49 protein-coding genes, 2 tRNA genes and 1 pseudogene (1 of these 52 running past the window's edge) are annotated in these 57,671 nt (G+C 47.1%); 27 read left to right on the top strand and 25 right to left on the bottom strand.

The genetic code is table 11. The features are described from left to right. Positions 1-397: 397 nt before the first annotated feature. A complete protein-coding gene (gene fabD / locus ACMA1I_RS18345) occupies positions 398-1,276 on the top strand; it encodes an ACP S-malonyltransferase (protein ID WP_337069891.1) in 879 nt (292 codons plus the stop codon). A gap of 158 nt (positions 1,277-1,434) precedes the next feature. Here fabD and ACMA1I_RS18350 read toward each other — a convergent pair whose 3' ends face one another. The 6 genes from ACMA1I_RS18350 to ACMA1I_RS18375 form a co-directional block, all read right to left on the bottom strand. Next, positions 1,435-2,106, bottom strand: coding sequence for a hypothetical protein (locus tag ACMA1I_RS18350; protein ID WP_337069892.1), 672 nt, complete (start codon positions 2,104-2,106; stop codon positions 1,435-1,437). 80 nt (positions 2,107-2,186) lie between these two features. Then, positions 2,187-2,762, bottom strand: coding sequence for a Crp/Fnr family transcriptional regulator (locus ACMA1I_RS18355; RefSeq protein WP_337069893.1), 576 nt, complete (start codon positions 2,760-2,762; stop codon positions 2,187-2,189). A gap of 270 nt (positions 2,763-3,032) precedes the next feature. Continuing rightward, positions 3,033-3,260, bottom strand: coding sequence for a hypothetical protein (locus ACMA1I_RS18360; RefSeq protein ID WP_337069894.1), 228 nt, complete (start codon positions 3,258-3,260; stop codon positions 3,033-3,035). Positions 3,261-3,336: 76 nt separating this feature from the next. Then, on the bottom strand, positions 3,337-3,816 hold the full coding sequence (locus tag ACMA1I_RS18365) for a 3'-5' exonuclease (protein WP_337069895.1): 480 nt from the start codon (positions 3,814-3,816) through the stop codon (positions 3,337-3,339). 336 nt (positions 3,817-4,152) lie between these two features. Next, a complete protein-coding gene (gene folK, locus ACMA1I_RS18370) occupies positions 4,153-4,638 on the bottom strand; it encodes a 2-amino-4-hydroxy-6-hydroxymethyldihydropteridine diphosphokinase (RefSeq protein WP_337069896.1) in 486 nt (161 codons plus the stop codon). Further along, positions 4,631-5,488: an alpha/beta hydrolase family protein gene (locus ACMA1I_RS18375; protein ID WP_337069897.1), complete on the bottom strand. Its 858-nt coding sequence runs from the start codon at positions 5,486-5,488 to the stop codon at positions 4,631-4,633. Before ACMA1I_RS18375 ends, folK begins: the two co-directional genes overlap by 8 nt. 102 nt (positions 5,489-5,590) lie before the next feature. Between ACMA1I_RS18375 and ACMA1I_RS18380 the strand changes: the two genes are divergently transcribed. Both ACMA1I_RS18380 and ACMA1I_RS18385 read left to right on the top strand, forming a co-directional pair. Continuing rightward, complete coding sequence (locus ACMA1I_RS18380; RefSeq protein ID WP_337069898.1) at positions 5,591-6,568, top strand: polyprenyl synthetase family protein; 978 nt, start codon at positions 5,591-5,593, stop codon at positions 6,566-6,568. 460 nt (positions 6,569-7,028) lie between these two features. Next, entirely contained in the window at positions 7,029-7,748 is a 720-nt protein-coding gene (locus tag ACMA1I_RS18385; protein ID WP_337069899.1) for a class I SAM-dependent methyltransferase, read from the top strand. A 79-nt stretch (positions 7,749-7,827) separates the two neighbouring features. Here the strand turns inward: ACMA1I_RS18385 and ACMA1I_RS18390 are convergent, their stop codons facing one another. After that, positions 7,828-8,922 (bottom strand): TlpA disulfide reductase family protein, encoded by a 1,095-nt coding sequence (locus ACMA1I_RS18390; protein WP_337069900.1) that lies wholly within the window; start codon positions 8,920-8,922, stop codon positions 7,828-7,830. Positions 8,923-9,260: 338 nt separating this feature from the next. Here ACMA1I_RS18390 and ACMA1I_RS18395 point away from each other — a divergent pair, with 338 nt between their 5' ends. Further along, the gene (locus ACMA1I_RS18395; RefSeq protein WP_337069902.1) at positions 9,261-11,540 is read left to right on the top strand and encodes an aconitate hydratase; all 2,280 of its coding nucleotides are present in this window, start codon (positions 9,261-9,263) and stop codon (positions 11,538-11,540) included. A gap of 68 nt (positions 11,541-11,608) precedes the next feature. Here the strand turns inward: ACMA1I_RS18395 and ACMA1I_RS18400 are convergent, their stop codons facing one another. Continuing rightward, positions 11,609-12,028 carry an acyl-CoA thioesterase gene (locus ACMA1I_RS18400; protein ID WP_337069903.1) on the bottom strand — a complete coding sequence of 140 codons (420 nt, stop codon included), beginning with the start codon at positions 12,026-12,028 and terminating at the stop codon, positions 11,609-11,611. A gap of 357 nt (positions 12,029-12,385) precedes the next feature. Here ACMA1I_RS18400 and paaN point away from each other — a divergent pair, with 357 nt between their 5' ends. Continuing rightward, positions 12,386-14,056 (top strand): phenylacetic acid degradation protein PaaN, encoded by a 1,671-nt coding sequence (gene paaN / locus ACMA1I_RS18405; RefSeq protein ID WP_337069904.1) that lies wholly within the window; start codon positions 12,386-12,388, stop codon positions 14,054-14,056. Positions 14,057-14,116: 60 nt separating this feature from the next. On the opposite strand, the gene ACMA1I_RS18410 is transcribed toward paaN, so the two are convergent. Further along, a complete protein-coding gene (locus ACMA1I_RS18410) occupies positions 14,117-14,419 on the bottom strand; it encodes a hypothetical protein (protein ID WP_337069905.1) in 303 nt (100 codons plus the stop codon). A gap of 457 nt (positions 14,420-14,876) precedes the next feature. On the opposite strand from ACMA1I_RS18410, the gene ACMA1I_RS18415 reads away from it, so the two are divergent. Beyond that, entirely contained in the window at positions 14,877-15,314 is a 438-nt protein-coding gene (locus ACMA1I_RS18415) for a response regulator (protein WP_337069906.1), read from the top strand. A gap of 51 nt (positions 15,315-15,365) precedes the next feature. Here the strand turns inward: ACMA1I_RS18415 and ACMA1I_RS18420 are convergent, their stop codons facing one another. From ACMA1I_RS18420 to ACMA1I_RS18440, 5 genes are read right to left on the bottom strand one after another with little or no spacing between them, the layout of a single operon-like run. Next, entirely contained in the window at positions 15,366-16,730 is a 1,365-nt protein-coding gene (locus ACMA1I_RS18420; RefSeq protein WP_337069907.1) for an ATP-binding protein, read from the bottom strand. 5 nt (positions 16,731-16,735) lie between these two features. After that, positions 16,736-17,770 (bottom strand): ATP-binding protein, encoded by a 1,035-nt coding sequence (locus tag ACMA1I_RS18425; protein WP_337069908.1) that lies wholly within the window; start codon positions 17,768-17,770, stop codon positions 16,736-16,738. Continuing rightward, entirely contained in the window at positions 17,760-18,164 is a 405-nt protein-coding gene (locus ACMA1I_RS18430) for an anti-sigma regulatory factor (protein WP_337069947.1), read from the bottom strand. The genes ACMA1I_RS18425 and ACMA1I_RS18430 overlap by 11 nt, the downstream gene beginning before the upstream one ends. A 5-nt stretch (positions 18,165-18,169) precedes the next feature. Next, on the bottom strand, positions 18,170-18,586 hold the full coding sequence (locus ACMA1I_RS18435) for an STAS domain-containing protein (RefSeq protein WP_337069909.1): 417 nt from the start codon (positions 18,584-18,586) through the stop codon (positions 18,170-18,172). A gap of 4 nt (positions 18,587-18,590) precedes the next feature. After that, positions 18,591-19,469, bottom strand: coding sequence for an STAS domain-containing protein (locus tag ACMA1I_RS18440; RefSeq protein ID WP_337069910.1), 879 nt, complete (start codon positions 19,467-19,469; stop codon positions 18,591-18,593). 289 nt (positions 19,470-19,758) lie between these two features. On the opposite strand from ACMA1I_RS18440, the gene ACMA1I_RS18445 reads away from it, so the two are divergent. After that, complete coding sequence (locus ACMA1I_RS18445; RefSeq protein ID WP_337069911.1) at positions 19,759-20,304, top strand: DUF4136 domain-containing protein; 546 nt, start codon at positions 19,759-19,761, stop codon at positions 20,302-20,304. A gap of 85 nt (positions 20,305-20,389) precedes the next feature. Here the strand turns inward: ACMA1I_RS18445 and cobA are convergent, their stop codons facing one another. Further along, a complete protein-coding gene (cobA, locus tag ACMA1I_RS18450) occupies positions 20,390-21,124 on the bottom strand; it encodes a uroporphyrinogen-III C-methyltransferase (protein ID WP_337069912.1) in 735 nt (244 codons plus the stop codon). Between the two features lie 979 nt (positions 21,125-22,103). Between cobA and nirB the strand changes: the two genes are divergently transcribed. The 13 genes from nirB (at position 22,104) to ACMA1I_RS18515 (ending at position 38,221) form a co-directional block, all read left to right on the top strand. Further along, the gene (gene nirB / locus ACMA1I_RS18455) at positions 22,104-24,608 is read left to right on the top strand and encodes a nitrite reductase large subunit NirB (protein WP_337069913.1); all 2,505 of its coding nucleotides are present in this window, start codon (positions 22,104-22,106) and stop codon (positions 24,606-24,608) included. 388 nt (positions 24,609-24,996) lie between these two features. Then, complete coding sequence (gene nirD / locus ACMA1I_RS18460) at positions 24,997-25,353, top strand: nitrite reductase small subunit NirD (protein WP_337069914.1); 357 nt, start codon at positions 24,997-24,999, stop codon at positions 25,351-25,353. A gap of 64 nt (positions 25,354-25,417) precedes the next feature. Next, entirely contained in the window at positions 25,418-26,368 is a 951-nt protein-coding gene (gene moaCB / locus ACMA1I_RS18465; protein WP_337069915.1) for a bifunctional molybdenum cofactor biosynthesis protein MoaC/MoaB, read from the top strand. After that, entirely contained in the window at positions 26,368-27,597 is a 1,230-nt protein-coding gene (locus tag ACMA1I_RS18470; protein ID WP_337069916.1) for a molybdopterin molybdotransferase MoeA, read from the top strand. Before moaCB ends, ACMA1I_RS18470 begins: the two co-directional genes overlap by 1 nt. Before the next feature lie 199 nt (positions 27,598-27,796). Then, the gene (locus tag ACMA1I_RS18475; RefSeq protein WP_337069917.1) at positions 27,797-29,161 is read left to right on the top strand and encodes an MFS transporter; all 1,365 of its coding nucleotides are present in this window, start codon (positions 27,797-27,799) and stop codon (positions 29,159-29,161) included. 231 nt (positions 29,162-29,392) lie between these two features. Beyond that, complete coding sequence (locus tag ACMA1I_RS18480; RefSeq protein WP_337069918.1) at positions 29,393-32,917, top strand: molybdopterin-dependent oxidoreductase; 3,525 nt, start codon at positions 29,393-29,395, stop codon at positions 32,915-32,917. Positions 32,918-33,062: 145 nt separating this feature from the next. Then, positions 33,063-34,556 carry a rubredoxin gene (locus ACMA1I_RS18485; protein ID WP_337069919.1) on the top strand — a complete coding sequence of 498 codons (1,494 nt, stop codon included), beginning with the start codon at positions 33,063-33,065 and terminating at the stop codon, positions 34,554-34,556. After that, positions 34,553-35,290 (top strand): sulfite exporter TauE/SafE family protein, encoded by a 738-nt coding sequence (locus ACMA1I_RS18490; protein ID WP_337069920.1) that lies wholly within the window; start codon positions 34,553-34,555, stop codon positions 35,288-35,290. The genes ACMA1I_RS18485 and ACMA1I_RS18490 overlap by 4 nt, the downstream gene beginning before the upstream one ends. Further along, entirely contained in the window at positions 35,287-36,237 is a 951-nt protein-coding gene (locus tag ACMA1I_RS18495) for a GTP 3',8-cyclase MoaA (protein WP_337069921.1), read from the top strand. The genes ACMA1I_RS18490 and ACMA1I_RS18495 overlap by 4 nt, the downstream gene beginning before the upstream one ends. A gap of 152 nt (positions 36,238-36,389) precedes the next feature. Beyond that, the gene (locus ACMA1I_RS18500; RefSeq protein WP_337069922.1) at positions 36,390-36,623 is read left to right on the top strand and encodes a MoaD/ThiS family protein; all 234 of its coding nucleotides are present in this window, start codon (positions 36,390-36,392) and stop codon (positions 36,621-36,623) included. Positions 36,624-36,735: 112 nt separating this feature from the next. Next, entirely contained in the window at positions 36,736-37,209 is a 474-nt protein-coding gene (locus ACMA1I_RS18505; protein WP_337069923.1) for a molybdenum cofactor biosynthesis protein MoaE, read from the top strand. Between the two features lie 148 nt (positions 37,210-37,357). Further along, positions 37,358-37,636 carry a SelT/SelW/SelH family protein gene (locus ACMA1I_RS18510; protein WP_337069924.1) on the top strand — a complete coding sequence of 93 codons (279 nt, stop codon included), beginning with the start codon at positions 37,358-37,360 and terminating at the stop codon, positions 37,634-37,636. Between the two features lie 15 nt (positions 37,637-37,651). After that, positions 37,652-38,221: a molybdenum cofactor guanylyltransferase gene (locus ACMA1I_RS18515; RefSeq protein ID WP_337069925.1), complete on the top strand. Its 570-nt coding sequence runs from the start codon at positions 37,652-37,654 to the stop codon at positions 38,219-38,221. A 63-nt stretch (positions 38,222-38,284) separates the two neighbouring features. Here ACMA1I_RS18515 and ACMA1I_RS18520 read toward each other — a convergent pair whose 3' ends face one another. The 3 genes from ACMA1I_RS18520 to ACMA1I_RS18530 all read right to left on the bottom strand — a co-directional run bounded on the left by ACMA1I_RS18520 (position 38,285) and on the right by ACMA1I_RS18530 (position 39,832). Then, a complete protein-coding gene (locus ACMA1I_RS18520; protein WP_337069926.1) occupies positions 38,285-38,737 on the bottom strand; it encodes a c-type cytochrome in 453 nt (150 codons plus the stop codon). 410 nt (positions 38,738-39,147) lie between these two features. Next, a complete protein-coding gene (locus ACMA1I_RS18525; RefSeq protein WP_337069927.1) occupies positions 39,148-39,381 on the bottom strand; it encodes a hypothetical protein in 234 nt (77 codons plus the stop codon). Then, positions 39,365-39,832 carry an SRPBCC domain-containing protein gene (locus ACMA1I_RS18530; RefSeq protein ID WP_337069928.1) on the bottom strand — a complete coding sequence of 156 codons (468 nt, stop codon included), beginning with the start codon at positions 39,830-39,832 and terminating at the stop codon, positions 39,365-39,367. The genes ACMA1I_RS18525 and ACMA1I_RS18530 overlap by 17 nt, the downstream gene beginning before the upstream one ends. A gap of 332 nt (positions 39,833-40,164) precedes the next feature. On the opposite strand from ACMA1I_RS18530, the gene ACMA1I_RS18535 reads away from it, so the two are divergent. Continuing rightward, entirely contained in the window at positions 40,165-41,142 is a 978-nt protein-coding gene (locus ACMA1I_RS18535; RefSeq protein ID WP_337069929.1) for a GlxA family transcriptional regulator, read from the top strand. Between the two features lie 228 nt (positions 41,143-41,370). Here the strand turns inward: ACMA1I_RS18535 and ACMA1I_RS18540 are convergent. The 4 genes and pseudogenes from ACMA1I_RS18540 to ACMA1I_RS18555 all read right to left on the bottom strand — a co-directional run. Beyond that, positions 41,371-41,444: transfer RNA gene (locus ACMA1I_RS18540), tRNA-Pro, on the bottom strand. A gap of 45 nt (positions 41,445-41,489) precedes the next feature. Further along, positions 41,490-41,563, bottom strand: a tRNA-Arg gene (locus tag ACMA1I_RS18545). Between the two features lie 231 nt (positions 41,564-41,794). After that, positions 41,795-42,100 (bottom strand): metalloregulator ArsR/SmtB family transcription factor, encoded by a 306-nt coding sequence (locus ACMA1I_RS18550; RefSeq protein WP_337069930.1) that lies wholly within the window; start codon positions 42,098-42,100, stop codon positions 41,795-41,797. Between the two features lie 193 nt (positions 42,101-42,293). Beyond that, positions 42,294-42,752 (bottom strand): annotated as a pseudogene (locus ACMA1I_RS18555) (catalase); the annotation flags it as partial. A gap of 260 nt (positions 42,753-43,012) precedes the next feature. Here ACMA1I_RS18555 and ACMA1I_RS18560 point away from each other — a divergent pair. The 6 genes from ACMA1I_RS18560 (at position 43,013) to ACMA1I_RS18585 (ending at position 52,804) form a co-directional block, all read left to right on the top strand. Continuing rightward, positions 43,013-43,834 carry an SDR family oxidoreductase gene (locus ACMA1I_RS18560; RefSeq protein ID WP_337069931.1) on the top strand — a complete coding sequence of 274 codons (822 nt, stop codon included), beginning with the start codon at positions 43,013-43,015 and terminating at the stop codon, positions 43,832-43,834. Between the two features lie 261 nt (positions 43,835-44,095). Beyond that, on the top strand, positions 44,096-45,268 hold the full coding sequence (gene uxuA, locus ACMA1I_RS18565; RefSeq protein ID WP_337069932.1) for a mannonate dehydratase: 1,173 nt from the start codon (positions 44,096-44,098) through the stop codon (positions 45,266-45,268). Positions 45,269-46,529: 1,261 nt separating this feature from the next. Next, positions 46,530-47,663 (top strand): Re/Si-specific NAD(P)(+) transhydrogenase subunit alpha, encoded by a 1,134-nt coding sequence (locus ACMA1I_RS18570; protein ID WP_337069933.1) that lies wholly within the window; start codon positions 46,530-46,532, stop codon positions 47,661-47,663. After that, positions 47,660-47,950 (top strand): NAD(P) transhydrogenase subunit alpha, encoded by a 291-nt coding sequence (locus tag ACMA1I_RS18575; RefSeq protein ID WP_337069934.1) that lies wholly within the window; start codon positions 47,660-47,662, stop codon positions 47,948-47,950. The genes ACMA1I_RS18570 and ACMA1I_RS18575 overlap by 4 nt, the downstream gene beginning before the upstream one ends. Before the next feature lie 3 nt (positions 47,951-47,953). Beyond that, on the top strand, positions 47,954-49,360 hold the full coding sequence (locus tag ACMA1I_RS18580; protein ID WP_337069935.1) for an NAD(P)(+) transhydrogenase (Re/Si-specific) subunit beta: 1,407 nt from the start codon (positions 47,954-47,956) through the stop codon (positions 49,358-49,360). Positions 49,361-49,969: 609 nt separating this feature from the next. Beyond that, the gene (locus ACMA1I_RS18585) at positions 49,970-52,804 is read left to right on the top strand and encodes a TonB-dependent receptor (protein WP_337069936.1); all 2,835 of its coding nucleotides are present in this window, start codon (positions 49,970-49,972) and stop codon (positions 52,802-52,804) included. A 635-nt stretch (positions 52,805-53,439) separates the two neighbouring features. Here ACMA1I_RS18585 and ACMA1I_RS18590 read toward each other — a convergent pair. From ACMA1I_RS18590 to ACMA1I_RS18600, 3 genes are all read right to left on the bottom strand, one after another. Then, positions 53,440-54,486: an aldo/keto reductase gene (locus tag ACMA1I_RS18590; protein WP_337069937.1), complete on the bottom strand. Its 1,047-nt coding sequence runs from the start codon at positions 54,484-54,486 to the stop codon at positions 53,440-53,442. A gap of 519 nt (positions 54,487-55,005) precedes the next feature. Beyond that, positions 55,006-56,856 (bottom strand): alkaline phosphatase, encoded by a 1,851-nt coding sequence (locus tag ACMA1I_RS18595; protein ID WP_337069938.1) that lies wholly within the window; start codon positions 56,854-56,856, stop codon positions 55,006-55,008. Positions 56,857-56,909: 53 nt separating this feature from the next. Beyond that, on the bottom strand, positions 56,910-57,671 hold the 3' portion of the coding sequence (locus ACMA1I_RS18600; protein WP_337069939.1) for an alkaline phosphatase PhoX. Its footprint extends 660 nt past the window's final position; only the last 762 of its 1,422 coding nucleotides appear in the window; its start codon lies beyond the right edge, outside the window; its stop codon occupies positions 56,910-56,912.

Genomic DNA, 57,671 nt, shown 5'->3' on the forward strand with positions numbered 1-57,671 from the left:
TGGGAGGGGACCAGCAGCGACGGGGGCCGGGTGAGCGACGGGGTGTACTTCTACGAGGCCGAGGTGGAGTTCTTCACCCTGGACCCCGAGCGCGAGCGCGTCCGCTACAAAGGATGGGTCGAAATTGTAAGATAGCAACAGCCTTCCGGATAGCCAGATATTAGCAGTTTTAAGCTAGTCCGGCCTCCGGAAGACTGTTTTCATTAGAATAATTGAGGAGGCGAAGAACTCCTTGGTTCTGCCATAAGCTAAGTAGTGTTTAAGGTTAATGAGCCTTTGCTATTGGTTATTCAGATCTCTTGGTTTAAGTTTGCTGCGGCTTGCAAGAGGCCCTGTAGTTAGGGAACAGGAGCAAGTCTTCAACGCAATCATTAAACAATACTTTAATTTTTATTTCATGAAGGCATACGTATTCCCGGGTCAGGGTTCTCAGTTTGTAGGTATGGGCAAGGAGCTATATGAGCAACACCCGGTAGCAAAGGAGCTGTTCGATAAGGCTAACGAGATTCTGGGCTTTAATATAACAGACATCATGTTCAGTGGAACAGATGAAGAGCTAAAACAAACAAATGTAACACAACCGGCTATTTTCCTTCACTCGGTGGCTCAGGCAGCTGTAGCCAAAGATTTTGCACCCGATATGGTGGCTGGGCATTCGCTAGGTGAGTTTTCAGCGTTGGTTGCCAGCAAAGTGCTCAGTTTTGAAGATGCCTTACGCCTGGTGTCTAAAAGAGCTCAGGCAATGCAAGCGGCCTGCGAAGCAAATCCTTCTACTATGGCTGCCATACTTGGTTTAGACGATGCCAAGGTAGAGGAAGTTTGTGCTTCTGTTGAAGGAGAAGTGGTAGTGGCTGCCAATTATAACTGTCCGGGGCAGCTGGTTATTTCAGGATCGAACAAGGGCATTGAAATAGCCTGTGAGAAAATGAAAGAAGCTGGTGCTAAACGTGCGCTGCCTTTGCCGGTAGGAGGCGCTTTCCATTCGCCGCTCATGAAACCTGCTGAAGAAGAACTTGCCAAAGCCATTAAAGAAACTACCTTCAGCGAGGGTATTTGCCCTATTTACCAGAACGTAGATGCCAAACCACATACCGACCCTGCTGAAATAAAACAAAACCTGATTAAGCAATTAACCGCACCTGTTCGCTGGACTCAGTCGGTGCAGCAGATGCTGGCCGATGGCGCAACTCACTTTATAGAGTGCGGCCCAGGCAAAGTGTTGCAGGGGCTGGTAAAGAAAATCGACCGATCAGCAGAAGTTAGTTCAGTAGAATAGATTTATAGATCACATAAAAAGGTCTGCTTCATTTAAGTGAGGCAGACCTTTTATCTTGAGTTAATTAATGGTAGGCAAGTTAGCTCCCTGTCACACTACTCAAACTGACCAGAACTACCATTCGCGACAAGAGCTTTCCTCTTTGTTGTACTCTAGTATCAACTCTTTTTAAGATTAAAAGTATAGCCGATACTTACGTTTAGTACCAACGGCGAAAATCCTATACCCGAACCCAAGGTTTTCAATTCTTCCATTTTCCCCGTTCTTTTGTTATCGTATCTGAATGAATTACCCTCGAAACCAGACGCAATTGTGGGCCAGAACCTAATGCTTGGTGCTATAGTTATGCCGGTTAAAAAAGAATCTTTTCTTTTAAAGGGTTGATAATTTCCGTACAAGCCCAAACCTATGCTGTAATTATTTGCATCTACTGCTATTATATTATTGGCATTTTGAACATCGTTCGCATAGTAAAACTCAAAGCGATGCCATTTAGGTTCTACTCTTAAATTGAGCCATTGTGTAAAACGGTAGCCTACTCCAAATCCGGTTGAGAAAGGTAAATACACAACAACTCCCTGACCTTCCAGATAGTCTGGTAATAAATTCCCTCCAAACTCAAGTGATGCACCGTGAGAATAATCAAAGATAAGCCGGTTATGAATGTAGTTTGCTTCGACATTGAAGCCTTTCAATAGCAATGGTTGTGTAAGACCAAAAAGCAATGTAGTTTTCCTGTCTTTATGCCATTCGTTATTTTGTGCGCTTAAACTATGGATGATCGAGACATAAACTGTTAAAATTAAAACAATTCTCCAGAGAGACTTCATGTTAGTAGAATTTTTATGGTTGATTCTACAAAGCTCGAAGTGTTTTAAGTCAAGTTCATTCACATTTGTGAAGAAACAATTTAACCTCTATAATTACTTTTAATTCTGCTTAAGGATTGGGGGGCAATGCCTAAATAGCTGGCAATATCGTATTGAGGAACACGATTGATAATATCAGGATTTTCTTTCGCGAACTTAACGTATCTCTCTTCTGCACGCAGTACCTGCAATTCATTATTTCTTTCTAAAGCTGAAAAGAAAACATTTTCAATTACTTTACGGCTATGTTTTTCTATTGAAGGTACTTGTGCGTAAAGCAATTGGAGATTATCGAAAGAGATTATCTGTAGTGTGGAAGGCTCAATTGCTATAATTGATAAAGGCGAAGCTGTTTGAAAAATAAAACTTTGATATTGTGTAATCCAATCAGATTCTTTGGCAAAATCACAAACTACTTCTTGTCCTTTATCATCTGTTTTATAGTACTTCACAAATCCCTTTTCTAAAAATCCCAGATGCTTACAAACTTGTCCTGTTTTAATAAAGTACTCACCTTTACCTAATTCTCGTGTAGAAAAAAATTGAGAAATGATTTCTTGGTTGATATCAATTAATAATTCTGTTTGCAGATAGGTATGTAAAGAGAGTCTATTCATTTTACAGGTGTTAATTCAGAACTTGCCTAATCCTTTTGTAAACAGTATGTGCCTAAGTAAACGCTTGGGTAAGGCAAGTTAATGACAGCTCCTTTCACGTACACCACCGCCCTAATTGCTTTAACAGTCTTTCGCCTTACCTCTTTTGTCTCTAAATCACTAGTAAGAGGAACTCAGGTTAATAAATGAAGTAAGTATCCCAATCTTTTACCTTTAAGGTTGTTGCCAAACGGTTATTACAGATGGCGAGCAAAGCGTACATGTGGATATTTAGGGTAAGTTATTTTTCCTTTTATCTCCTACTTCTTCTTTCTTGAAGTTTTCCTCAGCCCCCTTATTTTTGATAAAATAAATTATATAAATCAGGACTGAAATAGAGAAGAAAAATGACACCATTGCAGCGGTCTTATCAAACTCTATTGTCTTACAATTATTTGCTCCCGTAACTGTAGATAAGCATTCTTCTGTAGAGCTAATTTCATATTTCTGACTTACCAAAGTATTACTGCTCCAAATGCAAACACAAGTGTGGTCATAAGTGGCACAACGAAAGGAATGCTAATCCACTTCTTCATTACCCCTTACTCCTTAAGTGCAGCATATATAGCCGGGCGCAGGCCATGGCGTCGCTGAGGGCATCGTGGTGGCTGAGCTGGATGTTGTGTTGGCGGCATAAGTCTGCTAAACCTTTTCGGTAGATTTTGTAAGTGCACTGCTGCTCATAAACCGGCTGCTCCATTTTGTAATACTCAAGAGTGTGGCGGAGGCAGCTGAAATCGAATGCGCCATTATGGGCCACCACCGTCTGGTCTTGTATGTAGGGCTTCATCTGTTGCCAAACCGAAGCAAAAGTAGGAGAGTGGCAGGTATGGGAAGCGGAGATGCCATGAATTTCGGTGTTCCTGTAAAAATAAAAATTATCGGGAGGGCAAACTAACTGGTTTACCTGTGCAGTTACTTTTCCGTTCTCTACACGCACCAGGCCTACCTGGCAGATACTGTAGCGCTTGCCTTGCGCTGTTTCAAAATCGATGGCTGTAAAAGTGTGACTCATATCTTTAATTTCAGGAGCAAAACTACAGGCGTGCTCCTAATAGTGAGTGGGTAAATTATTCAGATGAAAATGGCCTTTCAGAGGCTTTTGGTAGATTTTAGGTGTTAGGTGCCAGATCTTAAACTTTGGTTAAAAGGCCTTTCTCAAAGGTTTTCAGGACAAAAATATAGATTGGGTTACAGGTGGTTTCATGCTAATCTCTTCAGCAGCATTTTCAACTCTTAAAAGTTAGAAAGCAACAGTAAAACCTTTTAACCATTCAACAAGCTATTAGCAGTCAAATTATTCTAATGAAATAAGCCTTCCAAAGCAAACTTAGCTGATTTTAGTTAAGGGTTACTCCTGGTACACGGATACTTTCAGCGGATCGTCGCAAATTACCAGAAGCTTGGCTATTGTTTGTTGCAGTACAGGGTGCACCAGATTTGGGGCAATTTCGGCTAGGGGCATCAGTGTAAACCGGCGGTTTTGTAGCTGTGGGTGCGGTATAGTAAGGCGTTGTGTCTGCAGCACCAGGTCGTTGTAAAACAGAATATCAATGTCGATGACGCGGGCTCCCCAATGCTCGATGCGCTCACGGCCTAGGTCCAGTTCAATGCCCTGGATGCGGTGGAGCACCTGCTCCGGCAGTAGGTTTGTCTGGAGGGCCAGCACCTGGTTCAGAAATGCAGGTTGATCTGTTTTGCCCCAGGCGGCGGTTTCGTAGAGTTTGGAGCAGGCGGTAATTGATCCAACTGCAGCAGCAAGCCGCTCCCGGGCCTGCTGCAAGAATGTTTCCCGGTTACCCAGGTTTCCACCCAGGAGCAGGTACAGGCTAGACATATTGCTTAAAAAAGTTAATAGTTAGGTCAGCGGCATGGCGGGCTGGAGCAGGTAAGGCTGTTTCCGGGTAAGGGTGTTTGCCACCATACGAATGATCTGTGTTGGGGAGCAGGTGCAGGGTAGCATCCGGTTTCCAGGCTTTCAGGTCGTGGGCCATTTGCAGGGGCAAGGTTTCGTCTTCTTCGCCGTGCAAGATCAGGAGCGGCTGTGGCAGTTGCTGTACCAGTTTGGGCAGGTCGAGGCGGTGCAGGTTAGCCTGGTAATTCTCTACCAACTGGTAATAGAGCGGCATCTGTACGCCGGTGCGGGCGTTGGCTATCCACTGCACACCTTGCTGCTTCCACTGCGCCATCACCTCCGGCGACCAGCGCATGTTAAAATCGCTCACCGCCGACCAGGTGGCCAGGCCTTTTACCCGCTTGTCTTCGGCAGCTTTTGCCAACACGGCACCGCCACCACGACTGTGCCCGATCAGGAAAATATTGTCTGGGTCTAGTTCCTGCACAGGTAGTGCGCTATCTGGTGCGTGCAGTTCATTTAGCAAAGTACCAATATCATCTAATTCTATGCAGAAGTTGTTGTTGCCAAAAGCCTCCATGTCGTGCACATCCGAGCAATCTTCTACAGAGGTTCCGTTATGCGAAAGATTTATTTTGATGAAGAAAAAGCCTTCGTTTGCAAAGTAATCGGCGAGCAGGTTAAAGTGCCCCCAGTCTTTAAAGCCTTTAAAGCCGTGCACAAAAACAACCACAGGCTTAGCCTGTTGGCTTGCCAGGTAGCGGGCATCGGCGGTAAAGGGCCGCTGGTGTGGCGGCTGTAGTACGAAATCCAGTTTTTTTAATTCAGGCATCTGCTGTTCCTAATATCGGGTTAATATTATTCAATTATTAGCCCATTTGCAAAGGCATCGTTTGGAAACCATGCTTAAGCATAGTAATATTGTGCAGCCAAAATGAGCATCAGCCTAAACGAAATACAAGCGCCCATCGCGCAGGAAATGCAGCTTTTCGAAAAGAAGTTCCGGACTTCCATGAAGTCTAATGTCCTTCTTTTGGATAAGATCATGAGCTATATCGTGAAGCGCAAAGGAAAGCAGATGCGGCCGATGTTCGTTTTTTTCTCGGCTAACCTCTTTAACCAGGGCATAACAGAAGCTACCTACCGTGGAGCCGCCCTGATAGAGTTGCTGCACACGGCCACGCTCGTGCACGACGATGTGGTGGACGATGCCAATTACCGCCGCGGCTTTTTCTCCGTAAACGCCCTCTGGAAAAACAAAATTGCCGTGCTCGTAGGCGATTACCTGCTCTCAAAAGGCCTGTTGCTCTCGCTGCACAACAACGATTTTGAGCTTCTCAAAATCGTGTCGAATGCGGTGCGCGAAATGAGCGAAGGAGAGTTACTGCAGATTGAGAAAGCCCGCCGCCTGGACATTACCGAAGATATTTATTTTGACATTATCCGTCAGAAAACGGCTTCGCTTATTGCTTCCTGCTGCGCTGTTGGTGCTGCCTCGGCTGGTGCCTCGGTAGAGGAGATAGAAAAGGCGCGCTTATTTGGCGAAAAAGTGGGCATTGCATTCCAGATCAAAGACGATCTCTTCGACTACGGAACCGCCGAGATTGGTAAGCCTGTGGGCATCGACATCAAAGAAAAAAAAATGACCTTGCCGCTAATCCATGCCCTGCGCGAGGCTGATTGGCTGACCAAACGCCGGGTTATTTATAATGTAAAGAACAACAACGGCGACAGCAAACGAGTGCAGCACGTGATTAACTTTGTTAAGGAATCGGGCGGCATCAACTATACCATCGAGCAGATGAACAAATACTACGCAGAGGCGCTTGAGATCCTGCGCACCTTCCCTTTATCTCCATCACGCACCTCACTGGAGCAACTCATGGCCTTTACGATTGCCAGAGAAAAGTAATTTTTGGGGTTAGAAAGTTATGGTTCACTGCAGCTTTGGTTACGGGCTATTGTTATACCCTAAGTCTTTTTCCTTATGAAAAGCTCTGGAAGGCCTTTTTGATTAGAATAATTAAGTTGTGCGGTAGCAAAATTGTTCCTCAACCACCACTGCCACAACTTTTGTCATCCAGAAGGGATCTTGTGGGCGAGATCCTTTAGCAAGGGCTGCTTTCGGTTTATTCTAAGCTTGCATAGCCGCTTGATAAGCTGTGACAGCTTCACGCTCTTTAAAGAGGGCCCCTTCCCCCAACAAAAAATTGTCAAATGGTGCACCTGGCATTTGCTCTCCCTTGGTTGCCTCCTGCCGCAATACATACCAAGGAACAGTACCGGACAACTTTAGTTAGAACAATTCAATAATGGTTACGACTTTATCCTTTGAATTATAAGACCAGAATTGTTTTCTCCTGAACCTTTACTTGGCTGTAATATCTGTAAAAGACTTCGTGAAATATGTAATATTGATGGGCGAAACGATGGGTAATTTTGCTCATACCTTCTCATGCACTAAACCAATGAGCATCAATACCAACTCTTGGAACCGGCTGCGGTACACGCTGTACTTGCCGGTGTATGATCTAGTAGCAGATCGATTTTTTCGGAAATACCGTGCGCGTTCGCTTTCGTTGCTACAGTCAAAGCCTTCGGACGCCATTTTGCTGCTGGGTGCCGGCTCCGGTCTGGATCTGGTTTGCCTGCAGGAGCAAACCAACTTAACCGCCATAGATATTACGCCTGGCATGATTGCGAAGCTAAAGGAAAGAGCGGCTGTGTTGCAAGTACCGGTGCAGGCGCAGGTCATGGACGGGCAGCACCTTTTGTTCCCCAACAACAGTTTCGATGCGGTGGTACTGCACCTGATTTTAGCCGTAATTCCAGACCCGGTAGCCTGCCTGAAGGAAGTGGAACGGGTATTAAAGCCGGGAGGCGCCGCCATGGTATTCGATAAGTTTTTGCCCGACGGTCAGGAGCCAACTGTATTTAGGCGACTACTAAACCAGGTGGCTGGAACACTTTTTTCGGATATAAATCGCTCTATCGGAAAAATTACAGCACATACCACTTTGCAGTTAGAATTTAATGAGGCAGCCGCATTGGGTGGAGCCTTCCGTATCATCCGACTTCGGAAGCCTCTATAACAGGAGAAGCCACAACGCTAAGGCTGCGGCTTCTCCTGTCTGAAAGAACATGATAGATGTTAAAAGGGATTAGCAGCAGTTATTTCTCTGCTAGCAACTGCTCTATGGTGTGGTTAAACTCCTTTACCCACTCCTCATAGTAAGCTCCTGTGCCGGGGCCGGAGAAGCCGGTATGAATCTTTCTTACTTTCCCCTTTTTGTCTACTATAATCGTAGTTGGGAAAGACATAACGTGGTTCAGAGCTGGCAATGCTTCTGCAGCGGCCTTATTGTCGGCGGGGCCGGCTACGAGCAGCTCATAATCAATATTAAGCCGTTCCTTCATTTTGCGGAGGCGAGCAGCTGCTTTCTCAAACTCGGGGTTTCTTTCAAAGCCTAAGCCAATCACCTCAAAGCCTCTTTTTTGGTTTTCTTTGTGGAATGGCGCCAGGTATTGTGTTTCGTCCATGCAATTGGGGCACCAGGTACCCAGCAGTTGCACCACTACCACCTTGCCTTTGTATTGCGGATCGGTCAGCGACACGTTTTTGCCTTCCAGGTTCGGGAACGAGAAGGTCAGCTCCTCGTAGCCGGGATTTAAGAAAGTAAGTGAATCTGGGTTGGCAAGAGCAGCGTTTTCGTTGCGGGTGGCGGTCCAGGTTCTGTAGCCGGTTATGCCGGAAAAGAACTCGCCCTTTATGGTGTTGGCATCGGCAGGGGCAGCTTTAAACAGGTACACGTGGTTGCCATCGAACGCAGAGAGCTGCAGGTTTTCTCCGGCTACTTCACCCTCTAAGTAGCGGTAGTCGCCGGTTTCGGTTAAAAAAGTGCCCGTCAAGTGATTTTCATGCTGTTCAAACAATCCAACTGCTTTCGTGGTTTTGCCTTCGTTGTCAGCAAATGCAACTTCCCACTTTCCGGCATAATTATAAATAGCTGGAGCAGGTTTTTCGGAGAAGCGGTATGTTTGCCCGTGCTTTGCCGTAAAAGGTATGCCGTAGTAAGAGGGGGCATCGTGCTTTACCAATCGGCCCGCCATTTTGTCGCCGTCTACTTTAGCTATGAGGTCAGCATCAAAAATATGTAACCCTATTTTTACTGAGTCGCCTTGTATTTGAATGTCGTCGAGTAAGAGGCGCTCCTCTCCGTTAATCAGGTGTAAAACTGTTTTGCCCTCGCTTTCAGTTGCCTCCATGATAAAAGGTATCTGTTGCCCTTGTGTTGAGAGCACAGCACGCCAATGTCCTGGTTTTATTTCGTTTTGGGAGGTTGAGGATGAGGAACAGGAAGTAATTAGATGTGTAATGCCCAGCGCTAAAAACAAAATCAGCCTTGTAGGGGTATTTATAAAGGAGTATTTCATGTCCCAAAAGTACAGTATGATTTTCTGAAAAGCTATAATGGTTCTAAATAGCGCCTATTGTACGCCTAATGTTTATATTAGTAAGTACTAATGTTGCTCAAAATCTAGAGTATTTTGTACCTTTGTGGAATTATAAGTAAAGCATTTAAAACAATAATAATAGCAACACTATGGCATTTGATTTAGAAATGATCAAGGCAGTTTATGCCGGCATGGCCGAGCGGATTACTGCTGCCCGTAACGCAGTAGGCCGTCCGCTTACCCTGACTGAAAAAATTCTGTATGCACACCTCTATGGAGGCAATGCGACGCAGGGTTTTGAGCGTGGCAAGTCTTACGTTGATTTCGCTCCGGACAGAGTGGCAATGCAGGACGCTACGGCACAAATGGCTTTGCTTCAGTTCATGCAAGCAGGAAAGCCAACAGTAGCAGTTCCTTCTACTGTACACTGCGACCACTTAATTCAGGCAAGAGTAGGAGCTGATCAGGACTTACAGGATGCCTACGATGAAAACAAAGAAGTATATGATTTCCTGGCTTCAGTTTCTAACAAGTATGGCATTGGTTTCTGGAAGCCAGGCGCTGGTATTATTCACCAGGTAGTACTGGAAAACTATGCTTTCCCAGGTGGTATGATGATTGGTACCGACTCTCACACACCAAATGCAGGTGGTTTGGGTATGGTGGCCATTGGTGTAGGTGGTGCTGATGCTGTAGATGTAATGGCCGGTATGGCCTGGGAGCTTAAGTTCCCGAAAGTAATTGGTGTGAAACTGACCGGCAAGTTAAGCGGTTGGGCTTCTCCAAAAGACGTTATCCTGAAAGTAGCTGGTATCTTAACTGTAAAAGGTGGTACTGGTGCAATTGTTGAATATTTCGGCGAAGGTGCCGAGTCTATGTCTTGTACTGGTAAAGGTACTATCTGTAACATGGGTGCAGAGATTGGTGCTACTACCTCTGTTTTCGCTTACGACGACAGCATGCGTGCTTACCTGAATGGTACCAAGCGCGAAGAAGTAGTAGTTCTGGCCGACCAGGTTGCTGAGCATTTGCGTGCTGACGACGAGGTGTATGCTGACCCGGCTTCTTTCTACGATCAACTGATCGAGATCGACCTTTCTACGCTGGAGCCGCACGTAAACGGACCATTTACTCCGGATGCTGCGTGGCCAATATCTCAGTTCGCCGCTGTTGTAAAAGAGCACAACTGGCCAGCCAAACTGGAAGTAGGTTTGATCGGTTCCTGCACCAACTCTTCTTACGAAGACATGACCCGTTCTGCGTCTATCGCAGCACAGGCTATCGATAAGAAACTAGTTGCCAAGGCTGAGTTCACCATTACGCCTGGTTCTGAACTGGTACGTTATACAACTGCCCGCGATGGTTTATTAGATACTTTTGCGCAAATGGGTGGTGTGGTACTGGCTAACGCTTGCGGTCCTTGTATCGGGCAGTGGGCACGTCATACCGACGACCCTACCCGCAAAAACTCAATTATTACTTCTTTTAACCGTAACTTTGCTAAGCGTAACGATGGTAACCCGAACACACACGCGTTTGTGGCCTCACCAGAAATCGTAACTGCTTTCGCTATTGCCGGTGATCTTACATTTAATCCGCTTACTGATACGCTCATCAACGAGGATGGTGTAGCCGTGAAACTGGACGAGCCACAAGGTATTGATATGCCTGTAAACGGCTTCGCTGTAGAAGATGCCGGTTATGTTGCTCCTGCTGAAGACGGTAGCACCGTACAGGTAGCAGTAGATCCTAAGTCTGATCGTCTGCAACTGCTCGAAGGCTTTAAGCCTTGGGAAGGCACAGACCTGAAAGGCCTGAAGCTGCTCATTAAAGCACAAGGCAAGTGTACTACCGACCACATTTCTATGGCAGGTCCTTGGTTGAAGTACCGTGGTCACTTAGACAACATTTCTAACAACATGTTGATCGGTGCTATCAACGCTTTCAACGGTGATGCCAACAACGTATTCAGCGATATAACACGCGGCTACGACACAGTTCCTGCCACTGCCCGTAACTACAAAGCGGCTGGAATTGGTACTGTAGTAGTAGGCGACGAGAACTACGGAGAAGGTTCTTCACGTGAGCACGCGGCTATGGAGCCTCGCCACTTAGGTGTAAGAGCGGTATTGGTAAAATCATTTGCCCGTATCCACGAAACTAACCTGAAGAAACAAGGTATGTTGGCTCTGACGTTCGCTAACAAAGAAGATTACGATCTGATTGAAGAGAACGACACTATCGACATCCTGGGTCTTGAGAACTTTACACCAGGTGAGCCATTGAAAGTGGTGCTGCACCACGCAGATGGTTCCATGGATACTTTCTCGGTAAACCACACCTATAACGAAGGTCAGATTGCCTGGTTTAGAGCTGGTTCAGCCCTTAACCTGATTCGTTTGCAACAAAAGCAGGAAGCACAAGCTTAATTGCTTCGCTGTTAGTTAAAGTAAAAGGCCTTGCTGTAAAGCAAGGCCTTTTATGTTTTATAAGGCTGCTATAGAACAGAAACAGGTGCCCGGTGTTCGTCTATTGCTACAAAAGTAAATTTGCCGGATACAGCCAAATGACGTTCCTCCCGGTACATTTCCTCCACATAAATATCTGCCTTCACATCTATACTCGTTGTACCTATTTTAATAATTGTTCCTGATACCTCGATAATGGTGCCAGCAGGAATAGGTATTTTAAAATCTATCTGACTTGTAGAAACTGTGACAAGGCGTTTGCGACAGAAGCGGGTTGCCGCAATAAAGGCTACCTCATCCATCAGCTGCATAGCTACTCCTCCAAACAAAGTATCGTAGTGGTTAGTGTCGTTCGGGAAAACGGCTTTAAAGACACTGGTTTGGGAAAAGGAGATTTTTCGCTGTACTTCTAAGGGTAGATGGCTAAAGTTGTTATCGAGTTCTTGCATAGAAATGGGTTTAAACTGCAAAGCTAAGATTTTCCATAGACAGCCACACAATTACTGAAAATGGAAAATGCCTTATACTAGTAAAACTTTCTGCAAAGCCTCCTGTTTATAGTTCATTTCTAACTCATTAGTTACAAACCATACTCGTGTATTATTTGAATTTTACAAGCTCCTGCAAAACCTTACTTACTCGTGACCTTCAAACAGTAGCTAGTAGCTACTGTACTGGTTTGGTTGATGTGAAGCTGGACCGCAGGTAGCGATAAAGGAAAAAGGATTTATCTTTTAATTGCTAACGTGCATTAGTTTAATTCGTATATTTCCTTGACGCCACAGTCAATTCCTAATCTGTTAAAAATGAACACCATGGTTCTGGACTTAGTTGATAAACATCAGGAAACACTTAAGGCAGCCATTCAGGCGCTGCACAAGCGGTCCTTTTTTGCCCACTACCCCGAAAATCCCTCACCGGAAATTTATGGAGAGAATGCTGATAAAGAAGCAAGAGAAAAATTCAAAAGCAGCCTGAATCAACGCTTTGAAGAGCTGCAGCAAGAAGGGCCTCACGATTGGGTAGGACAGGAGGAGTCGCCTTACGAGCAACAACGGCTGGGAGTAAGCTACCCGTACTTCGAACCGGAAACACTTATACAACGGGCTGAAGAAGCATTTCACGTTTGGCGAAAGATAAAGCCTGACATGCGGGCTGCATTGCTAATGGAGTCGTTGGATAGGCTACGTGACAGGTTTTTTGAAATTGCCTACGCTACCATGCACACCACAGGGCAAGCATTTCTGATGGCGTTTCAGGCATCGGGGCCACACGCTGCAGACAGGGCTCTGGAGGCTGTTGCAGCCGGTTACGAAGAATTAACCCGGTTTCCGGAGGAAATGGAGTGGGAGAAGCCAATGGGCAAATACAACCTGCGCCTTCAGAAGTCTTGGGTAGCAGTGCCAAAGGGTATTTCGCTTGTAATCGCCTGCTCTACTTTCCCTACCTGGAATACTGTGCCAGGTATGTATGCCAGCCTGGTAACAGGAAACCCGGTTATTGTTAAACCGCACCCTAAGGCCGTACTGCCTATTGCCATAGTGGTGGCGGAACTACAGAAGGTTCTTTCCGAAAACGGCTTGCCTCCCGCAATCTGCCAACTGGCTGTGGATGCAGAAAAGCACCTGATCACAAAAGAACTGGCCGAGCACCGAAAGGTAAAACTTATAGATTACACCGGCAGTTCTTCCTTTGGGAACTACCTGGAGAAGTTGCCGGGCAAAATTACTTTTACTGAAAAGGCAGGCATCAACTCTGTTATCCTGGACTCTGTAGACGACCTGGATAAGGTGATGCAGAACCTGGCTTTTTCGGTAAGTCTATACTCTGGCCAGATGTGTACGGCACCGCAGAATTTTTTTGTGCCTGAGGCAGGTGTAAAAGTAGGAGAGGAGATGGTGCCATACGAGGAGGTAGTCAAGAAATTGGCAGATGCTGTGGCTGGGTTAGTGAACAATCCTAAAGCTGCTCCGCATGTGTTGGGTGCTATTCAGAACACGGCAACGCTGGAGCGGGTAAAAGAAGGTAAAGGAAAAGTAATCTTGAGCACCTGTGATTTTAGTAACCCAATGTTTGCGAACGCCCGCACCTGTTCTCCGGTTATTTACGAAGCCGATGCTGCCGATAAAGCAAGCTACAGCCAGGAGATGTTCGGACCTATTATACTGGTTATTAAAACCAAAGATACTGCACATAGCATGGAACTGGCTCAGGAAATGGCGCAGGAGCATGGAGCTATCTCCTGCGGCGCCTATACTACCGATCCTGCCATAAAAGAACAAATAAAAGAAGCAATGAGTCTTGCCGGTACGCCTGTAAGCTTTAACCTGACAGGTGGTATTTACCTGAACCAGCATGCCGGCTTCTCAGATTTTCATGTAACGGGTGGCAACCCGGCTGGTAATGCGTCTTTTACTAATCCTGAATTTGTGATAAAACGATTTACATGGGTTGGTTTCAGAGAGCCAGTTGTATGAGATACTGCCTATTAAAAAAGCCCCTGCTATAGTGCAGGGGCTTTTTTGATAGGCAGTATCTTATTTGAAGAATCCTTCTATGTCATTCTTAAGGTTGTCGAGACCACTCCGTAAGTCATGCCACTTGCCCTGTTGTTCATCGGTGGTATTATCGTTAAGCTTTTGGGAAATAAGGTTACGTTTAGCTTCCAGTGCAGCAATATGCTCATGGTAGGTGTGGTTAGAGTCTGCGGTAGTAGCATGTGCACGACCCCTTAGAACCTTTATTTTTCCGTCAAGTTCATCTAAACTTTTTTGGACCTCTTCTCTGCTCAGGTTAGCAGGAGCACGCATGTTCTCGGGTTTCATATTATAAGTATCCATACTATATATTTAACGGTTCAAGATAAATGAGTCTGCTAGAGGACTCATTTATCTAAATACTTAAATTTTTCCGAAAAGGATATAGAAAAAATATCGGAGACTCATAAACACCAGATGGACTAAGTTCCTGCCTGAGCAGACAGTGCCGGAAGGGAGAAGAATCATGGCGTATTTTCAGCAAAAAGAAGGAAGAGAGGTAACCAATTAGGGGCAATGTTAGTAATATCATCATTCTTAGAGTTGATAAACTAATTTTAGCGTGCCAGTTTTCTGAATCGCCTATTTAATGTTGATAAACCCATTAAAAAATACGTACTTTGGTACTTTAAAGAACCTCTAGCGTATTTTCTGAAATGTCGTGCCAGCTTTAGCCTTTACTTGTTGTAGCCGTGGCACTCTGAGAAAAAATTGAAATTTTGAATGTTTTTAACGTATTAGCAACACACATTTTTATTGGATGACTGCCTCACAACCTACACTCGATCTGGTTCTATTAGTTGATGACGACGATACAACAAATTATTTAAATAAACGCCTCATAGGCGAAATGCAGGTGGCCAAGGAAATAATGGTACTGAAGAATGGTAAAGAAGCCATTGAGTACTTATCCGAAGCGTGCAATAACAAAGATGAATCTGAGAAAAGATGCCCTGATCTCATCTTCCTGGATATTAAGATGCCTGTAATGGATGGCTTTACATTTTTAGAGGAATATCAGCGGAGAGGGCTGGATGCCAGCGAACATATTATTATCATGATGTTAACCTCATCTGCCAGTTTTTACGATCTGGAGCGAATCAAGAACTATAAGCGGGTTAAAAAGCACTACTCTAAAGCACTCACCAAGCACGATCTAAAAGAGATAATGGCTGAATTTTTTGTAAACAAGAAGTAACATTACATATCATTAGCAAAATTGGCCTCCACCTTATTGGAGGTTAACTTGTTAATGAGCTGTAGTGCCCTCTTCAGGTAAAATAGAGACAATTTCGTTGGCCGGCCACGTAAATATAAAGCGTGCGCCCCTCCCTACAGACTCTACCCAAACTTCGCCACCTTTGCCCTTTACTATTTTGCGTACAATGGCAAGCCCTATGCCTGTGCTTACATGTTGGTTATTTGCCGTTTCATACATCTCAAAAATTTTGTTCTGAGACTCGGGGGCTATACCTGGTCCGTTGTCTACTACAGCAAATTCAATCCAATTATCTTTGAGTTCATACTGAATCTCAATTCGTGGCTGTTCCAGCTTATCATGGTATTTAAGGGCATTGCTGATGAGGTTACTGAACACTTGGTGCATAAATATTCTTTCTGTTTTTATAACAGGGAGAATATTAGGAATCTGCACGATAAAATCATTGCTGATACCTAATAAATTGACTACATCATGCAGCAATTCACTTACAGGAGTAGTTGCTTTTTCCATGTTTTGTCTGCCGGCCAAGGAGTAAGATAAGATACTTGTGATGAAGTTATCCATCTTAGAAGTTTGGAGATGCAGCATTTTAAACATTTCTTTCGCATCGTCCAGCCTTTGCGAGTGCAGGCAGTCCTCTAAGGCACTCGCAAGTCCTTTAATGTTTTGGAGCGGAGCTCTCAGGTCATGCGACACAGTATGTGCAAAGGCATCTAGCTCATCATTGATTTTGTGCAGCAGTTTATTCTGGTTTTCACGCTCCTGCAGCAATTCCTGTATATCATTATTGTATTGTTGCAGCTGCTCGTTCAAGTGCCTGATTTCCTTCAGCTGGTGTTGGCTAACTTCGTTGCGCTCGCGCAGGTTGTCGAGCACATCAAGCAACTGCATGTTCTGCTTTTTTATTTCGCCATAAGGTGAAACCTGTTCCTGATTTAACTCAAATATCCAGGCTTCTGCGGTTGCTTTTGATATGAGCTTTGCATTGTGGGGCAGTCTTTGGCGTAAGGTTACCTGCGTGCCTCTTTCAAATTGGCTCTCTATATGAAAGTAATCTACTAGCTTTCGCGAATTTTGCAGACCGGTGCCCTTGCCAGCAACTGTGGTTTCAGTGTTTTTTAGCAATGCCTCGAGGTTGCCAATGCCCCGGCCTCTATCAGATATAACAGCCTCCAAATACTTATTACCACTTTCCTCAGCAAGCCTAAACTTGATTTGGCCATTGCCAACATGCTCTACTACATTGCGGCATATCTCAGAAACAGCCGTAGAGAATTTGGTGCGGCTGCCCATTGTAATACCAAGGCGCTCAGATAGCTGTCGTGCTCTGTTATAGGCAAGCACAACATCAAGCTCATTGTTTATGTTTATTTTGGTAATGCTCTGGGTCATGGGAATTATGCGATTGAACGGGCCACAAGAACTAAAGTGTCGTCGGTTTGCCTACAGAAGTCTCTATAAATAATGGCTGCAATGATGCTGGCATCGCGCCGGTGCAGGTTTGTGTACTTACTTATATCCCAACGAGATTTTATGCCATCAGAATGCAGTACCAGAAGCTTTGACTTGTTCCAGGTGTCGACTTGCGTGCTAAAGCTGGATGGAACATTATGTCCTAGTATACCATTGTAGGCCATAATATTCCGGCTTGAAGCATTCGTAAGAAAAGGGCCATCAATCGAAAATATTTTTCCTGATATGTTACCAACCCCACAGAAAGATATTTGGTTTTTACCAATACTGAGTTGGGCCACAGTACCTACCGAACCACGTGTTTTGCGGATGGCCTCATGGATATTTCGCAGCACGACAGAGGGATCTTGAGTGGCATAGGTTAAAAAAACTTTTGCGGCCTCCGTGCTTGCTTCCTGTGCATTTGGCCCGTGCCCCAGGCCATCTAAAGCAATCAGGTAGCAGTCGTTGCCTCGCTGTAATGCAACATAATTGTCGCCACAGGCAAACTCGCTTGGCTTTGGAACCATAACCGCCGCTACCTCAAACCTGCTTTTAGCTAAAGGGGAGGGCTGGTAATGCCCTTTATAAAGTCTGGATAGCAGAATGGTGCCCAACCCTGGTTGTGAAAAAATATCGAACTCATGCGATTGCCGCTTTATGGCACCAAGGCCTTCGCCTGCAGTGCCTACCGAGGAGTAGCCGTCTTCTTGAGTGCGGACGGCATCTGCCATGCCAGGGCCATTGTCGAGGCAAATGATCTCAATTCCTGTTTTGTCAATTTGCTTTATGAGTATCTCGCCACCTTGAGCTGTATGCTTCTGCAGGTTAGACACCATTTCAGAGACAATAATATTCACCTTACCTACTTCTGCAGGAGAGAAACCATAACTTTCGGCAATACGGGTTATGTCGCGTTTTACTATGTTAGCATAGCTCCTGTTGGGTAGCAGAAAGCTTTGATGGTGTTTAGCGTCCATTTTTCCAGTGTGTAACTGTAACAGTGGTGCCCTTTCCAACTACACTCGAAATAGCAAATTCGTTTACGAGCCGACGTGTACCAGGCAATCCCAGGCCTAAGCTCCTGCCCGTCGAAAAACCGTCTTGCATGGCTTGCTGAATATCGGCTATGCCTGGCCCCTGATCTGTAAAAGTTAATCGGATACCTGTATGACCGTTCTTGTTTATGATTTCGAGGATTACTTTGCCACCGTTCGCGTACTTGAGCATGTTGCGCACCAATTCACTGGCAGCCGTAATCAGTTTAGTCTGGTTTACCAGACTCATGCCAATTTTTGTGGCAAGTTCCTTTACACGGTTCCGGAAAGGTACTACGTCCTGTTCCCGCACGATCTCCATCGTGTCTTTGGTCATCGTAATCATTCCGCGTCCTGTTCAGCGGCTTCCGAATCTTCGTCCTCTTCGTCCGGTTGGAGCAGAATGTCAGTTTTATGGTAAAGCAGGTCCATGCCTCGTTCTACATTAAGCGCAGTGTGCACTCCCTGAAGGGTAAGTCCTAATTCAACAAGGGTAATGGCCACGGCTGGCTGCATGCCTACCACCACGGTTTCAGCATCCATTATCCGCGACATAGAGGCAATGTTTCCTAAAATGCGACCCATAAAAGAGTCTACAATGGTTACAGCCGAAATATCAATCAATACGCCTCTAGCCCCTGTTTTGCTAACCATGGTAATTAGGTCGTTTTCCAGGTTAAGCGCAAGTCTGTCGTAAAGGTCTACCTGTATTGTTACCAACAGGAAAGGCCCCATTTTTAATATCGGGATTCTATCCATGTTGTTACCTTATCAGTTTACCGGAACCTAGCTGTCCTGTTTTCTTTACCTGTAGGTTCAGCATCTCAAATGCAATTTGCAGAGCGCTAGCCAGGGTGGATTTGGTGCGTATATTCGATAAATCTATTCCCAGGTGAACAATAGTTTGGGCTATTTCGGCTCTTATGCCGCTAATAATACATTCGGCTCCCATCAGGCGAGTGGCGCTAACTGTTTTAATCAGGTGCTGCGCTACAAGTGAGTCAACGGCTGGAACACCCGATATGTCCAGAATAGCAATGCTGCTGCCTGTGTTCACAATCTCCTGCAACAGGTTCTCCATCACAATTTGGGTACGGGAACTGTCAAGTGTGCCAATAATCGGCAAAGCCAGAATGCCATCCCACACTCTAATTACTGGAGTTGAGATTTCATTAAGCTCATCTGTCTGCCGTAGAATAACTTCTTCGCGTCCTTTCAGATACGTTTCAAAGGTGGCAAGGCTCAGGTTATCGAGCAATTTGTTAATCATGATAACTTCTTGGTAGAGCCGTGCCGGGTCGTTAGTGTACTCATGCTCCAGTACATCAGTAAGGGCTTGCTTCAGGCTCAGAACATAGAGGTTTGTTTCGCGAGGAGAAAATCCTTGACGGGCACGCGTAATAGAGATGTCGCCCAGGATGTCGAGTGTTTGTTCATATTCAGAGCTGTATATGTTTTCAAAGTTTCCACCTCCAATAGCCTCTAATAAACTATCTAACAACTCTCCTGATTGTGTACTTAACTCTTCGTTCGAGATGAGATCATCCCGAAGAGTTGCATCTTCTAATTGGTTTTGCATCCAGTTAACCAGGATGTTTTTTTTGTTCTTGAGCAGCAGTTGTGCAGTTGAGTTGTTGTTCATAAATTGGTTTAGAAAGAAGATCACGTTTCTAAGTATTCAAAGATAGCTGAATATGGTTTTACTACCAATCAAAAGAGGTATGATAGTCGCATTAAGGCTATTTATTTTAGATGCCTACTAGCTGAATGAGCAGGATTAGAAACCAAGCGCTAATTTACGCGGTGAGCTGCAAGAGGTTTTGTTTAAGCGATTCAAGTAGTGCCTTAACCTGATAAACAGATAGGCGGGAAAGGCGTATAAAAATTGTCTTCTTCAAATTCTAAAACCGAATCTCTAATACTGAACTTACATGGGTTATTTTCTAAATAAATTGCAATACTTCCTTTTAATTCTGGCGGTTCTGGGTGCCTGCTCACCGGTAAAGGTGGTGAAAACCGAGGCGGCAGAGAATTTCAGGTTAGCGGATTACCAGACCTTTGATTTTTATGAAATGGATGCCTCTGGCAATGCGCTGCAAGGGTATGGGCAGCAAATGGACTTTATTAGAACCGAAATAATTCGGGAGCTGGAGAAGCGAGGCTTGCAACAAACTTCCGAAAACCCTGATTTGCGTATTAACCTGGGTGTGGTGGTGCAGGAAGAAGTGCAGACGCGTGAAACAAATATTCTGACAGATCCGCCTACTTACATTGGCCAACGCCGCTATACCTGGAGGAGCGAGCAAGTGGAAGTAGGTCGGTACAACGAAGGCACACTGTCGGTAGACCTGGTAAATAACCAACGGAACGAACTTGTTTGGCAGGGAGTGGCCGAAGCTGTAGTACCAAAAGATGCCGCTAGTCTTCGGGAGCGTATTACAGCCGGTGTTCAGAAATTAGTGAATAGAATTCCTTAGCCTGCCAGGCCTTGTTCCTCAATAGTGCGTTTTGCCTCCTGAAGGCTGTTTTCATTAGAATAATTCAGATGAGTAGAATGTACCTCTATTTGCTTGTCTCCAGCCCAACAACCCAGCCAATAATAATAAGAGCGGGGTGGGTGAGGTGATGGTCCTGAATTAATTGCGGCAGATCCTGTACTTGACCAATAGCGTATTTCTTATGTGGTAGCGAAGCATGCTGAACTACTGCTACCGGTATGTTACCGTTGCCTGCCTCTTTGTAGGTCTCGGCTATTTCAGCTGCCTTTTTCATACCCATGTAAATAACTACGGTAGCGTTGCTTTGCATAGCCAGCCGCAGGTCGTCCGATAATGATCCATCTTTCTTGGTGCCGGTGATGGCCCAGATGCCTTCGCTCACGGCGCGGTGCGTAAGCGGAATGTCTTCGAGCCCGCTGGCTTGCATGCTGGTAATGCCCGGTATATAATAGGTATGGATGCCGTGCTGCCTCGCAAACATTACTTCCTCAAAGCCTCTTCCAAATATATAGGGGTCTCCTCCTTTTAGCCGAACCACAGTTCCTTTACTGAGTGCCTTCTCCAGGATAAGCTCATGAATTTTTTCCTGAGGGGTGTAGGAGCCGTAGGGGTGCTTGCCTACATAAATCTTTTCGCAATCATCGCGGGTAATGGCCAGCAATTCTTTATTTGCCAGGTTATCGTAGAGCACCACATTAGCCCGCTGTAGTAGCTTGTAAGCTTTTACAGTTATCAGTTCAGGGTCTCCGGGGCCTGCTCCCACTACATATAGCTCAGGTATTATGTTGCTGCCAGACATGTTCTCTATAACGAATATGGATTTGAAAGAGGGCTATCAAGTTTCAATATTATAACCTTTAGCCGAGTTTACTGTAAATTTTTGAATTGTTTTTGTCAATGCCACACAACGGTGACTAAAGCAGCAGCTCTGGTTGTGGGCATGTAGGGTAATGGTAGCCGCTGTTGCTGCCTTTACTATAAGGTGGTACATATGTGCTGTTGTTCTTTCATCTGCCACTTTATTGGTTTTTAGTGCTCGGTACTATGTGGTGTGCCAATTCACAAAAGGTCGAGGTTCTAAATATAAGGAGTATTATAAACTAACCTTTGAAAATAAAGAGCTTTCATAAAACAGAGTTAAAATAATTCCTGCTCCCCCCCAATAAATATACCCCTCGGTTCCATTAGTAAGTTTTTTATACTCCCACCTCCAAGAAATAATAGTTCCTGAAAAAACAGACCTCTTTTTTCAGGATTCAGGTGATAAGTCCTTGCTTTTGCTGCTGACACCAGCTTTTTTCTAAGTTTTTAGTTTGAAACAGGTGTTATCTGCAAAGTTATAAAAATTAAAAATTATTAAAATTTAGATGTACCCCCTATGAAATTAGGTATAATTACTCATAAATACCAAAAAATTATTTAGACACCTATTGTTTTTTAAGGTATAATGATTAATTTTAAAACATATTCCGAAAAGGGGTATATAAATAACTAGGTAGGTATTCTCTTTTGCTTATACCTGTTAGCTTATAAAAGTCCTAAACTTAGGGTCTGTAAAGGCTAAAACAGTACAGGTAAACAGGATTTAAGATAATAATAAGGATTAGTTTGGTAGGTTGATAAATTTTCAAACAAGTTGCTTGTAGGTTGATGAAAATTTAATTACACCTTAAAAATTACAAGAATTGTCAATTGAGGTATTCTTGATAATCCTTTGCCAGAATATTAGAGATTTAGCTTCCAGTTTAACAAAGCCACAACACTTAACATTTAATTTTATGTCACAGCATTCTTTCCCAACAGTGGTAGTCATCGGAAATGGTATGGTCGGTTATAAGTTCTGCGAGAAACTTATGGCAAAGTCAAATGCCTTTCAGGTTGTTGTTTTTGGTGAAGAACCACGCCGCGCATACGACAGGGTGCACCTGAGTGAGTTCTTTAGCGGCAAGTCGGCTGAAGATCTGTCTATGTCGCCGGAAGACTGGTATCGCAACCACAACATCACGTTGCATCTAGGCGACCCGGTTACTGAAATCAATCGCCAGGAGAAAACCATCCACTCGTCGAGAGGTCTTGTGCAGCCATACGATTACCTGGTGTTGGCTACTGGTTCGGGTGCCTTTGTGCCGAACATACCCGGTGTGGAGAAAGATGGTGTGTTTGTATACCGAACCATAGAAGATCTGGAGTTGATACAGCAGTATGCACATACCTGCCGTAAAGGAGCTGTGATGGGTGGTGGACTTTTGGGTCTGGAAGCTGCCAAGGCACTAATTGATTTAGGAATTGAAGAAACGCACGTAATAGAATTTGCACCTCGCCTGATGCCGCGGCAAGTGGACTCGGCTGGTAGCAAGACGCTGCAAACTAAGCTGGAGGCACTGGGGCTGCAGATGCACCTGAGCAAAAGCACCACCAACATAGCGGGCAACGGAAAAATTACAGCCCTGGAGTTTGCAGATGAAACAGCGCTGGAAGTAGATATGCTGGTGATCTCAGCCGGTATCCGTCCGCGCGACGAGCTGGCTAAACTGGCTGGTCTGGAAGTAGGACTACGTGGAGGCGTTGTGGTGAATGATAAAATGCAAACCAGCGACGAAAGCATTTTTGCGATAGGTGAGTGTGCCCTGCACGAAGGCATGATCTATGGCCTGGTAGCACCTGGTTACGAAATGGCAGAAGTAGTGGCTACACAGATTAGCGGCGGCGACAAAGGGTTCTATGGTTTCGACATGAGCACCAAGCTGAAACTGATTGGTGTGGATGTAGCGAGCTTCGGCGACCCGTTTGTGGCTGAGCCAGATGGCAGGTCTATCGTGTTTGAAGATGCGAACAAAGGTGTTTACAAACGCATCAACATCAGCAACGACGGCAAGTACCTATTGGGCGGAGTGCTCGTTGGCGATGCAGAAGCTTACAACATGCTGTTGCAGACAGTTAACAATAAACTGGTGCTGCCTCCAAACCCCGAAGACCTGATACTGGGAGCAAGAGGAGGGGAGGCCAGTTCAGGAGCCGGTGTCATGAGTCTGCCGGACGATGCCCTGATCTGCTCCTGCGAAGCCATAACCAAAGGCGATATCTGTTCTGCGGTAAACGAGCAGGGAATTACCTCTGTGGAAGGCATGAAGAAATGCAACAAAGCCGGTACAGGCTGCGGTGGTTGCGTGCCGCTCGTGAAAGACCTGATCACGGGCACAATGAAGGAAAACGGCCAGTACATCAAGAATGTGGTGTGCGAGCATTTCGACCATTCCCGCCAGGAGCTGTTCGACCTGATGAAGATCAACAACGTCCGAACCTACGACGAAGCCTTGGATACTTTTGGTAAAGGCGATGGTTGCGAAGTATGCAAGCCGGTGGTGGCAAGCGTGCTCGCCAGCCTCTGGAACGATGTGATTGTGAAGCAGCACACCATACAGGATAGCAATGACCGCTACCTGGCCAATATCCAGAAAGGCGGTACCTACTCCGTGGTTCCCCGTATTCCGGGAGGTGAAATAACACCAGATAAACTGATCGTAATCGGGCAGGTTGCCAAAGAATACGGGCTGTATACGAAGATCACCGGCGGCCAGCGCATCGACCTTTTTGGGGCGCACGTAACCGACTTGCCAGAGATATGGGAGAAGCTGATAGAGGCCGGTTTCGAGAGCGGGCACGCCTACGGCAAAGCGCTTAGAACCGTGAAAAGTTGCGTAGGCAGCACCTGGTGCCGCTTTGGTTTACAAGACAGTGTATCCTTCGCCATTGAGGTAGAGGACCGATATAAAGGCGTACGCGCACCGCACAAGTTTAAAGGCGGTGTAAGTGGCTGTATCAGAGAGTGTGCGGAGGCACAATCTAAAGATTTCGGAATCATAGCCACCGAAAAAGGCTGGAATCTGTACGTTTGCGGAAACGGTGGTTCTAAGCCACAGCACGCACTGCTGCTGGCCACCGATGTAGACAAAGAAACCTGCATTAAATACCTCGACCGGTTCCTGATGTTCTACATCAAAACAGCCGACCCCCTTACCCGTACCGCCACCTGGCTCAACAAAATGGAAGGCGGCCTGAGCTACCTCAAAAATGTAGTCATAAACGACAGCCTCGGCATAAACGAGCAGCTGGAAGAGGAAATGCAGGCGCTGATCAACAACTACCACTGCGAGTGGAAAGAAGTAGTGGAGAACCCGGAGCTGAGAAAGCAGTTCAACCACTTTGTAAACGCCCCGGAAGAGAAAGACCCTTACGTGCAGTTCGACACCATGCGCGAGCAGGTGAAAGCAAAAGAATGGTAGGGCTGCGTAGCCCTAAGCCAAAATCAAGCAAAAACTCTTCAGAAGGCCATTTTTACTAGAAGAATTTGGTTGCTGATTGTTAAATGAATGACCAAAAAACTTTTATTGGTGCGAGCTTGTAGCTCGTACTTTCATACCCACCTGAAGAGAAAAAGCAGTACGAGCTACAAGCTCGCACCAGCGGTGGTAAGCCTGAGGTACCCTTGGCAACAAGTAGGTCAAAAAGCCTCCGGAAGGCCAGTTTCATTACAATAATTGATCGGCAGCGCCAAATAAGAAATTAGAAATTCATAATTAGAAATGTAGAGATAGATGAGGGTAAAACAAATCAGCTAATTGCTGCTGCTACACCCACCATCAACATTCACTCACTCAAAACTCAAACGTCATGGAAATTCAAGTTGCAGAAGCCGTAAAATGGGTAATGGTTTGTAAAACAGAAGATGTGCCGCAAAACGGTGGCGCCTGTGTGAAATACAAAGACGAGCAAATAGCCATCTATAACTTTGCCCGCCGTGGCGAGTGGTATGCCACGCAGAACCTGTGCCCGCACAAGCAGCAAATGGTGTTGTCGCGCGGCATGATTGGGAGCACCGGCGACACCTGCGAGCCTAAAGTAGCCTGCCCATTCCATAAAAAAGCCTTTTCACTTATTTCAGGAGAATGCCTTTCTGGTGAGGAGTATAAGCTGATAACTTACCCGGTAAAAGTAGAGGCAGGCATGGTCTACCTCGGAATAGAATAAGGAATTTCTTGTTTTATCCGGAAAAAGCAGATTATTTGAGCTTTTAACAACTAAATAAATCTGCATGCGCGATATAACACACAAGCAAATTACACTTCGGACAGCCCGGGCTGTAGCCGTGATTTTTTGCACCCCCGAAACCATTGAAACCATTAAAAGCGACCAGCTCCCCAAAGGAAACCTGTTCGATGTAGCCAGAGCCGCTGGCTTTTTAGGCGCCAAAGCCACCCCACAGTTATTGCCGCACTGCCACCCAGTGGGTATTGACGGCATGCAGATAGAGTTTGAGTTCCTGGAGCAGGAGCAGCACGAGGGGCAATTCCCAGAAGCTGTTTTTCAGCGGTCAGGCATCGTGATAACCGGTGAGGCCAAGTCGATTGGGCGCACGGGCATTGAGATGGAAATGCTCACTGCCGTATCGGTGGCAGCCCTCGAAATTTACGACATGTTGAAGCCGGTAGATACGCAGCTGGAAATCGGCCACATTAAGCTGCTGGAGAAGAAAGGCGGCAAAAGCGACCGCAAAAAGTTCTTCTCTACGCCGCCAACCTGCGCTGTGCTCGTCTGCTCCGACTCCACAGCTGCCGGCACCCGCGAAGACGGAAGCGGCACGCTGATAAAGCAGATGCTGGAAGAGGTAAAGGCCAATGTAAAGCATTACGCTATCCTGCCCGATGACCGGGAGCAGATACAGGAACAAATAAAAGCCTGGGTGGCCGAAGACGTGCATTTTATCTTCACCACCGGCGGCACCGGCCTAGGCCCTCGCGATAACACCGTGGCTGCTGTGGAAGAGATATTGGAACGCGAAGCAGAAGGCATCGCAGAAGCTATGCGGGCTCACGGTCAGCTCCGTACTCCGCTTGCCATGATGAGCAGAGGTGTAGCCGGAGCCATAGGAGAGACGCTTATTGTAACGCTGCCAGGTAGCACCAACGGCGCCAGAGAGTCCTTAGAAGCCATTTTGCCAGCCGTGTTTCATGCACGCAAAATGATGAAAGGAGGCGGGCACTAATGGCGCAGAAAGCAACCGCCGCATCAGCGTTAATGTCCATAGCAGAGGCGCAGCAACTGGTAAAAGCCCAGGCAAAATCGTTTGGGCAGGAGCAGGTGGCGCTCGACGAGGCAGACGGCAGAGTGCTGGCCACAGCTATACGAGCCGACCGCGATTATCCGCCTTTCAATCGCTCCGCTGTAGATGGGTTTGCCATCAAAACAGCGGATTGGGAGCAAGGGCAGCGAAGCTACCCGGTGCAGGAAACCATTTTTGCAGGGCAGGCGCACCAGCAGGAACTGCAGCCCGGTTCAGCTTATAAAATTATGACAGGAGCTGCCGTGCCACCCTCGGCCGATGCTGTTATTCGGAGAGAAGACACTACGGAAGGAGAGGGCGCTGTAGAAATTTTACTTGATGCAGTGGCTCCTTATCAGAACATAGCCCGACAGGGGGAGGATGTGCAAAAAGAGGAAATACTTGTCGCAGTTCCTGTCCTGATCAATCCGTCTGTCATAAACTCGCTTGCGGCCGTGGGGCAGGCAAGTGTGCTGGTGGAGAAGCTGCCACGCATTGCCCTGTTTACAACAGGAGATGAGGTAAAGCCTATAGACGCGGCCGTTTCACCTATTCAAATCAGGAACAGCAACCGGCACCTGCTGCAGTCGCTGCTCCGAAAGTGGAAGCTGAAGCCGGATGTGTACCAGCATATCCCCGATACAAAAGAGGCCTTGCGGGAGACGCTGCAAAAGGCGCTGGAGCATGATATTATTATTATGAGTGGAGGCGTATCAGCAGGAGATGCCGACTATGTACCGCAGGTACTGCAGGAGTTAGGAATAGAAAAGCTGTTCCACAAAGTAGCCATCAGGCCCGGGAAGCCTGTTTTCTGCGGAAAGCTGCCAGGCGGAGGCATTGTGTTCGCGTTACCTGGCAACCCGTTTTCCTGCCTCGTTACCTTTACCTTGTTTATCGAATATTATCTCTACAACTGTTTCGGCTTCCAGAGCGGACCAGTTTACAAATACAAACTACAGCAAGCTCGAACCAAGAAGCACCAGCTAACTGAGTTCTTCGCTGTAAAACTAGATAAAGAAACTGCTGCCCTGCAGCCGCTCACGTTCAACGGCTCCGGCGACATCCGCGCCGGGCTCACGGCCCACGGGCTGGGAGTACAACCGGCGGAGCAGCAGGTGCTCGAACTGGGGCAGTCCATCGATTTCATCTCCTTCAGCAATAGCTTGCTGTAAGCAGAGGTTGCCACAGCAGCCTTCGCCTTCAGCGCTGCTTGTGGACAGGATAGAAGAGAAAGAAACAAAAAAGGAACCGCTAGTGTGAGCCTGTAGCTCGTGCTTCCGGTCTTGCTTTGGAAAATACAAGGTACGAGCTGCAAGCGCGCACCAGCCAAAATAATTTAGCTTCTAATATCTAACCTCTAAACTATTAAACATGAAGGCATCAAACGGAAAAGCAACCTCCATAAAGCTATTAAGCCTGAAGTCTATTCAGATGCGCACGTTCCACTTATCATGGCTGGCGTTTTTTCTCTGTTTCTTTGGGTGGTTTGGAATTGCGCCGCTTATGGCAGTAGTCCGCGAAGAACTTGATCTGACTAAAGACCAGATCGGCAACATTATTATTTCTTCGGTGGCCATTACCATTATAGCCCGTTTGGTTATTGGCTGGCTTTGCGATAAAATTGGTCCACGCATCAGCTACACTGCGCTGCTTATGTTGGGTGCACTTCCAGTTATGTTTATCGGCTTCAGCAACAGCTACGAGTCCTTCCTGATCTTCAGGTTGGCAATTGGTGTAATCGGAGCATCTTTTGTGATTACGCAGTACCACACTACTGTAATGTTTGCACCCAACGTGGTTGGTACAGCCAATGCCACCACAGCCGGCTGGGGTAACCTGGGTGGAGGCGTTACACAAATGGTGATGCCGCTTATTTTTGCCGCCTTTGTTGGCCTAGGCTTTCTAGATTCGCAGGCATGGCGTTATGCTATGGTGGTGCCAGGTGTGGCCATGGTTATTTGCGCTATTCTATACTACAACTTTACCAAAGATTCCCCGGCTGGCAACATCTCTGAATTATCGGATGTAGCGGCTGCCAAAAAGAAGAAAGATACTGTACCGTTCTGGAAAGCCGCTGCCGACTACCGCGTGTGGGTGCTGTTTGTGCTCTACGGTGCCTGCTTCGGCATAGAGCTTACTATCAACAACATCGCCGCCATCTACTACCACGACTTCTTTGAGCTGGATTTAGGCACAGCCGGTCTGATAGCAGGCTTGTTTGGGCTGATGAACATATTTGCCCGTACGCTGGGTGGCTTCTTCGGCGATAAAGCCGGTATCCGCTACGGACTCTCTGGTCGGGTGTGGTTCCTGGGTGCAGTTATCTTTATAGAAGGACTTGCCCTGATCGCTTTCTCGCAGATGACGGTGTTGCCGCTTTCTATTATTGTCATGATCGTGTTCAGCCTTTTCGTGCAGATGTCGGAAGGCGCTACTTTCTCTGTGGTGCCATTTATCAACAAAAAAGCCATGGGCGCTGTGTCGGGTATAGTAGGTGCCGGCGGTAATGCCGGTGCGGTAGCAGCAGGTTTCCTCTTTAAGGTGGATAATCTGTCGTACCCAGAAGCACTGTTCATCATTGGTTTGGTAGTGGCAGGCACCTCGGTCCTGGCCCTGCTGATCCGTTTCTCTCCCGCCATGGAAAAAGAAGCCAGAGAAGAAATGCACCAGCTGCTGGCCGAGAAAAACGGACAAGCCGTTCCAGCCACAGCTTATAAACTCGAAGAAGCAAGATAGGCAGTGTACCTAGACTTCGCAGCGTCTTGCAGACCTGCGAGCGTCTGCAGTATCGGCAGTGGTCAGTAATTATTCTAATGAAAATGGCCTTCCGAAGCTTTTTTGCCCAATTTCTGCCAAGGGTTTTAAAGGATGCAACAGTAAACCCCCGCAGCGTGCGGAGCTTCCAAAAACAAGGCAGGTGTTATTTCAACCCAACTATAGATTAGCTAAAACCAAGGTTCAGACAAAATGACGACCGAACTACATAAGGATAAATTTGCCAGCACCTGCTGCTACTGTGGTGTTGGTTGTGGCGTAAGGGTTTCTAAAGAAAAAAACGGTACGGTTACCGTGGAGGGCGACGCCGATTATCCGGTAAACAAAGGCATGTTGTGCAGCAAAGGCCTGAACCTGCAGTACACCGTTAACGATAAAAGCGACCGCCTGATGTACCCGCAGATGCGCTACAGCAAAAGCATGCCTATGCAGCGCGTAAGCTGGGAGGAGGCCCTGCAGCGGACCGCTGCCGTTTTCAAAACCTTTATCCAGAAATACGGCCCGGATTCAGTTGCTTTTTATGTTTCAGGTCAGTGTCTGACGGAAGAGTATTACGTCGTAAACAAACTGATCAAGGGCTTTATCGGCAGCAACAACATCGACACCAACTCCAGGCTTTGCATGAGCAGCGCGGTGGCAGGCTATAAAATGGCCCTCGGCGAAGACAGTGTGCCGGTAAGCTACGATGATATTGAGCTCGCCGACTGCTTCTACGTAACCGGCGCCAACCCTGCCTGGTGTCACCCGATTCTGTGGCGAAGGGTGGAGGCGCATAAAGCCGCTAACCCCGGAGTAAAGATCATTGTAGTAGACCCACGCGTTACGGACAGCGCAGCTATTGCCGACCTGCACCTGCAGCTAAAGCCGGGCACAGACGTGATCCTGAACCACGCCATTGGTCGTGTGTTGATCGAGAACGGCGACATAGATCTTAACTTTATTCAGAACCATACCGAAGGTTTTGAGGCGTATAAAGAAGTCGTATTTGAGCGTTCCTTAGCAGAAGCTGCTGAAATATGTGGTGTGCGCGAAGAAGATATACGGTTGGCTGCCACTTATATTGGGAATGCCAAAGGTTTTATCTCGATGTGGACCATGGGTCTGAACCAGAGTGCGGTGGGTGTAGACAAAAACCTGAGCCTGCTTAACCTCAACCTGATCACCGGGCAAATCGGCAAACCAGGTGCCGGACCTTTCTCGCTTACTGGTCAGCCTAACGCTATGGGAGGCCGTGAGGTAGGAGGCTTGTCGAATCTGTTGGCTGCCCACCGTAACCTCAACAACCCGGTGCACCGCGAGGAGGTACAGAAGTTCTGGGGCGGCACCACGATCTCAGAAAAACCCGGCCTAACAGCCACCGAAATGTTTGAGGCTCTGAACGACGGCCGCTTGAAAGCTGTCTGGATTATCTGCACCAACCCCCTCACCAGCCTGCCGAATGTGCGGCAGGCGGAGGAAGGACTGAAGAAGGCAAAATTTGTGGTGGTACAGGATGCCAGCAATAAACCTGAAACGCTGACATATGCTGATGTGGTGCTGCCTGCTGCCGCCTGGGCAGAGAAAGAAGGAACTATGACCAACTCGGAGCGCCGGATCAGCCATCTGGCAAAGGTGATAGATGCGCCAGGTGAGGCATTGCCAGACGCAGAAATCATTTGCCGCTTTGCCCAGAAAATGGGTTACCGTGGATTTAATTTCAAAAATGCCTCTGAAATTTACCAGGAGCACGCGCAGCTAACGGCTGGCACTAATATCGATATTACGGGCCTGAGCTATGAGCTGCTGCAGCAAAAGCGCAGTGTGCAATGGCCTTACAAATTCGGTGAGACAGGAGAGGGTACGCCACGCCTGTTTACCGATAACGTGTTCTACACACCATCTGCCAAAGCTGTTATTCATCCGGTTCCTGTTGCTTTCAGAAGCGAAATGCCAGACGAGGATTTTCCGCTTATTCTAACCACAGGCCGGATTCGCGACCAGTGGCACACCATGAGCAAAACCGGGAAAGTGAACAAGCTCAAAAAACACATTTCGCAGGCTTACCTCGAGATTCACCCCGCCGATGCCGACGTGCTAAAAATTGCAGAAGGCGATGTGGTGGTGGTAGCCTCCAGGAGGGGAGACGTGCGGGTAAAAGCAAGGCTAACAGCCAACATAAAACAAGGCGTAGTATTTCTGCCAATGCACTGGGGCAAGATTCTGGGCAACGACCTGAACCGCGCCAACAACGTGACGAGCGACGTGCTGGACCCGATTTCGAAAGAGCCTGACTTTAAGTTCTGTGCCGTGCGGGTGGAAAAATACAAGAAGCCGTTCCAGCGCATTGTAGTGGTAGGAGCCGGGGCAGGCGCCTATGGTTTCGTGAAATCTTACCGTGAGATTAACCCGGACGATGAGATCACGATCTACAGTAAGGAGGATTTTCCGTTCTACAACCGCGTGATGCTGCCCGACTACATTAGCGGTCAGCAACAGTGGGAGCAGCTCGTGAAAATGAAAGACGCGGAAGAGCCTGCCTACAACATAAACCTGCTGCGGGGGGTGAGCGTGGAGAAGGTGAATCGCGAAGAAAAGTGCGTGATCGACTCCAGGGGCAACAGAAAAGACTACGATGTGCTGCTGATGGCAACGGGTAGCCGTGCTGCCGTGCCGAAGCAAGTGCCGTCTTTGCCGGGTATTTTTACCATGCGCAGCCGCACAGATGCCGACAACTTTAAAAACCATGTACCGAAAGATGGCCATGTGGTAATTGTAGGCGGTGGCTTGCTGGGGCTGGAAATGGCGGCCTCGCTGCGGGAGATCGGTGTGAAAATCACCATCATCCAACGGGTGTCCCGCTTCCTCGACCGTCAGCTCGACCCGCTCGGTAGCCAGCTATTGCATGAGGAGATGGAAGACCAGGGTTGCGATATTTATTACAACGATGAGGTGCAGCTCTACTACGGTCGCTCTAAGTTGACAGGCGTTGGGCTGAAAAGTGGTCGCCGCATAGACTGCGATGCCATGATCATTGCCATTGGTACGGTACCCAATCTGGAGCTTGCCCGCGACTGCGGCCTTGACTGCAAACGTGGCGTGCTGGTAAACGAGCGCCTGCAAACCAGCGATCCAGACATTTTTGCCATTGGCGAAATTGCCGAGTTTGAAGGCATTCTATACGGTATCACGGCAGCAGCCGAGCAGCAGGCCGAGGTGGTAGCGCAGTACCTGAACGGAGACATAGCCAGCCACTACCAGGGCAGCACCTTTATGAACATTATCAAGATTCACGGCTTCGACCTCTGCAGCATAGGCCTGCCGGAGTGCCCCAGCGAGGACTACGAAGAGATCGTGTTCATCGACAAGGCGAAGCGCTACTACAAAAAATGCATCATCCACCAGGACCGCCTGGTAGGCACCATCCTGATCGGCGATAAGAGCGAGTTCCAGGAGTTTCGGGAGCTGATCTCGAACAAGATAGAGCTGAGCGACAAGCGCTTGCAACTCCTGCGCAGTGGCAGCAAAGCCGAGCCAGTGCTGGGCAAGCTGGTGTGCAGCTGCAACAACGTGGGCGCCGACAACATTCGGAACAAAATAGCCAGCGGCTGTACCGACTTTAAAGAGCTTTGCGCCAGCACCGGTGCCGGCACAGGCTGCGGCTCCTGCCGGCCAGAAGTTAAAGCCATTCTGGACGAGCAACTGCAGCTAGAGGTGCTGGAAAGCAAGGTGCTGGTGTAGCAGAAACTGGATTAATCAAGATCATGGATTAAAAGGAGGACTCTGATTTTACGGATTTTAAAATGTGCTTATATAATCCATGAAATCCATCAATCCAGGTAATCTGTGATTCAGACGAAAAACTCACTCATTCTCTCATTCTAAAATGAAATCACATACCATCAAAATAAACCTGCCAGGTGGCATTGTAGCTGCCGGAGACCTGTTTGAAGTACTGACAGCCGCTGAAAAGGCAGGTGTGGAGAATGTGCGGTTCGGCAATAGGCAACAGCTGTTTTTTTCAGTGGCAGAAGACAAGCTCCCGGTGCTGAAGCAGGATCTTTTCTTGGCCGACATCATGTATGAGCTGAATGCAGATGCGCATCCGAACATCATCAGTTCCTACGCAATTGAGGAAGTTATTTACCACCCCGATTGGTTGCGCGAAGGGGTGTACAAAGATATACTCGACCTGTTCGATTATCGGCCGCAGCTCAAGATAAACCTGGTGGACAACGACCAGACCTTTTTCCCTTTTTTTACCGGCAACCTCAACTTTATTGCCTCCGACACCAGCAACTACTGGTACCTGTACATCCGTTTCCCTAAAACAAATGTTATTTACCAGTGGCCAACGCTCGTATATTCCGAAGATATTGCTGACCTGAGCAGCGTTATAGAACGCACCATTTTTGCCAGTCCGGAGCTTTTTTATGACCGTCCTGCTATAGATGGAAACCTGCTGCACGGCATGGTGAATGCAGTGGGCGATTTTGTGATTCAGCCCATTACCAAGGCGCTTAAACTACCGGAGTTTACGCTCTCTTACTACGAAGGCTTTAACCGCTACGGGAGCAACAAACTATGGCTGGGCATTTACCGCCGCGATGAGCTGTTTAAAGTAGCCTTCCTGAAAGACCTCTGCAAAGTCTGCATGAAAACCCGCGTGGGGCAGCTCTATACTACCCCCTGGAAATCGCTAATTGTAAAAGGTATAGACGCGGCTGACCGGAACCTGTGGGACGCTGTGCTTTGCAAGTACCGCATTAACGTGCGGCATGCTTCCAACGAGCTGAACTGGCAGGTAGAGGACCAATGCGCTTACGGCCTGGAATTGAAAAACGAACTGGTGCGGAAGCTGAACGAGGAAGATGTTCGAACTTTTAGGCTTTGCTTTGCCATTAAAACACAACCTAAAACGGGTTTGTTTGGCTCCATCGTTATCCGGACGCAGCAGGATATTACCGATGGCGTTGTACTGGCCGACGAGCGGTTTGAGATTCTTTACACACGCGATTTTAACCCGAATTCAAAAGATTTTATTAGTTTTAGGAAAGATGTGCGCCGGCCTGAACTTAGTAACTTCATAATAGAGTTGTGTAACTATTACTATGAGCTGCAGAGTGAGCCGGACTTGATGGCTAATGCGGTCTACCTCGAAAACGAAGTGCTTACTGAAGCAGCAGAGCCTGAAAAACCGAAGGTTTACCAATGCCGTAACTGCTTTACAATTTACGACGAAACCTATGGGGATGCTGTAAACGAAATAGCCGTTGGTACTCCTTTCGAAAAACTGGAGACGTACTGCTGCCCGACCTGCGAGGCACCCAAAGAAGATTTTAAACTGATAGAAACGCCGCAACCCATACAAACTGAATGAGTCCAGATCTGCTTATAGCCATTTCGTTACTGATAGTTGGTTTCCTGTATGCCTCGGTGGGGCATGGCGGGGCGAGTGGTTATCTGGCGGTGCTCTCTATTTTTGCGGTGCCTGTAGTGGCTTATAAACCTATGATCCTGGTCCTGAACATGGTGGTGGCCGGGGTAGGATTTTACCAGTTCTACAGAGCAGGCTACTTTAAATGGAAGTTGCTCTGGCCCTTTCTTATTACCTCCATTCCGCTTGCTTTTTTTGGCTCACGGGTCACGCTGCCCGAAGGTAACTTTAATATGCTGCTCGGCCTGGCGCTGTTACTGCCCGTTATTCGGTTACTTGGTTTAGGCCCGAAAGAAAAACAGGAGCAGCAGGAGCTGAATCTGGTCACGGCCTTGCTGTGGGGCATCGTTATTGGTTTTTTGTCGGGATTGCTCAACATTGGGGGCGGAATCTTTTTGAGCCCTTTGTTGGTTATACTGGCATGGGCCAACGCCAAGCAAGCTGCCGCCGTATCTAGTCTTTTTATATTCTTCAATTCGCTGGCGGGGCTTTTGGGGAGTTCCTTCACAGACTATGCTATCAGCAATTCTTCGTACATTTGGTTTACGGCGGCTGTAGTTGGGGGAACAGCAGGTGCTTATTTCGGGAGCCAGCGGTTTGCACAGGCAACGGTGCGCTATTTGCTTACGGCCGTGCTGGCCTTAGCCTCGGTTAAACTTATATTTTTTATGCAATGATGGAGTTGAACGACAGATACAACAGGACCTTTAAAACCTTACGGGTAAGCTTACTGAGCACCTGTAATTTAGGGTGCGTGTACTGTACCATGGGCGACCCCACCATTAATGTAGATAAAAAAACCCAAACACCAGCTTCTGTTTTTTTGCAACAGATAGAGCAGCTCCATCAGCAACTCAACCTCGAAACCATTCGCTTTACCGGAGGAGAGCCCTTACTCTACCGGGAGCTGACAGAAGTAATTGCCGGCGTGAAAAATATTGGAATTCCGAATATCAAGATAACCACAAACGCTTTTCTGCTTGACCGTGTGGCACCTATGCTACAGGAGGCAGGACTGCAGTCGGTTAACGTGTCGCTGGATGCGGTGGAGGAGGAGGTGTTTTTTAAAATGACCAAGCGGCAGCAGGTGCACCGCGTGCTGAAGGGCATCGAAACAGCCCTGGCCTGTGGGCTGGAGGTAAAACTGAATGCCGTAATTCTGAAAGGGATGAACGATTGCCAGGTACTGCCGCTGTTGCGTTATGCATTTGAGAATGATATTGCTATTCGGTTTCTGGAAGTAATGGCCATGGGGCACCTGCACCAGCACGCAAACCAGTACCTGTTTTCGCAGGACGATATCCTGGCAGCCATTGATGCAGAATTCGAGTTCTTTAAACTGCTCCGCAAACCCGGTTCCACCGCCAATTACTGGCAGACACTGGAGGGGAAGGTATTCGGCATAGTGGCCAATGAGAGCGAGCCTTTCTGCCAGGACTGCAACCGCCTCCGCCTCGATGCTCAGGGCAATATCTACGGCTGCCTCAGCAGCAACCACCCCGTTTCTATAAACGAGGTACAGGATAAGCAGGTGCTGCAAAGCAAACTGCAACAGGCCATGTGGCAAAAGCAGGATACAAAGTTTACCGGTAGTGAGCTGAGCATGCTGCATATTGGCGGCTAGTGTTTGTACGGTCATCCCGAGTGTGCCGAGGGAACTAGTAAGTATAAGACGATATTAAATAGATTCTTCGGCAAGGTCAAAATGACATAATATATATAATCAGGTTTTTCATAATTGCATCTCTCTAAAGATTATCACACGAACTATAAAAGATGAAAGTACAGGTATTTGCAGCACTGAAAGATTATTTCGAGAAGGAGTTTGAAGTAGCAGGTAACGTGCAGGATGTGGAAGCGCTGAAACAGCACCTGTTGGAGCTGAACGGAGCTGCCGGAAATATGCTCAAGATATGCCGTTTTGCCGTGGGTGACGAATTTGTGGACCAGAGCTTTCAGCTGAAAGAGACTGACACGGTTTGTGTGATACCGCCTAGTAGCGGAGGGTGATATCGGAATATTAATTATGTTGTTTATGCTCAAGTCTATCTGAGATACTTGAATCCAGCAAGCCATTTTAACTTACCACCTTCAACTCCCCTGATCCAAACTTAACTAGCTCATGATTTACCTTTCAGATACCCCCCTTGATGTAGTTGGCCTTTTGGCTGCTGCCCACCATCCGAAGGCAGGCGCTATTGTGCTGTTTAGTGGTGAAGTGCGCGACAATAACCTAGGCAGAGACGTGGCTTTCCTGGATTATGAAGCGCACGAGTCAATGGCGGCGAAGATGATAGCAGCTATTGTGGAGGAGGCGAAGCAGAAGTGGCCATTGAATATTGCCGTGGCGCAGCACCGTACTGGTAAAGTGGCCGTAGGCGAATCGGCGGTGGTAGTGATTACAGCTTCTCCGCACCGTAGCGAGGCCTATGCCGCCAACCGCTACATCATAGACCGGGTAAAGCATGAGGTGCCGATCTGGAAATGCGAGTATTTTACCGACGGCACCAAAAAGTGGGGCGGCAACTGCAATTGCCACGATATAACCGGCGATGCCAACAAGCATGTGTACGAGTTTGATGAAATGAAGAAATAAGCTGCTAGTACATTATTAAATTAGAATTCAGCGTCATGAGGATTGATTTTAACTAAGCAGCAATCTTGGCTAAATAGTCTCCAAAGGTGAAACCACACGCGCCACCATAATTTTTTAATTTCTCATTTTTAATTTGGCGAAGCCTACCATGAAACCAGTTGTTACCATAGAATATTGCCCGAAATGTGGCTGGATGCTGCGGGCGGCGTACATGGCACAGGAACTGCTGACAACCTTTAGCGATGAGCTGCAGGGCGTGCTGCTGCAGCCCAGCGAGGTGAGCGGGCGCTATACCATCCGGGTAAACAAGGAGGAGCTGTTCGACCGTAAGCGTGAAGGCCGTTTCCCGGAAATAAAAGAGCTGAAGCAACTGGTGCGCGACAAGGTAAGCCCGGAAAAAAGCCTCGGCCACTCCGACAAAAAATAACTGCCCTTCTCAAGAATGAAGAACCTGGTAGGTGTAGTGTTGTGTGGTGGCCAGAGTACCCGCATGGGCTCCGACAAAGGGCTGTTGAAGAGAGGGGATACCATCTGGGCCAAACTTGTAGCCAGCAAGCTGGAACAACTGTCGGTGCCGGTGGTGGTTTCTGTTAATTTTACCCAGGTAGCAAATTATGCTAATCATTTTGCCCTTCCGGAGCTGGTAATCGATGAAGCAGGCATAGGGTTGGAAGGACCGTTGAAAGGTATTTTGAGCGTGCACCAGCAGTACCCGACTGATAACTTGCTGCTCCTCGCCTGCGATATGATCGATATGGAACCTGCTACACTGCAGGAGCTGGTGATGGCGTATGAGCAGGAGCCCGGTCACGATTTTTATGTGTACCAGCAGGGGGAGTTTGCGGAGCCTTTTGGCGCTATTTACACAGCGGCAGGCTTAGCGGCAGTTGTGCAAAAGCTCAAGACAGGGCAACTGCTGAAAAACAGTATGCGCTATGTGCTGGATGGTGGCAAGGCCAAGCGCCTGCCACTACTGCATCAGCAAAGCTTTCAAAACTATAACAGCATTTAAAAAGAGACACAAGCCGCAGAACTTACTCTAAATCCTGTGTCTTGTGTCCAGTATCATTACGTACTATTTTCTTAGCGACAGAATATATTTAGCCATTTCAGAGGCATCTGCTTTGCTAACATTTGGGTGTGGCGACATAGGCACCTGGCCCCATACACCTGCACCGCCTTGAATTATTTTACCAGCCAGGTAATCTACATTTTTGTCGTTAAATTCATACTTTTTGGCCACATCTACATAAGCCGGTCCTACTACCTTGGTTTTTTCCTGGTGGCAGGCCATGCAGTCTGATTGTGCTATTAGTTTGCCTCCCTTTTCGTAATTTCCATCGGCCAGTGCCGGAGTTGTGGTGTCTGTGGCGATTTCTGTTCCGTCAGTGGGAGTTGCCGTGTTAGTGGTTATAGCTGCAGTGGTGTCTCTGTCTTTGCTTTCGTAATGTTCGGCATACTCCGACGATGAGTTACTGCATGCAAACAAAAACGCACCGCAAGAGAAAGTTAAAAGCACTTTTTTCATGATTCAGTTTAATTTATATTCGTTTAGAAACTTCTAAGCGCAATAGGCTAGGCCATATTTGCTGGACAGATTAAGCCTGATAGCCTTGCCTGCCTTTTACGCAGGAATATAGATATTATTTAATTAAAATGCTGTTTGTGGTAAGTTTTTCTAAACGTAAGGAGGTGCCTCTGCTGCAATTTGCTCTAAGAATTGCCAGGTAATACCTGTCCCTTTCTGTCATAAAAACGGCCTTCCAAAGCTAAATCTGAGCTCCGGAAGGCCGTTTTTATGACAGAAATTTTAACTTAAAGCCAGCCTTTTATAAGAGGTGTTGAAAGGTTTAGGAGTTAGCCATTCATAGTCAAGAGCTCTGATGCAGCACTTCTGCTTCTGGCATGTGTGCGCTTCATCCTGCCTGGCAGGAGAATTCAACAGACTTCCAGATCATCGGGCAGAACTTCGGCGCTGAACCCATGATGTTGTAGTAGCTCTATCAGCAGGGAAGGCTGTACTGGTGTTTCAGCACATTCGACCCGTAGTATTTTATCGCAGTCTTCCAGGTCGAAATTGGCCTGATAGGCTTCAAAGGTTTTATGGATCTGGTGGAGGAGCCTATTGGCTTTCTTTTTACCTGTTACATTCGTTTTAAAGACTTCTACCATGCTTGTTATCAGTTTCGGCAAGTTCTTTTACCTTTTGCAGTGCTTGCTCCCAGGTTTTGCTTAACCACTCATAGTGCTTTTCAGCAGAGTCCTGCTCTATGGTTAGTTCAGTTTTTCCGTTTAGGGAGCGCACCCGGTAGGTTTCTGTTGATCCTTGCCAGCTTTTCATTTCCTCACTATCATAAATTTCTTCGCCATCTTTAACCATGCCCAGGTGCTCTATGGTAATTACATCGTTAGGTTTATGCAGTTTGATTCTGCTAACCATGCCGCTGCCTTCCGGGGTTAAAAACAAGGCTTTACTTCCTTCTTTCCAATCGGTTTCAGCATAAGATCCTTCTTCGAAAACCGAGGTCCAGGCACGGTAGGTGGCGTCGCTGAGCAATACATCCCATACCTTTTCTTTTGTAGCATTAATTTCTGTGGATAATCTTATTTGTTGCATTTCCATAGCTGTATTAGTTTAAATGGTTCTTGTATAGTTTTAGAGAATTAATGTTAGTTGGCAGAACTTCATTAGGCAGAAGTTAATTAGTGAAAAGAGGAGAACTGCAGTTTCTAATTCTCGCCTTGTCTCCTTGCTGCCTTAGCCAAATTATTCAAATCAAAATGGCCTTCTGGCGGCATTTTCGATCTCCAAAGGCTAAGGGGGGGTGACTTAGAGCAGCAAGGTTGCCAGCGAATCAGTGTAACAAACTTAGCTTGTATTTTTGATTTAGAAGGTGTGCAACTGCGACAATCTAAGGGGTTGATCGCGACAAAGCCTTTGCCTATTTTTAGCCTATGAAACACGTGGCTTTACTTATTCCGGAAGGGGACTCCAGCCTGAGCAACCTGGAGGCAACCTATAAAATGTTCTCCATGACCAACGGCTTCCTGGAGAAGGCAGGAAAGCAGCCCTTGTTTAAGGTGCAACTAGTGGGAGCCAGCCTCACAAGCCGCCTAAGCAACGGCATGTTCAGCATCAGCCCAAACGTGACCATAGCAGATGTGGCAAAAGCAGACCTTGTTGTGATACCGGCCGTGCACGGCGATATGAAACAGGTAATAGCAAATAACCAAGACCTGTTGCCCTGGCTACAGCAGCAATACCGGCAGGGTGCGGAAATTGCCAGCCTTTGCATCGGCGCATTTTTGCTGGCCAGCACCGGTTTGCTCACCGGAAAAAGCTGCGCCACCCACTGGCTGGCAGCCGCAGAGTTCCGTAGCATGTTCCCCGACGTGAATCTGGTAGACGACAAAATTATTACAGACGAGCAGGGATTGTATACCAGTGGTGGCGCTTATTCATCGCTGAACCTAAACCTTTACCTCCTCGAGAAATTTGCAGGGCGGGAAATGGCGGTGCTGGCCTCCAAGATTTTTGAGATTGACATAGAACGGAACAGCCAATCGCCCTTCATCATTTTCAGAGGGCAAAAAGACCATTCGGACGAAGCGGTGAAGCAGGCGCAGGAGTTTATGGAGCAGCACTACCAGGAAAGAATTACGGTGGATGAGTTGGCAGATATGATTGGTGTAGGGCGCAGGAGCTTTGAACGCAGATTCAAAAAAGCAACCGGCAACACCGTAGTAGAGTACCTGCAGCGGGTAAAAATAGAGGCGGCTAAAAAGCAGCTGGAGTCGGGCCGGAAAACGATTAGCGAAGTGATGTACGACACCTGCTACTCCGACACCAAAGCTTTCCGGGATGTGTTCCGCAAATACACCGGCATGACTCCTATCGACTACCGGAACAAGTACAGCAAAGAGGCTGCGTAGGTTGCTGAGGCTGCGCCAAATTCAAAATTAGTAGGCTCCAGCGTCCTCACTCGTGACGACTATTCTGCGGCTTCTGTCCGCTCTGAAACGTATATGCAGCTACAGGGCGTGCAGGCAATTCCTTGATTTTACCCAATAAGGCTTTAGACTATAATTTTCAATTTCTAATTTTTACTTAAGCGAAAAAGCCAGCCAATCAAATTTGATTGGCTGGCTTTTTCGCTTAAGTCGGAGTGGCAGGATTTGAACCTGCGACCTCCAGCACCCCATGCTGGCGCGATACCAGGCTACGCTACACCCCGATCGAAAGTAAAAGCCCTACATTGCTGTAAGGCTTCTATTTTCTGTGCACTCGAGAGGATTCGAACCCCTAACCCTCGGAGCCGAAATCCGATATTCTATCCAGTTGAACTACGAGTGCATTAGTGAGTGCAAAAATAGGAACTAAGTTGATAAAACGAAATTTCTTGAGGAAAATAAAATAAGATAAATAAGCGCTGCCAGCATAATGCTGGTTAGTCTTTAGCTAATCTGATAGCCCTGAAGGTATTAGAGAACAAATTGCCTCCGGGAGGCTATTTTGATTAGAATAATTGGCTATGGGCAGGGCAGCGGTTGGTAAGGCAAGGCGTAAAGGGCGTAAATACCCAAACTACATGGTTTTGCTGCCGCTAATGTACCTGATAATCTGTACAATACCTGTATCTAGCAGGGAGTAGTACACGTGCTTTCCTTCGCGCTGTGTCTGCAGCACTCCCTTATCGCGCATGTTTATAAGGTGGTGCGATAAAAGGGACTGTTCTATTTTAAGCGCTTCCTGCAACTCACCTACCGACAAACGCTGTTTCTGTTCCAGCAAGTCTATAATGCCGATCCGAACCGGGTGCGCCACGCACTTAAGCACGTATGCTGCCCGCTCCAACCGCTTCTGGTCAACCCTTACTTTTAAGGTAGTCATACAAAGGTGGGTTTATTATAGTTACGTATGAACATCTGTTCAAGTGTTGTTTTATATTTTATATTACAACAATTCTATCGGAGAAGTTCCGGTTTCGCATGATCCTGTTTCAGGCTGGCTAATACCGCAGATACAAAAAGAGGCTGCCTCCTTACGGAAACAACCTCTTTCTTCTTACAAACACAAACTACTATTGTTTTTGCGTGTGTATAAAATCAGGAAACTTCTTTGGGTCTTTCACAAAAAACACAGGCGTATTGTTGCCTACAAGGTCCCAGTTCCCATCTTCAGTATAGAATTTCAAGGCAAAGCCGCGCGGATCACGCTCACTGTCGGCACTGCCTTTTTCGCCACCTACAGTAGAGAACCGTAAAAATACGCTGGTTTCTTTACCTATTTCGCTAAATACTTTGGCGCGTGTGTAGCGGGTAATATCGTGGGTAACGGTAAAAGTGCCATAAGCGCCGCTGCCTTTGGCATGCACCACACGCTCGGGTTTACGTTCGCGGTTAAAGTGAGCCAGTTTCTCGTGTAAAATATAATCTTCGAGAAGCACCGGGCCACGCGGACCGGCAGTTAAACTATTTTCGTGCTCGTAATAGGGTCTGCCAGAGGCAGTAGTGAGTCGGGTGATTTTTTTGCTTTCGCTCATGGCTATTTTTTGTTTGGGTGATCAGGATTGTGAATCAAAAGTATAGCCAAATTCAATATAGATCAAATTGATAAAATTTATTATTCGATAGCTTTAACCTATTTCACTATGTTAAGGCAAGAGAATATTTGGTATAAAGCAGCCTGAATCAATAAAATACGAACATGCGTTAAGAAAAATTAGGCAGCTTGGCATAATTCTTTTACATTTATGCAAACGTTTGCAGATGCTTTTTCCATACTTATTTAGATAACATTATTATGGCAGGAACAGAATTATTTTCTTTGAAAGATAAAGTGATTGTAATAACCGGTGCTACTGGCGTGCTAGGCGAGGCCTTTTGCTTAGCCGTAGCCAAGGCTGGCGCAAAGGTGGCGGTGCTGGGGCGTAACCAGGAGCGGGCTGAGGAGCGGGTGCAGGCTATAGAGGCAGCAGGAGGGGAGGCCATTGCCGTGCTGGGCGATGTGCTGGATGAGCAGCAGATGCAGGAAGCCTGTGACCATATTATAACCACCTGGGGCACTATAGATGGGTTGGTGAACGGGGCAGGAGGCAACATGCCGGGTGCCACTGTATCTCCAAATCAAGACTTGTTCGACATCAACATAAACGATACGCGTAGGGCCGTTGACTTAAATTTGTTCGGCACCATTATTCCGACTAATGTTTTTGGTAAAGTGATAGCCGAGAAAGGTCGGGGTTCTATTGTGAATATATCTTCGCTAACGGCGCAGCGGCCCCTGACACGGGTAATGGGCTATACACTGGCTAAAACAGCCGTAGAAGGCTACACCAAATGGATGGCAGTGGAACTGGGTCTTCGCTACGGCGGTGGCATTAGAGTAAACGCCTTGGCACCCGGTGTCTTTCTGACAGAGCAAAACTACAGCCTGCTCATGAACGAAGACGAAAGCTACACCGACAGAGCCGAGCAGTTTATCGCCAACACCCCTTTTAAGCGTTTCGGTGCACCAGAGGAGTTAGTGGGAACTCTGATCTACCTGCTCAGCGATGCCTCTGCATTTGTAACCGGAGAGACTATAGTAGTGGATGGCGGTTTTAATGTATACAGCGGGGTGTAATTACCATACCTTAGTCAATAAAGCAGCAAAAATCCTCCGGAAGAACCTTTTTATTTAAATAATTTGATTATTAGTTGTTAATAACTGAATAGTTAAATGTTTAGCTTGTGGAGCTGGAAAAACATTGAATGAGAGATTATTAAGCTTTTATCTTTAGTTAAAAATCTAGAATCAAGCGTCTAATATTTAGTATCTCAATTAGCTGAGCATTTGATTAGCAGGCGAAGCTTAAATAGTGATTCAACCCAAAAAATAAAACATATGTCGTTATTACAAAGCTGGAGATGGTACGGGCCAAACGACCCGGTTTCTTTGCAGGATGTTAAACAGGCTGGTGCTACAGGCATAGTTACAGCCCTGCACCACATCCCGAACGGGCAGGTTTGGACGGTGGAGGAAATTCAGAAGCGCAAAGAGGTTATTGAACAGGAAGGCCTGGTTTGGAGTGTAGTGGAGAGCGTGCCTGTACACGAAGCCATTAAAACTCAGGCAGCAGGATTTGAGCAATACATCGAAAACTACAAGCAGTCCATCCGGAACCTGGCGGCATGCGATATCCGCATTGTAACCTACAACTTTATGCCCGTGCTCGACTGGACTCGCACCGACCTGAGCTATACTGTAGAAGATGGGTCGAAGGCGCTGCGTTTTGAAAAAGCCGCTTTTGTTGCTTTTGATGTACTGATGCTGCAGCGCCAGGGAGCAGAGCAGGATTATAGTGCGCAGGAGCTGGAAAAAGCCAAACAGCGTTTCGAGAGCATGAGCGAAGAGGAGAAGCTGTTGCTGCAACGCAACATCATTGCCGGCTTGCCTGGCAGCGAAGAGAGTTTTACGCTGGAGCAGTTTCAGCAGGCATTAGATACTTACAAAGGTATAGATGCTAGTAAGCTGCGACAGCACCTGGTTTACTTTCTGCAGCAGGTGGTGCCGGTGGCCGACGAAGCCGGTGTGCAATTAGTTATTCACCCCGATGACCCGCCGTATGCGATCCTGGGCCTGCCGCGCGTGGTAAGTACTGCCGCAGACGTAGCCGCTTTGGTAGAGGCCGTTCCATCGCTCAACAATGGTCTTTGTTTCTGCACCGGCTCTTTTGGCGTGCGTGCCGATAACGACTTACCGGGAATTGTAAAGCAGTTTGGCGACAGAATAAACTTTGTGCACCTGCGTAGCACCCAGCGCGACGAAGAAGGCAACTTTTACGAGGCCAACCACCTGGAAGGCGATGTAGACATGTACGCTGTAATGAAAGAACTGGTGCTGCTGCAGCAAAAGCGCAACATCAGCATACCCATGCGCCCCGACCATGGCCACCAGATGCTCGATGACCTGCACAAAAAGACAAACCCGGGCTACTCTGCCATTGGCAGGTTACGCGGCCTGGCCGAATTGCGCGGCCTCGAAATGGGCATTGAGCGCTCTTTAGCAAAAGCTTAAAAGTCAAAACTGATCGTGCTCTTCCAATATAATTATTAGAGTTAGAAATACTGTTGCTGATCTGTTAGTGAAGTTGGTAAGCATCCTTTCTGATTTTTATTTTGGAAGAGCACTTGGCAGGAACCATGAGGCAACAAAACCTTAAACTTAGTAATCCTGGTGGTGCCTGTTTGTTGAGTTGGTTTAGGAAGAGGTGTCTAACTAACTGAGGGAGTCCCTTTTAATCTGTAGCATCTTACCACATAAAACGAATTATTCTAATAAAAACTTCCTTCCGGAGGTACATTAACCTACTTTTGTAATAGGGTTTATCGGCTCTTGGGTTGAGCTTTGCGACTACTGCGTGGCCAAGAGGATACAATTGAAAGCATGTGCAACGAAGATTGATCCTACCGCATATCAAATAGATGTTGCTACTATTTGCTCCTTTCTTTTCATCTCCTGTAAAGAAACTCCGTTAGAAGAAGTAATCCCGTTCAATGGCTGTAGGAAGTAAGTAAGATGGTAGGTCTTGTAGAGATGGTGGCGATCATATTGTGATCGAAACGGTAGCCATATGCAACTATTCCTTCAACTTACCAGATAATTTAAAAGCGAAAATGACCGTTCTTGTTTTAAAGGCGAAGCTATTTGCTACACACGCCAACTTACACTTAGTTGGTCAGCCAATCATGACCACCAAACTCTTCTAGTCAACAGAATTCAGCTGCTGTGCTATCGTTGCAGTAGTAATTTTGTTCTTGCCGCCTGCTGTTGTTCAGACTGTACTTTTAACCATGAAGCCTTTTGTTTTACCATCTACTCACGCTGCTTTTCGTGGGCAGTTTACAGCGCGCTAATTTCAAATCTAAAAAGTGATGTTAGTATGTTAGAAAGGCCTGCTCGCCCGCACATAAAGGAATCGAGCCTCAGGTGTAGCCAGAAGCTGGCAGAGAAAGCTAAATTTTGGTGCAACTACCTCAACACAGGCAAACTAGCGCTTGTAAAGGAGCAAGATGTGCAAATTCAGATAGTTTATACCCTATTTTCGCTATATTTTGCAAAAAATATGATGGTTTGGTTTTTATACTGATAAATTCTTTCTAATTTTTGCAACTTTTTACAAATTTCTAAATGAACAGCATGAAATTGATGCAAGTCATTAGTGCTGAAAAAGAGATTTGTTTTATTGAATACCTGACCTTACCTAATCTTGTTGGAGAAGCTACTCTAGTAGTAAATGAATAGTTTAAATTACTGATGACATTTTAAAAATTTAGCCTTGAAATTAGCCGTTCTTAAAGAGAGCAAAGTGCCTGAAAGGAGAGTCGCTCTCACCCCAGATGTGGTAAAGTCGCTCACCAAAGCTGGTTTTACCTGTGGCATTGAAAGCGGAGCCGGTGTAGAGTCTGGTTTCTACGACAATGTATACGAAGATGCCGGTGCCATTATTTTCGCGGATAAAGCGCCTATGTTGCAAGATGCAGATGTGCTGCTGAAGGTAAATGCACCCACCCCGGATGAGCTGTTGCTGATGCGCGACGGAAGTTCGTTTATCTCCTTCTTGTACGCCTATACCGTGCCGGAACTGGTAAGCATTTGCGTGCAGAAAAAGATTTCTGCCTTTGCGATGGATGCCGTACCACGTATTTCGCGCGCCCAAAAAATGGACGCCCTGAGTTCGCAGGCCAACCTCGGCGGCTATAAAGCCGTGCTGCTTGGAGCTAACGCACTTGGTAAGATTTTCCCGCTTATGATGACGGCCGCTGGTACCATTACACCTGCGCGCGTGTTAATATTTGGTGCTGGTGTGGCGGGCCTACAGGCTATTGCCACGGCCAAGCGCCTTGGTGCTGTAGTGGAGGTAACCGACGTGCGTCCGGAAACCAAAGAGCAGGTAGAGTCGTTAGGTGGCCGCTTCCTGGAGGTGCAGGCCGAAGGGGTGCAAACAGAAGGTGGCTATGCCAAAGAGGTATCGGCAGAATATCTTCAGAAGCAGAAACAACTCATCACCAAACATATTGCTGATGCCGACATTGTGATTACCACCGCGCTGGTAATCGGTAAAAAAGCACCGGTGCTGGTAACGGCGCAGATGGTAGAGAGCATGAAGCCCGGCTCCGTGATTGTGGATATGGCTGTTGAGTCTGGCGGTAACTGCGAGCTGAGCGAGTTTAACAGAACAGTGGTGAAACACGGTGTCACTATAATAGGAGAGTCTAACCTGCCAGCCATGGTGCCTGTTAATGCCTCCGAACTGTATGCCAAGAACGTGAGTACCCTGTTGCTGCACCTGGCCAACAAAGATGGCTTCAAGTGGGAACTTGAAGAAGAAGTGACAAAAGGTTCGCTCATCACCCATCAGGGAGAGCTGGTACATCAATTCACCAAAGAAATTTTAGCTAAAAAAGTATGAATGCAGAAACTCTATTAGTACTACTTTATGTGCTGGTGCTGGCCAGCTTTGTGGGCTTCGAACTTATTTCTAAGGTTCCGCCAACACTTCACACCCCGCTTATGTCGGGTTCAAATGCTATTTCGGGTATTACCATTGTGGGTGCCATTGTGGCGGCTGGTCCGCAGGACTGGTCGGTGAGCAAGGGTCTTGGTATTGCGGCGCTGCTGCTGGCAACGCTCAACGTGGTAGGTGGCTATGTCGTGACCGACCGTATGCTGCAAATGTTTAAGAAAAAGAAAAAATAAGGGATGTTAGAGAAAGATTTACTTATACGAATTGCCTACCTGGTAGCATCTGTTCTTTTTATTATTGGCATAAAGATGCTCGGCAAAACCTCTACGGCACGCCAGGGCAACAGCCTTTCTGCCGTGGCCATGCTAATTGCTATTCTGGTAACCCTGCTCGATAGCCAGGTGCTGAGCCTGACGGAGATTTTCGTGACCATACTGGTAGGTTCAGCCATTGGCGCTGTCATTGCCCGACGCGTAGAAATGACGGCCATGCCGGAAATGGTGGCTATTTTCAATGGCTTTGGTGGTGCTGCCTCTGTGCTGGTAGCTGCTTCGGCTTACTGGGCACTTGCTCACACTGCTGGCATCAGTATGGATCCTGTGGTATCTGTAACAGTCGTAATCAGTATCATCATCGGAGCTGTAACGCTTACAGGTTCTTTGGTTGCTTTTGGTAAACTGAAAGGCATTATTAACGGGCGCTCTGTTACATTTGGTGGCCAGCACGCATTAAACGCAATCTTGTTCTTGTCGGCCATAGCGCTGTCGGTGATGGTGGTACTGGAGCCGAACGAGGAAATTTACATGATCGGCGTTATCGTTATCGCCCTGCTACTCGGTATACTTACAGTTATTCCGATTGGTGGTGCCGATATGCCGGTGGTTATTTCCTTGCTGAACTCTTATTCTGGTATTGCGGCCTGTGCCACTGGTTTCGTTCTGAACAACCAGGTGCTGATTATTGCAGGTGCTTTGGTAGGTGCTTCCGGTATCATCCTCACGCAGATTATGTGTAAGGCCATGAACCGCTCGCTCACCAACGTATTGCTCGGTGGTTTTGGTCAGACCAAAGCAGGTGCTACCTCTGGGAGTGGCGAAGAAATAGTAGTGAAAGAAGTAGGTGTGGAAGAAACAGCTATGTTGTTCGATTCAGCTTCGTCTGTTATTATTGTGCCAGGTTATGGGATGGCTGTGGCGCAGGCTCAGCACGTGGTGCGCGAACTCACTGACCTGCTCGAGAAAAGAGGTACGTCTGTAAAATTCGCTATTCACCCGGTAGCTGGTCGTATGCCAGGCCACATGAACGTACTGCTGGCTGAAGCCAATATTCCGTACGACAAGCTGGTGGAGATGGATCATATAAACGATGAGTTTGCCAACACCGACATTGCACTCATCATTGGTGCCAACGACGTAGTGAACCCTGCCGCTCGCACAAACCCAGGCAGCCCGATTTTTGGTATGCCAGTGCTAAATGCAGACAAAGCCAGAACAGTAATTGTTTGTAAGCGAAGCATGAATGCCGGTTATGCCGGTATCGAGAACGAGCTGTTTGGCTATCCGAACTGCCTCATGCTATTTGGCGATGCGAAATCTTCTATGGCAAAAGTGGTAAGCGAGCTGAAAGAATCAGTTCCTGCTTAAAGAGCAATATTTTAATGCTTTGCAGCCGCAGAACCGATCAGGTTCTGCGGCTTTTTTTGTGGATACCGGTGAGGTCTGTCTGGGGTAGCACTGCTTCGGGTACAGCCGTGTCAGCTGCTTGGTGCAGGTGTTTTGTTCTTTTGGGCTTGCTGTAAGTAACCACTCCTCCTGCGGAACCCCTCCTGAAAAAGGAAGAAAATGGTAAAAACTAGTTTAGCTATCGACGAAATTATTCTAATGAAAACAGCCTTCCAGAGGCTTTTTCAGATTAATCAGGATCAGGGCTATTCCTTTTCCACACTTTTATAGGAAAACATTTATAATTATTAGTTTAGGAGGAACTGCAGTTACGGTTTATGCTGAACAGGGAAGGTTCTGTTTCATTTAGTAACCAATAAAATGTTCTTTCTCAAGCGACAAACAAAGAGGGTAAATACCTCTTAATCTTTCCAGATTTAAATTAACCATTTCTTCCGTTTTGGCTATTGCCCATTAGCCTTTCATAATACTGGGGTAATCTTTCAATGATGTTTATATAGCATTAAGGTAATAGTAAGCTAACATAGTGACCGTAATCTTGTGGAACTATGTACAACGTTTAAAAATTATATGAAAAAAACGCTACTATTATCTTTCTTTCTCATTTTCTGTGTTACACTGAGTAGCCTGGCTCAAGGTACAGGATTACTTACAGGAACTATTCAGGATAAGGTGCAAAAGTTATCGCTGCCTGGTGCTGCGCTTCGGCTGATGCCTGGCAACAGGTATACCATCTCTAATAATGTTGGCCGCTTTGAGTTTTTGAGTGTGCCGGCTGGTACCTATACCCTGGAAGTAAATTACCTTGGCTTTAAGCCTTACAGCATGCAGGTAGAAATTATGGCCGGCGACGCACAAAGTATAACGGTGGCAATGGAAGAAGGTGGCGTTATGGGTAAGGAAGTCGTGGTACTAGGCGACCGGCTTCGCAGCCAGGCCAAAGCTCTCAACCAACAGCAAAACAATGGCAACATCACGAATATAGTGTCTGCCGATCAAATTGGCCGTTTCCCAGATGCCAACATAGGCGATGCCATGAAGCGAATTCCTGGTATTACCATGCAAAATGACCAAGGCGAGGCTCGCGATATCATTATCCGTGGCATGGCGCCCGAGCTAAACTCTGTAACGCTCAACGGTGATCGTATTCCATCGGCTGAAGGAGATAACCGCCGCGTGCAGATGGACCTGATCCCGTCTGACATGATTCAGACAATTGAAGTAAACAAAACCCTTACACCTGATATGGATGCTGACGCCATCGGTGGTTCTGTTAACTTAGTAACCAGAGCAGCACCAAATGGCATGCGCGTGTCTGGTACTCTTTCTGCCGGCTACAACCCCATCCGCGATAAAGCGCTTTACACCGGCTCTTTTCTGATAGGCAACCGTTTTGCAAACAATAAGCTTGGAGCTATTGTGAGTGCCTCTTATAACAACAACGATTACGGCTCAGACAACATTGAAGCCAGCTATGCACAAGATGAGTTTGGTAATGCATACATGACTTCAAAGCAAATCAGGAAGTACGATGTAAAGCGTGTACGCCGCAGCGTATCTGCCACCCTTGATTATGACATCAATGCTAAGAACAAGTTGTACCTGACAGGTATGTACAACTGGCGCGACGACTGGGAAAACCGATTCAGAGTTAGTTACGACGACATGGTGCCGCAGTACGACAGTGAGAACAACATTATCGGATATAAAGGAACCATCAAGCGCCAGACAAAAGGAGGTATAGGCACTGACCGTGTGAATAACAGACGCCTTGAAGATCAGCGTGTAAAGAACATCTCGATGCGTGGAGAGCACTTACTGGGTAGCACCATAGACCTCGACTGGGCTTTAACTTATGCAGATGCCAGCGAAGACAGACCAAATGAACGCTATATGCGCTATGATGCTGAAAAAGTTGAAATGATTCAGGACCTGTCAAACCCAAGATTTCCATTTGCAGATTCCAGAACGCCAGTGTCTGCCTCCAACCTGTTGTTCAACAGAATCACAGAGAACGATAATTATACATCAGAGAGAGAATACAGTGGCCGTGTTAACCTGCGCTTCCCGTTCTCTGTTGTACCTGAGCAGAAAGGCCGTATACGTGTAGGTGGCCGTTTTCGCCTTAAAGAGAAAGACCGCAACAACAACTTCTACAGATACAGACCAACAGGCACCACTGCCGATCAGTTTGCTAACTTAAGCCTTATTCCATCACATGACTTTAGCGGTGAGGGTTACCAGGCAGGCAGCCAATATGCACCAGGTCTTTTTGCCAGCCATACCTTCCTCGGAAGTTTAGACCTTTACAACCCAAACCTGTTCAGAGAGTCATTAGAAGGCTCGGAGTTCCTGGCTGTAAACTATAATGCACACGAAAACATTACGGCCGGTTACCTGCGTTGGGACCAAGATTTCAGCTCTAAACTTTCTATGATTGTGGGTGTTCGCTTAGAGAACACCAACCTGCGATACACTGGTAACGTGGTACAGGACGAAGAAGACCTGGAAGGACAGCGTGAGATTAAAAATAATTACCTGAATGTGCTGCCAAGCCTTACGCTGAAGTACAACGTACAGGAGGACCTGATTCTGCGTGCCGCCTTTACGACATCGCTTGCCCGTCCGAACTACTACGACTTAGTGCCTTACTTCGATAACCGCGTAGACGATGGAGAACTGCATGTTGGTAACCCGGACTTGAAGGCTGCCACCGCCAAAAACGTTGACCTGATGGTGGAGAAATATTTCAAATCAATCGGTATTATTTCTGGTGGTGCCTTCTATAAGAACATCAATAACTTTATTTACAGATACCGTAACGACCAATACACTACAGCCGATTTTGCTGCTGATTTCCCAGACGTGAATAACACCATTCCTGCTGATCAGGTGTATAGATTCCAGCAGCCAAGAAACGGCGAGAGCGTAGATGTATATGGTGCTGAAGTTGCGGTGCAGCGCCAGCTCGATTTCCTGCCTGGTTTCCTTCAGAACATGGGTGTGTATGCAAACTACACTTACACTATGTCTCAGGCAAAAGGTATTTACACTCCAGATGGCGATAGACGCGAAAATGTTGGTCTGCCAGGTACCGCTCCGCATATGATGAACCTGTCGCTCTCTTATGAGGACAAAAAGTTCAACGCTAGAGTTTCTGCTAACTACACTGCCGCCTATATAGACAGGCTGGGAAGCACTAGCTTCTTTGACAATTACTACGACGAGCAGTTCTTCCTGGACGCTAACATGTCTTACAAACTGAATCGTGTGCTGCGTGTATTTGGCGAAGCCAATAACCTGACAAACCAGCCATTGCGCTACTACCAGGGCACCAGCAACCGTACTATGCAGTTAGAGTACTACCGCCCACGCTACAACTTTGGTATCAAAATAGACCTGTAGTAATACAACACAGTTTAGAAAACAAAAAGGGAGCCACTACAATGGCTCCCTTTTTGTTTTTTGAAAGGTATAAGGCTTAATTCACTTTGCTAGCTTCTGAAGGTCAATTTCATTAGAATAATTTATCTTGTGGCGAAGCAAAGGGTTTCCTCTCTTCTTCCACCTCCACTTTTTGTCATCCTGGAGGGGCCTTGGGAGCGAGATCTATCAGCAATGGCTACAGGAGGTTTGGTTCAAGTTCGCATAGTACCTGTTACTGCTGTGACAGCGGGGTGGAGTTGTTTCATTGCCTGCTTTCTTGTTCTTTTTGTCTTGATACAAAAAGAACCAAAAAAATCAAGAAAATAAAAACTCGCTGAACGCTCAGACAGTTTATTTTCAATAGGTGCACCTGGCAAAGGTGCTCTCTCTGTATTTACCTGCCGTAATACCTTAAAAAGGGGTAGGTAGCTACAGCACAACTTTAGTTGGAGTAGTTTAAAGCTTTTGCACTGGTCCTTATCCAAATTAAATATTTTGCTGGCGCGAGCGTCCTCGCTCGTGACGATTATTCCGCGGCCTCTGGCCGCTTTAAAGCTCTTTTGCCATCAATTGTCATATACAACTTGTTAAGCTTTTCCTTAGATAAACCTGCTTTAAGAGCGCTTGTAGAAAACGGGCAGCGGATTAAGTTTGGTGTTCTGGCGCTGGTGCCAATAGGGGTAAATAGGAGGAACTTCGCTGGCTTTGTCGAGTTTCCGAACTTGTTCTGTCGATAGATTCCAGCCGACAGATGCCAGGTTTTGCTTCAGCTGCTCTTCGTTTCTGGCACCAATTATCACACTGGAAATGGTGGGGCGTTGCAATAGCCAGTTTATAGCTACCTGCGCCACTGTTTTACCTGTTTCCTCAGCTACTTCGTCCAGGGCATCGATGGTGTTGTAGAAAACCTCTTCGTTTACTACGGCTTCCGGTACTGGGCTGCCACCTTGTGCCACACGGCTTTGGGGCGGGAGGGGCTGGTTGCGCCGGTACTTTCCTCCCAATCGGCCGGCAGCTAACGGCGACCATATAATGGCACCTACGTTCTGGTCGAGTCCCAGCGGCATTAGCTCCCACTCGTACTCGCGGTTGGCCAGCGAATAATACACCTGGTGCGCCACATAGCGATTCCAACCATATTTTTCCGAAATGGCCAGCGACTTCATCAGGTGCCAGCCAGAGAAATTAGAGGCGGCAATGTATCGTACTTTTCCGCTTTGCACGAGGTCGTCGAGGGTGCGGAGGGTTTCTTCTACGGGGGTATTCCCATCGAACCCGTGCATGTGGTAAATATCGATGTAGTCGGTGCCCAGCCGCTTCAGGCTCCCTTCTACCTGCTTTAGCAGATGAAACCTGGAGGAGCCCTGGTTATTTGGTCCTTTGCCAAAAGGGAAAGAACCTTTAGTAGAAATGAGGAGCTTATCGCGTTTGCCGGCAATGGCTTTGCCCAGAATTTCTTCGGCCAGGCCCTGCGAGTAAATATCGGCCGTATCAAAAAAGTTTACGCCCGCTTCCAGACAAATATCCACCAAACGGGTAGCCTCAGCTGCCTGTGTGCTTCCCCAGGCTTTAAAAAACTCGTCGCCACCGCCAAAAGTAGCTGTTCCAAAGCTCAGCACGGGCACTTGCAGCCCGGATGCGCCTAATTGTCTAAACTCCATAGTTTCATTTTTCTTGATGATGAATAAGTAAGGCCATAAGGCTTCCACTTTTACGTTCAGATCGAAGTTTAGTGGTAGAAGCCCTATGGCCTAAATTCTTAAAAAAGGCTTCTGAAGACCATTTTCATTAGAATAATTTAGGGTAGTGCCTATATACCCTCCACTTTTTGTCATCCTGAAAGGATCTTGTGGGCGAGATCCTTGAGCAACGGCTACAGGCGGTTTAGTTCAAGTTTACAAAACTGCTGTATAAATCTTCATCAGCTTTAAGTTGTTTCAATTGCTTACTTTTCTATTCTTTTCCTCTTGCTACCATAGCCATCCGGCTGAGATTACAAAAGAGAGTCATCCTGAGCTTGCCGAAGGATCTATAGCGACAAAGAGGCTGTAAAGACATGTCTTGCTATGCTCGCCATGCCATAGCGTACACTTAATAGTTTCTTCGACAGGCTCAGAATGACCTGAAAGATTAGTTTTTATTTATGTTAAAAAATTAACTTGACGATCCCTTTTTAGGAGCTACGGGAGTTTTTCTTTGTACCTGTTGAGTAGTTCCAGCAGTTTGTGGAAGATTTCGGTGTTCTGGTAGATGCCTCTGAAATTCTGAGCGTGAGGGCCATAAGCATAGACCGGAACCGGGATGCCTGTATGGTCGTCGGTGCTAAATTCTCCTGTAACCGAACCGGTTGCAATGTCTCCGTTGAGCAGCGACAGGCCTCCTGTTTCATGGTCTGCTGTAACAATAACCAGTGTCTCTCCATCGGCATCGGCAAAACGTAAGGCCTCACCTACCACCAGGTCAAAATCCATGTTTTCGGTGATGACTTGAGGCAGATTATTGCCATGGCCGCCCCAGTCAATCTGAGATCCTTCCAGCATCAAGAAAAAGCCATAAGCATCATCGGCATAGCGTTGGGTAACTTTGTTGAAAGCAGCTGATAAAAAGTTGCCTCTGCCTTTCAAAACAGAACGGGTCACACTGTCGTCTACCAAGGCGATGAGTTTAGGTGCATCAGACGCGAGAAAGGCAGGCATGTCGTGGGTGACGGTGTAGCCTTTCTGCTGCAGCTGGGCCTTCACGGTTGTTCCGTTGGAGGCTGCCTCAAAATGGTGCCTGCCTGAACCTACCAGCATATCGATGGGGGAGGAGAGAAGGTCCTGCGCAATGGCTCCGCCTGAAGAACGCTCTGCCTGGTGGGCGTAAAAGGAAGCCGGCGTGGCATCCGTTAGATCGCATGCGGCAACAATAGCCGTTTTTTTCTTGCTTTCAGCAGCGTGTATGGCTAACGATTTCAGGGGCCTGCCAGTGGTGTCTACTCCAACAGCCCTGTTAGCAGTTTTCTGACCAGTGGCCATGGCTGTGCCTCCGGCAGCTGAGTCGGTGCCATAGGCATCGGCAGCGGTCGTAACAGAAAGTCCCAAGTTTCGCATCTGGAACAGGTTCAGTTGCCCTCTGTTGGCGGTGTAGGCGGCGTAGGCCTGCGTTAGCCCCATGCCATCTCCAATCAGCAGAATGATGTTTTTTACTTTGCCCGTTGTGCCGTCTGATTTGTATGTTGGTTTGTAAGCAGCATACGGTGCCGCAGCCTGATAATTGCTCTTTGCCTGTGTATGGAGAAAAGTCCCCAGCTCCTCCACGCGGTCTGTTCCTACAACGTCGACTCCCATATCCATCAAAGCAAGCCAGCTGGTTTTTGTATCTGGTGCAGCCCAAAACCGAACCAGTTTCCCTGCCGCATGCACACTGTCTATCAAACCTTGAATACGGGCAAAATCCTTTTTCGGAAGCACACCTTTTCCATTCCAGGTGCTGTAAGTTGTAAAGCTGGTGCTTACAAGAGCTACCCGCTGCCACTGTTCATGCGTATGTTGCACCCTAAAATGGTCATCGAAAAAGATGAAGTCAGGATACCTTTGGTAATCGGCGGGCTGTGGTCTGTTGCCACTGATGATAATAGTAAGCTGGCCCTGTTTTGTAGTGGTGCGAAGTAAGTGCCGTAACGGCTTTAGCTGCTTCACCAGGATAGGAAGTGCCGCCTGGTGGTTTTCTTTTATATCGATCAGCAGGTTGAGCTGGCGGTTTTGGTCTTTTTGCAGCTCGGCCAGTACTGGTTCCAGATAAAGCTTACTAAGTGTGTTGCCTTTGGTAATTTTGTCTTTGTCGTGAGCAACATACAAGTCTCCTTTCACCGGAAAAATATCTGCTTCTATAGAACCAAACTCCTTATGGTAAGCCCTGTAAAAAGGAATATTATTATGGTAATCGTTGTGGGAATGTGCTATAGGTGTAGGAGCTGTTTGTGTTTGCGCGTTGGCAGCAGTTCCTGCTAAGCCAGCTGCCATGAGCAGTATGTATAGTTTCTGAAACATAGTAAAAAGAAAAAGTGCTCAGGCAGCACCTATTGGCTCCTGAGCACCTGTGTTTAAGAATGATTTGCTTTTTTCCATGGACCGGTTATGGCCACTGTAATTCCCGGGTCCTGAATGTTTACGAAAAAGGTTTCTCCTGTAGGAGAGAACACACCTCCTGCCAGTTCAGATTTGTAACCTACGTTTTCTGCCAGCTTGTATAACTCGCCACCTGGTGTTACGCCTACCACAAAAGGGTGCGGGTCATCTTCACACATTACCACGTCTCCCCAGGGAGCTATGGTCAGGTTGTCGCAGTATTTCAGGATTTCCTTGTTGTTGGGCTCCAGGAACAGCTCCAGCTTGCCTGGCTGCTTTTTCTCATCCGGCTTGCCTTCGTGTGGGCTCGGTACATAACGGAATACTTGGCCAGTGTAGGCTTTGCCGCCATTAGTGCAGGCAAAGTATAGTTCGTTTTTGCCAAACCAAATGCCTTCTCCTCGCGCAAAGCAAGCGGCCCCTTTGCTGAACCCGACTAAACGCAGGTCATCATCAGGTGCGGTTTCTACGTTGTCCATATCCAGCCACTCTACCTCGTGCTGCTGCCCTACCGGAAAGGCCGGACCTTTGGAGGTTTCCCAGTTGCGGGTGTCCCAGCTTTTGTGCTCCCGAAGTGCCAGTGCCTGTAATTTGCCGCCTTTTGCCAGCTTACCCGGTTCGTTCGGAATGAAGCGGTAAATCAGGCTGTCGCCTCTGTCTTCGGTTAAGTACACAATGCTGGTGGCAGGGTCTACTGCCACTGCCTCGTGGTTCATGCGGCCCATAGCTTTTAGAGG

Source organism: Pontibacter sp. 13R65, from assembly GCF_047525655.1.
Classification (GTDB): domain Bacteria; phylum Bacteroidota; class Bacteroidia; order Cytophagales; family Hymenobacteraceae; genus Pontibacter.

Excerpts from the sequence above, each read along its gene's own strand:
- fabD (WP_337069891.1), top strand. The coding sequence starts at position 398 with ATGAAGGCATACGTATTCCCGGGTCAGGGTTCTCAGTTTGTAGGTATG.
- ACMA1I_RS18350 (WP_337069892.1), bottom strand. The coding sequence starts at position 2,106 with ATGAAGTCTCTCTGGAGAATTGTTTTAATTTTAACAGTTTATGTCTCG.
- ACMA1I_RS18355 (WP_337069893.1), bottom strand. The coding sequence starts at position 2,762 with ATGAATAGACTCTCTTTACATACCTATCTGCAAACAGAATTATTAATT.
- ACMA1I_RS18365 (WP_337069895.1), bottom strand. The coding sequence starts at position 3,816 with ATGAGTCACACTTTTACAGCCATCGATTTTGAAACAGCGCAAGGCAAG.
- folK (WP_337069896.1), bottom strand. The coding sequence starts at position 4,638 with ATGTCTAGCCTGTACCTGCTCCTGGGTGGAAACCTGGGTAACCGGGAA.
- ACMA1I_RS18375 (WP_337069897.1), bottom strand. The coding sequence starts at position 5,488 with ATGCCTGAATTAAAAAAACTGGATTTCGTACTACAGCCGCCACACCAG.
- ACMA1I_RS18380 (WP_337069898.1), top strand. The coding sequence starts at position 5,591 with ATGAGCATCAGCCTAAACGAAATACAAGCGCCCATCGCGCAGGAAATG.
- ACMA1I_RS18390 (WP_337069900.1), bottom strand. The coding sequence starts at position 8,922 with ATGGAGGCAACTGAAAGCGAGGGCAAAACAGTTTTACACCTGATTAAC.
- ACMA1I_RS18395 (WP_337069902.1), top strand. The coding sequence starts at position 9,261 with ATGGCATTTGATTTAGAAATGATCAAGGCAGTTTATGCCGGCATGGCC.
- ACMA1I_RS18400 (WP_337069903.1), bottom strand. The coding sequence starts at position 12,028 with ATGCAAGAACTCGATAACAACTTTAGCCATCTACCCTTAGAAGTACAG.
- paaN (WP_337069904.1), top strand. The coding sequence starts at position 12,386 with ATGAACACCATGGTTCTGGACTTAGTTGATAAACATCAGGAAACACTT.
- ACMA1I_RS18410 (WP_337069905.1), bottom strand. The coding sequence starts at position 14,419 with ATGGATACTTATAATATGAAACCCGAGAACATGCGTGCTCCTGCTAAC.
- ACMA1I_RS18415 (WP_337069906.1), top strand. The coding sequence starts at position 14,877 with ATGACTGCCTCACAACCTACACTCGATCTGGTTCTATTAGTTGATGAC.
- ACMA1I_RS18420 (WP_337069907.1), bottom strand. The coding sequence starts at position 16,730 with ATGACCCAGAGCATTACCAAAATAAACATAAACAATGAGCTTGATGTT.
- ACMA1I_RS18425 (WP_337069908.1), bottom strand. The coding sequence starts at position 17,770 with ATGGACGCTAAACACCATCAAAGCTTTCTGCTACCCAACAGGAGCTAT.
- ACMA1I_RS18430 (WP_337069947.1), bottom strand. The coding sequence starts at position 18,164 with ATGACCAAAGACACGATGGAGATCGTGCGGGAACAGGACGTAGTACCT.
- ACMA1I_RS18435 (WP_337069909.1), bottom strand. The coding sequence starts at position 18,586 with ATGGATAGAATCCCGATATTAAAAATGGGGCCTTTCCTGTTGGTAACA.
- ACMA1I_RS18440 (WP_337069910.1), bottom strand. The coding sequence starts at position 19,469 with ATGAACAACAACTCAACTGCACAACTGCTGCTCAAGAACAAAAAAAAC.
- ACMA1I_RS18445 (WP_337069911.1), top strand. The coding sequence starts at position 19,759 with ATGGGTTATTTTCTAAATAAATTGCAATACTTCCTTTTAATTCTGGCG.
- cobA (WP_337069912.1), bottom strand. The coding sequence starts at position 21,124 with ATGTCTGGCAGCAACATAATACCTGAGCTATATGTAGTGGGAGCAGGC.
- nirB (WP_337069913.1), top strand. The coding sequence starts at position 22,104 with ATGTCACAGCATTCTTTCCCAACAGTGGTAGTCATCGGAAATGGTATG.
- nirD (WP_337069914.1), top strand. The coding sequence starts at position 24,997 with ATGGAAATTCAAGTTGCAGAAGCCGTAAAATGGGTAATGGTTTGTAAA.
- moaCB (WP_337069915.1), top strand. The coding sequence starts at position 25,418 with ATGCGCGATATAACACACAAGCAAATTACACTTCGGACAGCCCGGGCT.
- ACMA1I_RS18470 (WP_337069916.1), top strand. The coding sequence starts at position 26,368 with ATGGCGCAGAAAGCAACCGCCGCATCAGCGTTAATGTCCATAGCAGAG.
- ACMA1I_RS18475 (WP_337069917.1), top strand. The coding sequence starts at position 27,797 with ATGAAGGCATCAAACGGAAAAGCAACCTCCATAAAGCTATTAAGCCTG.
- ACMA1I_RS18480 (WP_337069918.1), top strand. The coding sequence starts at position 29,393 with ATGACGACCGAACTACATAAGGATAAATTTGCCAGCACCTGCTGCTAC.
- ACMA1I_RS18485 (WP_337069919.1), top strand. The coding sequence starts at position 33,063 with ATGAAATCACATACCATCAAAATAAACCTGCCAGGTGGCATTGTAGCT.
- ACMA1I_RS18490 (WP_337069920.1), top strand. The coding sequence starts at position 34,553 with ATGAGTCCAGATCTGCTTATAGCCATTTCGTTACTGATAGTTGGTTTC.
- ACMA1I_RS18495 (WP_337069921.1), top strand. The coding sequence starts at position 35,287 with ATGATGGAGTTGAACGACAGATACAACAGGACCTTTAAAACCTTACGG.
- ACMA1I_RS18500 (WP_337069922.1), top strand. The coding sequence starts at position 36,390 with ATGAAAGTACAGGTATTTGCAGCACTGAAAGATTATTTCGAGAAGGAG.
- ACMA1I_RS18505 (WP_337069923.1), top strand. The coding sequence starts at position 36,736 with ATGATTTACCTTTCAGATACCCCCCTTGATGTAGTTGGCCTTTTGGCT.
- ACMA1I_RS18510 (WP_337069924.1), top strand. The coding sequence starts at position 37,358 with ATGAAACCAGTTGTTACCATAGAATATTGCCCGAAATGTGGCTGGATG.
- ACMA1I_RS18515 (WP_337069925.1), top strand. The coding sequence starts at position 37,652 with ATGAAGAACCTGGTAGGTGTAGTGTTGTGTGGTGGCCAGAGTACCCGC.
- ACMA1I_RS18520 (WP_337069926.1), bottom strand. The coding sequence starts at position 38,737 with ATGAAAAAAGTGCTTTTAACTTTCTCTTGCGGTGCGTTTTTGTTTGCA.
- ACMA1I_RS18525 (WP_337069927.1), bottom strand. The coding sequence starts at position 39,381 with ATGGTAGAAGTCTTTAAAACGAATGTAACAGGTAAAAAGAAAGCCAAT.
- ACMA1I_RS18530 (WP_337069928.1), bottom strand. The coding sequence starts at position 39,832 with ATGGAAATGCAACAAATAAGATTATCCACAGAAATTAATGCTACAAAA.
- ACMA1I_RS18535 (WP_337069929.1), top strand. The coding sequence starts at position 40,165 with ATGAAACACGTGGCTTTACTTATTCCGGAAGGGGACTCCAGCCTGAGC.
- ACMA1I_RS18550 (WP_337069930.1), bottom strand. The coding sequence starts at position 42,100 with ATGACTACCTTAAAAGTAAGGGTTGACCAGAAGCGGTTGGAGCGGGCA.
- ACMA1I_RS18560 (WP_337069931.1), top strand. The coding sequence starts at position 43,013 with ATGGCAGGAACAGAATTATTTTCTTTGAAAGATAAAGTGATTGTAATA.
- uxuA (WP_337069932.1), top strand. The coding sequence starts at position 44,096 with ATGTCGTTATTACAAAGCTGGAGATGGTACGGGCCAAACGACCCGGTT.
- ACMA1I_RS18575 (WP_337069934.1), top strand. The coding sequence starts at position 47,660 with ATGAATGCAGAAACTCTATTAGTACTACTTTATGTGCTGGTGCTGGCC.
- ACMA1I_RS18580 (WP_337069935.1), top strand. The coding sequence starts at position 47,954 with ATGTTAGAGAAAGATTTACTTATACGAATTGCCTACCTGGTAGCATCT.
- ACMA1I_RS18585 (WP_337069936.1), top strand. The coding sequence starts at position 49,970 with ATGAAAAAAACGCTACTATTATCTTTCTTTCTCATTTTCTGTGTTACA.
- ACMA1I_RS18590 (WP_337069937.1), bottom strand. The coding sequence starts at position 54,486 with ATGGAGTTTAGACAATTAGGCGCATCCGGGCTGCAAGTGCCCGTGCTG.
- ACMA1I_RS18595 (WP_337069938.1), bottom strand. The coding sequence starts at position 56,856 with ATGTTTCAGAAACTATACATACTGCTCATGGCAGCTGGCTTAGCAGGA.